The 50,260-nt window shown below is 72.3% G+C and carries 8 protein-coding genes and 2 pseudogenes; 6 read left to right on the plus strand and 4 right to left on the minus strand.

Annotation, left to right across the window (positions count from 1 at the left end; translation table 11 throughout):
- The 4 genes and pseudogenes from ACFVJX_RS29330 to ACFVJX_RS29345 form a co-directional block, all read left to right on the plus strand.
- Positions 1-16,233: type I polyketide synthase (locus tag ACFVJX_RS29330; RefSeq protein ID WP_385746150.1), on the plus strand; the 16,233-nt coding region annotated here is incomplete at its 5' end.
- A gap of 61 nt (positions 16,234-16,294) precedes the next feature.
- A complete protein-coding gene (locus ACFVJX_RS29335) occupies positions 16,295-32,494 on the plus strand; it encodes a type I polyketide synthase (protein ID WP_385746156.1) in 16,200 nt (5,399 codons plus the stop codon).
- 54 nt (positions 32,495-32,548) lie between these two features.
- Positions 32,549-38,719 (plus strand): annotated as a pseudogene (locus ACFVJX_RS29340) (type I polyketide synthase); the annotation flags it as partial.
- Between the two features lie 120 nt (positions 38,720-38,839).
- Positions 38,840-40,024, plus strand: a complete 1,185-nt coding sequence (locus ACFVJX_RS29345) for a cytochrome P450 (RefSeq protein ID WP_384135832.1) — start codon at positions 38,840-38,842, stop codon at positions 40,022-40,024.
- A gap of 74 nt (positions 40,025-40,098) precedes the next feature.
- Here ACFVJX_RS29345 and ACFVJX_RS29350 read toward each other — a convergent pair whose 3' ends face one another.
- Genes ACFVJX_RS29350 through ACFVJX_RS29365 form a run of 4 tightly spaced genes read right to left on the minus strand, consistent with a single transcriptional unit; the run spans position 40,099 to position 44,072 of the window.
- A complete protein-coding gene (locus ACFVJX_RS29350) occupies positions 40,099-40,293 on the minus strand; it encodes a ferredoxin (RefSeq protein WP_384135839.1) in 195 nt (64 codons plus the stop codon).
- 58 nt (positions 40,294-40,351) lie between these two features.
- Positions 40,352-41,527: a cytochrome P450 gene (locus tag ACFVJX_RS29355; protein WP_384135830.1), complete on the minus strand. Its 1,176-nt coding sequence runs from the start codon at positions 41,525-41,527 to the stop codon at positions 40,352-40,354.
- Positions 41,528-41,558: 31 nt separating this feature from the next.
- On the minus strand, positions 41,559-42,614 hold the full coding sequence (locus tag ACFVJX_RS29360; RefSeq protein ID WP_384135828.1) for a DegT/DnrJ/EryC1/StrS family aminotransferase: 1,056 nt from the start codon (positions 42,612-42,614) through the stop codon (positions 41,559-41,561).
- A 12-nt stretch (positions 42,615-42,626) separates the two neighbouring features.
- On the minus strand, positions 42,627-44,072 hold the full coding sequence (locus ACFVJX_RS29365; protein ID WP_384135826.1) for a glycosyltransferase: 1,446 nt from the start codon (positions 44,070-44,072) through the stop codon (positions 42,627-42,629).
- A gap of 251 nt (positions 44,073-44,323) precedes the next feature.
- Between ACFVJX_RS29365 and ACFVJX_RS29370 the strand changes: the two are divergent.
- A pseudogene (locus ACFVJX_RS29370) lies at positions 44,324-48,469 on the plus strand (type I polyketide synthase); the annotation flags it as partial.
- Positions 48,470-48,513: 44 nt separating this feature from the next.
- A partial coding sequence (locus ACFVJX_RS29375; RefSeq protein WP_384135824.1) for a type I polyketide synthase occupies positions 48,514-50,260 on the plus strand: 1,747 nt, incomplete at its 3' end.

A 50,260-nucleotide genomic window follows, 5' to 3' on the forward strand; every position in this document is an offset into this window, starting at 1 on the left:
TTCTTCTCGACGGTGACGGGTGACTGGTTGGATACCCGTGGGATGGATGCCGGTTACTGGTATCGGAGTCTTCGGCAGCGTGTGCGGTTCGCTGACGCGGTCGAGGAGTTGTTGCGTCAGGGGCATCGGGCGTTCATCGAGGTCAGCTCGCACCCGGTGCTGACCATGCCGGTCCAGGACATGATCGACCGGACCGCCGAACCGGGCGTCGCCACCGGCACGCTGCGCCGGGACCAGGGTGGCGTGGCGCGCTTCCTGCTCTCCGCCGCCGAGGCCTTCGTGCGCGGAGTCGACGTCGACTGGGCCGGTCACTTCGCGGGCACCGGTGCCCGGCAGGTGGATCTGCCGACGTACGCCTTCCAGCACGAGCAGCTGTGGGCCGTCCCGCCCGTCGCCGTCCCCACGGTCTCCACCGACCCTGCCGACACCGCGTTCTGGGCCGCCGTGGAGCAGGAGGACATCTCCGCGCTGACGTCCGCCCTGGGCACGGACGAGAGCACCGTGGCCGCCGTCCTGCCCGCCCTCTCCTCCTGGCGCAGGAGCCGCAAGGAGCGCTCCACCGTCGACTCCTGGCGCTACCGGGTGTCCTGGAACCCGCTCGGCACGATCCCGCAACACACCCTCACCGGGACCTGGTTGCTGATCTGCGCCGACAGCGACAGCCAGGACGGCCCCGGAACCGACGAAGTGGCCGGCGCACTGGGCGGACAGGGCGCTGAGGTCGTCCGGATCGTCCTGGACGCCTCCTGCACCGACCGCGCGGTCCTCGCCGGGCGACTGGCAGGCGTGGGCGAGGTCACCGGCATCGTCTCCGTACTCGCCGGGGCCGAGGAGCCCGACGAGCGCGCCCCCGTCATGCCCCTGGGCCTCGCACTCAGCGTGTCCCTGGTCCAGGCTCTCGGCGACGCCGGAATCGACGCCCCGCTGTGGTTCCTCACCCGGGGCGCGGTCTCCACCGGCCGCTCCGACGACGTCACGTCCCCCGCCCAGGCCCTGGTGACGGGCGTCGGCTGGACCACCGCGCTGGAACACCCGCAGCGCTGGGGCGGGGTCATCGACCTGCCGCAGACGCTCGACCAGCGGGCGGCGGGCAGGCTCGCCTCGGCCCTTTCGGGAGCCCTGGGCGACGAGGACCAGCTCGCCCTGCGCGCCTCCGGCGTCTTCACCCGTCGCATCGTGCGCGCCTCCGCCGACGAACAGCACCCGGCCCGCGACTGGACGCCACGCGGCACCACCCTCATCACCGGCGGCTCCGGAACGCTCGCCCCCCACCTGGCCCGCTGGCTGGCCGCTCAGGGCGCCGAGCACCTCGTGCTGCTGAGCCGTCGGGGCATGGACGCCCCCGGCGCCGCCGAACTCGTCGCCGAACTCACCGAGTCCGGCACCGAGGCCGCCGCCGTCGCCTGCGACGTCACCGACCGCGACGCCGTCGCCGCACTCCTGGCGGCGCTCAAGGAAGAAGGACGCACGGTACGCACCGTCGTCCACACCGCCGCGCTCATCGAGCTGTACCCGCTCGCCGAGACCACCATGGACGACTTCGCCCGCGTCCTGGACGCCAAGGTCACCGGCGCCCGGATCCTGGACGAACTCCTCGACGACGACGAGCTCGACGATCTGATCCTCTACTCGTCCACGGCCGGCATGTGGGGGAGTGGAGCACACGCCGCCTACGTGGCGGGCAACGCCTACCTCGCCGCACTCGCGGCCCACCGTCGCGCCCGCGGCCTCCGCGCCACGTCCCTCTCCTGGGGCATCTGGGCCGACGACATCAAGGCCGGACGCGTGGACCCGGGGATGATCCGCCGCAGCGGTCTGGAGTTCATGGAGCCGCAGCTCGCCCTGACGGGCCTGAAGCGGGCCCTGGACGACGACGAGACCGCCGTCGCGGTGGCCGACGTCGACTGGGAGACGTACCACCCCGTCTTCACGTCGAGCCGTCCCACGAACCTCTTCGCCGAGATCCCCGAGGTCCGCGCCCTCACCGAGGCCGCCGAACAGGCCGCGGGCACCGTGGTGGAGGGCGAGTTCACCGCACGGCTGCGCGCTCTGACCACCGCCGAGCAGGAACGCACGGTACTGGAGGTCGTCCGGACCGAGGCGATGGCCGTGCTCGGGCTGACGGATCCCGAGGCGCTGCCGGAGCAACGGGCCTTCCGCGACGTCGGCTTCGACTCGCTCACCGCCGTCGCCCTGCGCAACCGTCTCGCCTCGGTCACCGGACTGACGCTTCCCACGACGATGGTCTTCGACCACCCGAGCCCGGCAGCCCTCGCCACCTTCCTGCGCGCCGAGATCGCCGGGGCACAGAGCACCGGGGCACCCACCGTCGCCACCACGGCCGCCACCGGCGACGACCCGATCGTCATCGTCGGCATGGGCTGCCGCTACCCCGGCGGGGTCGCCTCGCCCGAGGAGCTGTGGAAGCTCGCCCTCGACGGCACCGACGCCGTCTCCCCCTTCCCCGCGGACCGGGGCTGGGACGCCGACGGGCTCTACGACGCCGATCCGGACCGGCCCGGCAAGACGTACTCGGTGCAGGGCGGATTCCTCCAGGACGTCGCCGACTTCGACCCGGGCTTCTTCGGGATCTCACCCCGTGAGGCGCTGTCCATGGACCCGCAGCAGCGACTGCTGCTGGAGACGGCCTGGGAAGCCTTCGAGCACGCCGGGATCGACATCGTCTCCCAGCGGTCCAGCCGTACCGGCACCTTCATCGGAGCCAGCTATCAGGACTACGCCTCCAGTGTCGTGGCCAACTCCTCCGAGGGCTCCGAGGGGCACATGATCACCGGCACGCTCTCCAGCGTGCTGTCCGGGCGGGTCAACTACCTCTTCGGTTTCGAGGGACCGGCCGTCACCCTCGACACCGCCTGCTCCTCGTCACTGGTCGCCCTGCACCTGGCCTGCCAGTCCCTGCGCGACGGCGAGAGCTCCCTCGCCCTCGCCGGCGGCGTCAGCATCATGTCCACCCCGAGCGCCTTCGTCGGATTCAGCCGGCAGCGCGCACTGGCCGCCGACGGCCGCTGCAAGGCCTACGCCGAAGGCGCCGACGGCATGACCCTCGCCGAGGGTGTCGGGCTCGTCCTGCTGGAACGGCTCTCCGACGCCCGCCGCAACGGTCACACCGTGCTCGCCGTCGTACGCGGCTCGGCCGTCAACCAGGACGGGGCGTCCAACGGACTGACCGCCCCCAACGGCCCCTCGCAGCAGCGCGTCATCCGCCAGGCACTGGCCAACGCCGGAGTCGAGGCACGCGAGGTCGACGTCATCGAGGGCCACGGCACCGGCACCGCGCTGGGCGACCCCATCGAGGCGCAGGCCCTGCTCACCACGTACGGACAGGACAGGGACACCGAACGCCCCCTGCTCCTGGGCTCGGTGAAGAGCAACATCGGCCACACCCAGATGGCATCCGGCGTCGCCAGCGTGATCAAGATGGTGCACGCACTCCGGGAAGGTGTGGTCCCGAAGACCCTCCACATCGACGCACCCTCCTCGCACGTGGACTGGTCATCCGGCGCCATCGACCTGCTGACCGAGCGGACCGACTGGCCCGACACCGGCAGGCCGCGCCGCGGTGCCATCTCCTCGTTCGGACTCAGCGGCACCAACGTGCACACCATCCTCGAAGAGGCTCCGGCCGAGGAGCCCGCCGCAACGGCGGTGCCCCGCGACGGCATCGTCCCCCTGGTGGTCTCCGGCCGGAGCGACTCCGCGCTGCGCGCCCAGGCCGGGCGACTGCTCGACCTCGTCGAGGAGCACCCGGACATCGCCCTCGCGAACCTCGCCTACTCACTGGCCACCTCCAGGGCCGGCCTCGAACACCGTGCCGCCGTGGCGGCGGGAGAGCGCGACGAACTGCTGCGCGGACTGCTGGCGCTGCGTGACGGACTTCCCGGTCCGGGCGTGGTCCAGGGCTCCACGGGCCGCGGCCGAACCGCGTTCCTGTTCACCGGACAGGGGAGCCAGCGACCGGGCACGGGTCGCGAACTGTACGAGCGGTTCCCGGTCTTCGCCGACGCGCTCGACGCCGTACTCGCCCGGATGGACGGAGAGCTTGACCGGCCGCTGCGCGAGATCCTCTTCGCGGCCGAGGGATCGCCTGAGGCGGACCTGCTCGACCGCACCGGCTACGCCCAGCCCGCCCTGTTCGCCGTCGAGGTGGCCCTGTTCCGGCTCCTCGCTTCCTGGGGCGTCACCCCCGACCACCTGGCAGGCCACTCCGTCGGAGAGCTCGCCGCCGCACACGTGGCGGGCGTCTTCTCCCTGGAGGACGCCTGTGCCCTGGTGGCGGCACGCGGCCGGCTGATGCAGGCGCTGCCCGAGGGCGGCGCGATGTTCTCCCTGGAGGCGGCCGAGGACGAGGTCCTGCCGCTCATCGAGGGACACGAGGACGCGGTGTCCATCGCCGCCGTCAACGGCCCCAGGTCGGTCGTCGTCGCGGGCGTCGAGGACACCGTCGTCGACATCGCCTCCGCGATCGCCGCCCTGGGCCGCAAGACCAAGCGGCTCAACGTGAGCCACGCCTTCCACTCACCGCTCATGGACGGCATGCTCGACGACTTCGCCCGCGTCGCGGGCAACGTCGACTACCACCCCCCGGTGATCCCGCTCGTCTCCTGCGTCACAGGTTCGCTCGCCACCGAGGACCTGGTGTGCACACCGGAGTACTGGGTCCAGCACGTACGCCGGGCCGTCCGCTTCGCCGACGGGATCAACTGGCTGTCGGCCCAGGCCGGAGTCCGCACGTTCATCGAGCTGGGTCCCGACGGCGTACTCAGCGGCATGGCCCGGGAGAGCCTGACCGACGAGCCCCGAACCGTCCTGCTCCCGCTGCTGCGCGCGGGACGCCCCGAGGAGCGCACGCTCACAACCGCCCTCGCCGGGGCGTACGCGCAGGGCGTGGACATCGACTGGAACGAGTACTTCGCGGGCTCCGGCGCCCGCCGGATCGCGCTGCCCACCTACGCCTTCCAGCGCGAGCGCTACTGGCCCGAGCCCGCCGCCGCCGCCGTCGCGGCCCCGAACGCGGCGGACTCCGAGTTCTGGTCGGCGGTGGAACGCGACGACGTCGGCGCGCTGACCGCGTCGCTGGGCCTCGACGACGCGACCGTCACCGCGATGGTGCCGGCCCTGTCCGCATGGCGCCGCCGCCGCGACGAGGAGTCCGCGGTGGACGCCTGGCGCTACCGGGTGACCTGGAAGCCGCAGGCCGGGTCCACCGCGCCCCGCACGGTCGGTGGCCGCTGGCTCGTACTCGCGCCGGCTCCCGGGGAGGACGCCCAGTGGTCCGCCGATGTGGTGGCCGCCCTCGCCACGCAGACCGTGACCTGCGAGGTGACCGGTCCTGACCGCACCGTCCTGGCCGAACGGCTCGCCGGACTCCGCGGTGAACACGGAGAGTTCGACGGCGTGCTGTCGCTGCTCGGCCTCGCCGACCACGAGAGCGCAACCCGCACCGGAGTGCCGGACTGCCTCCTCCTGACCACCGTCGCCGTACAGGCGCTCGGCGACGCCGGGATCGACGCACCGGTATGGGCCGTCACCCGCGGTGCGGTCTCGGTGGGCCGTTCCGAGCCCGTCGTCGGCCTCGACCAGGCCGCCGTATGGGGTCTCGGACGCGTCATCGCCCTCGAACAGCCCGGACGCTGGGGCGGCTGCGTCGACCTGCCGGACCAGCTCGACACGTATGCCGCGCGCAGGCTGCGCGGGGTGCTCACCGCGGCGTCGGGCGAGACGGAGGCCGCTGTGCGCGCCTCCGGCGTCTTCGTGCGCCGGCTCGCCCCCAGCCCCGCCGACCGGTCGACCGCCAGGCCGTTCGAGCCTTCCGGCACCACCCTGATCACCGGTGGCACCGGCGGCCTCGGCCGACACGTGGCCCGCGGCCTCGCCCGCGCCGGGGCGGAGCACCTGCTGCTCGTCAGCAGGCGTGGCGAGAACGCCCCCGGCGCCGACGAGCTGCGGAGCGAACTGACCGGGCTCGGCGCCCGCGTCTCCCTCGCTGCCTGCGACGTCGCCGACCGCGCCGCGCTCGCCGAGCTGCTCGACTCCGTCCCCGACGACGTCCCGCTCAACGCCGTCATCCACACGGCGGGGGTCGTCGACGACGGTGTGGTCGACACGCTGACCACCGACAGCCTCCGGTCCGTCTTCGACCCCAAGGTCGCCGCCGCGCGGCACCTGCACGAACTGACCGCCCATCTGCCGCTGTCCGCCTTCGTCCTCTTCTCGTCCACCGCAGGCGTCTTCGGCGCGGCGGGCCAGGGCAACTACGCGGCGGCCAACGCCTGGCTGGACGCCCTCGCCGAATACCGGCGGGCGAACGGCCGGACCGCGCTCTCCGTCGCCTGGGGCCCCTGGTCCGGTGCCGGCATGGTTGCCGACGCGGCCGAGATCGAGACCCGGGTACGACGCGGCGGCTTCGAGCCCCTCGCACCCGAGCCCGCCGTACGGGCCCTGCTGCGCGGGATCGAACAGGACGACACCGTCCTCGCGCTCGCCGACATCGACTGGGCCCGCTTCGTGCCCGCCTTCGCCACCGCTCGCCCGCTGCCGCTCATCGACGACCTGCCCGAGGTCCGGCAGCAGCGGTCCGCAGGCCCCGCCGCCGCTGCCGGCGGCGAGTCCGAGCTGCGGCAGCGGCTCGCGGCACTCCCCGACGCCGATCGCGGCGCCTACGTGCTCGACCTGCTGCGCACCCAGGTGGCAGCCGTGCTCGGACACAGCGACGCCGGTGCGATCGAGGAGGACCGGGCCTTCCGGGACCTGGGCTTCGACTCGCTGACCACGCTCGAACTGCGCAACGCGCTGGTCGCCGTCACCGGGCTCGGCCTCCCCGTGTCCCTCGTCTACGACCGGCCGACCCCGCGCGACATGGCGGACTTCCTGCTCGGCGAACTGCTCGGTTCGCTGCCCGAACCGGCCGCCGCCGCGCCGGCGGGCACCGGCCGCCTCCTCGACGACGACCCGATCGCCGTCGTCGGCATGAGCTGCCGCTTCCCCGGCGGGGTCTCCTCGCCCGAGGAGCTGTGGCAGCTGCTCGAAGAGGGCCGCGACGGCATCACCCGGTTCCCGGACGACCGCGGCTGGGACATCGAGGCGCTCGGCGCCGGTGCGTCGGACACCCTCGAAGGGGGATTCCTCACCGGAGTGGCCGACTTCGACGCCCGGTTCTTCGGCATCTCACCGCGCGAGGCACTGGCCATGGACCCGCAGCAGCGCCTGCTGCTGGAGGCCACCTGGGAGGCGCTGGAACGCGCCGGGATCGACCCCACTGCCCTGCGCGGCTCCACCACCGGCGTCTTCGTCGGCACCAACGGGCAGGACTACCCCACCCTGCTGCGCCGGTCCCTCTCCGACGTCCAGGGCTACGTGGCCACCGGCAACACGGCCAGCGTCATGTCCGGCCGGCTCTCCTACGCACTCGGGCTGGAGGGCCCGGCCGTCACCGTCGACACCGCCTGCTCCTCCTCGCTGGTCGCGATGGACTGGGCGGGCAAGGCCCTGAGCGCCGGTGAGTGCTCCCTGGTGATCGCCGGCGGCGTCTCCGTGATGTCGAGCCCCGACTCCTTCGTGGAGTTCTCCATCCAGGGCGGACTGGCCCCGGACGGCCGCTGCAAGCCGTTCTCCGACAGCGCGGACGGCACCGCCTGGTCCGAGGGCGTCGGCATCCTCGTACTCGAACGGCTCTCCGACGCCGTGCGCAACGGACACGAGGTCCGCGGCATCATCCGCTCGACCGCCGTCAACCAGGACGGCGCGTCCAACGGACTGACCGCCCCCAACGGCCCCTCGCAGCAACGGGTGATCCGGCAGGCACTCGCCGACGCCGGACTGACCACCGCCGACATCGACGCCGTCGAGGCCCACGGCACCGGCACCACCCTCGGCGACCCGATCGAGGCCACCGCTCTGCTCAGCACCTACGGGCAGGACCGCGAACGGCCGCTGCTGCTCGGCACGGTCAAGTCCAACATCGGTCACACCCAGGCCGCCGCGGGTGTCGCGGGCGTCATCAAGATGCTGATGGCGATGCGGCACGGCGTACTGCCCGAGTCCCTGCACATCGGCACCCCCTCGGCACACGTGGACTGGAGCGCGGGCGCGGTACAGCTGCTGACCGAGCCGACCGCGTGGCCCGAGACCGGCCGCCCGCGCCGCGCCGGAGTCTCGGCGTTCGGAGTGAGCGGCACCAACGCACACGTCATCGTCGAGCAGGCACCGGCCGTCGAGCAGGCGACGCAGGAGGAGACCACCGAGCGCCCCACACCCGCCCTCGTGCCGTGGACCGTCTCCGGCAGGAGCCGCCAGGCGCTCCAGGCACAGATCGACCGGCTCACCTCCTTCGCCGCACTGCGCACCGACCTGTCCCCGCTCGACATCGGCCGTTCGCTCGCCGGGGACCGCTCGCTCTTCCCGCACCGTGCGGTGCTGCTGGCCGGAGCGGACGGTGTACGGGAGAGCGCCCGCGGCACCGCGGGCCGCGCCCCCGGCAAGTCCGCGTTCCTCTTCTCCGGCCAGGGGAGCCAGCGCGGGGCCATGGGCCGCGAGCTGTACGACCGCTTCCCCGTGTTCGCCGAGGCGCTGGACGCCGTCCTCGCCCAACTGGACACGGAACTCGACTTCCCGCTCAAGGAAGTGCTCTTCGCCCTCCCCGGCACCTTCGAGTCCGAGCTGCTCGACGAGACCGGCTGGACCCAGCCCGCGCTCTTCGCGGTCGAGGTGGCGCTCTTCCGGCTCGCCGAATCGTGGGGCCTCACACCGGACTTCGTCGCCGGGCATTCCATCGGTGAGATCACCGCCGCCCATGTGGCCGGAGTGTTCTCCCTGGCGGACGCCTGCAGGCTGGTCGCGGCCCGCGCCACCCTGATGCAGGCGCTCCCGCAGGGCGGCGCGATGGTGGCGCTCCAGGCCACCGAGGACGAGGTGGCGCCGCTGCTGGACACCGAGGTGTCGATCGCCGCGGTCAACGGCCCCCGCTCGCTGCTCGTCGCGGGAGCCGAGGAGGCGGTGCTGGAGCTCGCCGAACTGTTCGCCTCCGACGGCCGCCGCACCGCGCGGCTGAGGGTCTCGCACGCCTTCCACTCGCCGCTGATGGACCCGATGCTCGCGGACTTCGCCCGCGTCGCCGAGGGCATCGCCTACGAGGAGCCCCGCATCCCGGTGGTCTCCAACCTCACCGGCCGCCTAGCCGAGGCCGCCGAACTGTGCTCCCCGGCCTACTGGGTGCGCCACGTACGCGAAGCCGTACGGTTCGCCGACGGGATACGCACCCTGCGGGACGCCGGAGTCGCGACCTTCGTCGAACTCGGCCCCGACGGGGTGCTGTCGGCCCTGGCGCAGCAGAGCCTGGAAGGTGCCGAGCCCGCACCCGCTGTCGTTCCGTTCCTGCGCAAGGACCAGGACGAGGAAGTGGCCGTCGTCACCGCGCTCGCCGCCCTGCACGTCCATGGCGCGGGACCGGACTGGTCCGCGTTCTTCGGGGGACTGGGCGCCAACCGCGTCGAACTGCCGACGTACGCCTTCCAGCGCGAGCGTTACTGGCCGGAGCCCGCTGCCCGCACCGCCACCACAACCCCCGACCCGGCGGACACCGCCTTCTGGTCCGCCGTCGAGCACGAGGACGTCGGGGCACTGGCCTCCTCGCTGGGCCTGGACGGTGACACCGTCACCGCGATGGTGCCTGCCCTGTCCGCCTGGCGCCGCCGCCGCGGGGAGCAGTCCGCGGGCGCTGCCTGGCGCTACCACGAGACCTGGAGTCCGCTGCCCGCGCCGGTTGCGCGGAACCAGGGCTCCTGGCTGGTACTCCTGCCGGCCGGCGACACACCCCCGTGGGCGACCGCCGCAGCCGAGGCGCTCGGTGACGACGTCGTACGCGTACCCGTGACCGCCGACCTGCTGGGCCCGCTGGGCACGGCGTGTGCGGACCGGGACGCGGCAGGATTCACCGGAGTCGTGTCGCTGCTGGCCACCACCGCGGACGCCACCGGCCTGCCGCCGGACCACGCCTGGCCCGAGGCGCTGCTCGCGGCGCTCGCCGATGCAGGCATCGACGCACCGCTGTGGTGCGCCACACGGGGAGCCGTCTCCACCGCCCCCGACGAACCGCTGCTGAGCGCCGGACAGGCAGCCGTCTGGGGACAGGGCCGGGTCATGGCACTGGAGCACCCCCGACGCTGGGGCGGGCTGATCGACCTCCCCGAGACGGTCGACGAACCCACGGGCACGGCCTTCGCCGCGGCTCTGGCCGGCGGCGGACGCCAGGACGGCGAGGACCAGATCGCGATCCGGGCCACCGGTTCCCTCGGCCGCAGGCTGGTCCGTACGACCGCCACCGCGGCCAACCCGGCCGGCGATGTCTGGCGGCCCACCGGCACGGTGCTCGTCACCGGTGGCACGGGCGCCATGGGCGGTCTGACCGCCCGTCGGCTGGCCCGTGAGGGCGCCCAGCACCTCGTACTGACGGCCCGGCACGCATCGGACCTCGACGGGGCCGCCGCGCTCGAAGCCGAACTGCGAGAGCTCGGTGCCCAGGTGACCCTGGCCGTGTGCGACGTGTCCGACCACACCGCGCTGACCGCGCTCCTGGCCGCCATCCCCGATGACGCGCCGCTGACCGCGGTGATCCACGCGCAGGACGAGGCCGACGGCATCGGCACCGGAAGCGCGGGCCTCACCGCCGCGCTCGCCGGAGCCGTCCAGCTCGACGCCGTACTGGCGGACCGGCCGCTCGACGCCTTCGTCCTGTGCGGCACGATCGCCGCCTCCTGGGGTGTCCGGGGCCAGCAGGTACCCGCCGCACTCGGCGCGTACCTCGACGCCCTGGCCCGGCAGCGCCGCGACCGGGGAGCCACCGCCCTCGCCGTCTCCTGGGGTGCCTGGGCCGACCTGGCCGACGACTCCACGGCCGCGCACCTGCGGATGAACGGCCTGCCCGTCCTGGACACCGACACGGCACTCGGCGCGCTCGGCAGGGCGGTCGCCGACGGCGAGGCCGCGGTCACCATCGCCGACGTGCGGTGGGAGACCTTCGCGCCCACCCTGGCCGAAGCCCGCCGCACCGCGCTCCTGGACGGTCTGCCGGAGGCCCGCAGGGCCCTCGACACCTCCGACCAGGACCGGGAGGACGAGCGGTCCGCGGCCGACGTCTACCGGCAGCGGCTGACCGCGCTGCCCGACGGTGAACGCGACGAGGCACTGCTCGCCCTGGTCACGGCAGAGGCCGCCGCGGTCCTGGGGCACACCGGCACCGACGTCGTCGAATCCGATCTGCCCTTCCGCGACCTCGGCTTCGACTCGCTGACCGCCGTCGACCTGCGTAACCAGCTGACCGCCGCCACCGGCGTCACCCTGCCGGCCACCCTGGTCTTCGACCACCCCACCCCGGCCGAACTCGCCCGCCACCTGCGGAATCTGCTGCTCGGCGAACTTCCCGACGCGACGGCCCCGCTCGTCGCCACCGCGTCGGCCGGTGACGACCCCGTCGTCATCGTCGGCATGGCGTGCCGCTACCCGGGCGGCGTCGGATCCCCCGAGGACCTCTGGCAGCTCGTCCTGGACGAGACCGACGCCGTGGGAGAGTTCCCCACCGACCGCGGCTGGGACCTCGACACCCTGCTCGGCGGGCCGCCGGAGGGCGGCCGCGGCCGCAGCACCACCGGGAACGGCGGATTCCTCTACGACGCCGCCGACTTCGACCCCGCCGTGTTCGGCATCTCGCCGCGCGAGGCCATCGTGATGGACCCGCAGCAGCGCATCGTGCTCGAAGCGGCGTGGGAGGCGCTGGAGCGGGCGGGCATCGACGCCGCGACCCTCAAGGGAAGCACCACCGGCGTCTACGTGGGCGGCGGCAGCGGTGACTACCGGCCACCGGCCGAGGCCGGCCAGTGGGAGACCGCCCAGTCGGCGAGTCTCCTCTCCGGCCGGATCGCCTACTCCTTCGGCCTGCAGGGACCCACCGTCTCCGTCGACACCGCGTGCTCCTCCTCCCTGGTCGCGCTGCACCTGGCGGCCCAGGCACTGCGCTCCGGCGAGTGCTCGATCGCGCTGGCGGGCGGTGTGACCGTCATGGCCACCCCGGCGGGCTTCGTCGAATTCAGTGCCCAGGGCGCACTCTCCACCGACGGCCGCTGCAAGGCGTTCTCGGAGGGCGCCGACGGCACCGGCTGGTCCGAGGGCGTGGGCATGCTCGTCGTCGAGCGCCTCTCCGACGCCCGGCGCAACGGCCACCACATCCTCGCGGTCCTGCGTGGTTCGGCCATCAACCAGGACGGTGCCTCCAACGGGCTGACGGCGCCCAGCGGGCCCGCGCAGCAGCGGGTGATCCGGCAGGCCCTCGCCAACTCCGGTCTGCGGACGACCGACGTGGACGCCATCGAGGCCCACGGCACGGGCACGAAGCTGGGCGACCCCATCGAGGCCCAGGCCCTGCTTGCCACCTACGGCCAGGACCGCGACCCCGAGCGCCCGGTGCTGCTCGGTTCGCTGAAGAGCAACATCGGGCACACCCAGGCCGCCTCCGGTGTCGCGGGTGTGATCAAGATGGTGATGGCCATGCGCCACGGCACCCTGCCGAGGTCGCTGTACGCCGAGACGCCTACCTCACAGGTCGACTGGACCGCCGGACACGTCCGGCTGCTCACCGAGCCCGTCGCCTGGCCCGCATCGGGCCGCGCGCGCCGCTCGGGCGTCTCCTCGTTCGGAGCCAGCGGTACGAACGCCCACGTCATCCTGGAGGAGGCACCGACCGCCGAGCCGGCGGCCGCCGCACCCGACGATCCGGCCCACCGGCCGTCCGCGCTGCCGGTCCTGCTGTCCGGCAAGTCCGCGAACGCGCTGCGCGAGCAGGCCCGCCGCCTGCTCACCCGGCTCACCGCGGGGACGGACACCTCCCTGACGGACCTGGCGTACTCGCTGGCCACGACCCGCACGGTCTTCGACCACCGGGCCGCTGTCACGGCCACCGACCACGGCGCACTGACCGACGCGCTCGCCGCCCTGGCCGCGGGCGGCACCGACGCCGCCCTGGCCGAACACCATGTGGAGCGCGCGGGCAAGCGGGCCTTCCTCTTCTCCGGCCAGGGCTCACAACGAGTGGGCATGGGTCGCGAACTGTACGGACGCTTCCCGGTGTTCGCCCGGACGCTGGACTCCGTGCTGGACCTGCTGGACGCGGAATCGGGTCGTTCGCTCCGTGAGGTGATGTGGGGCGACGACGCCGAGGCGCTGAACGAGACGGGGTTCACCCAGCCCGCCCTGTTCGCGGTCGAGGTGGCGCTGTTCCGGCTGGTCGAGTCGTGGGGCGTGAAGCCCGACTTCGTGGCCGGTCACTCGATCGGTGAGATCGCCGCCGCCCATGTGGCGGGCGTGTTCTCGCTGGAGGACGCCGCCCGGCTGGTGAGCGCACGCGCCTCGCTGATGCAGGACCTGCCGCCCGGCGGTGCGATGGCCGCCGTCCAGGCGACGGAGGACGAGGTGCTGCCGCTGCTGTCCGGCGAGGTGTCGGTCGCCGCGGTGAACGGGCCGTCCTCGGTGGTGATCTCCGGCGCTGAGCAGGCTGTGCTCGACGTCGCGGCCCGACTGGCGGAGCGAGGACGCAGGACGACGCGGCTCCGTGTCTCCCACGCCTTCCACTCGCCGCTCATGGAGCCGATGCTCGACGCGTTCCGCTCGGTCGCCGAAAGCCTCTCCTACAAGGCACCGCGCATCGCGGTCGTCTCCAACCTGACCGGCGCACCGGCCGCCGCCGAGGAACTGTGCACGCCCGACTACTGGGTGCGTCACGTCCGTGAGGCGGTCCGCTTCGCCGACGGTGTCCGGGCGCTCGCCGAGCGCGGGGTGACCACGTTCCTGGAGCTCGGCCCGGACGGCGTACTGTCCGCCATGGCCCAGGAGAGCGCGCGCGAGGGCGCCTTCACGGTCCCGGTCCTGCGCAAGGACCGCGGCGAGGAGACCACCCTCGTCTCCGCGCTCGGCCGGCTCCACGTCCACGGCGTGCGCGTGGACTGGCCGCAGTTCTTCGCGGGCACCGGAGCCCAGTGGCTCGATCTGCCCACGTACGCCTTCCAACGGGGACGGTTCTGGCCGGACGCCATGCCCGGCGTCACCCCGGCCGTCGTCCCCCAGGAGACGGCGACGAGTGACCGTGCCTTCTGGGACGCGGTGCAACAGGAGGACTTCGACTCACTGGAGTCCACTCTCGACGTCGAGTCGGACGCCTTGTCGAAGGTGCTGCCCGCCCTGATGGACTGGCGCAGGCAGCAGAACGACGAGTCGGTCATGGAGGACTGGCGCCACCGCGTCATCTGGAAGGCCCTGGCCGGCGGAGCCACCGCCAACCGGAAGGCCCTCACGGGCACCTGGCTGGCCGTGGTACCCGCCGAACAGGCCGAGGACCCCTGGGTGTCCGCCGTACTCGACGCCCTGGGCACCGACGTCGTACGCCTCGCCGTGGCAGGACCCGACCGGGCCGCATTCGCCACCGAACTGCGCACCCTGGCCGAGGACGGCCCCCGCCTCACCGGGGTCCTCTCACTCCTCGCGCTGAGGGAGACCGCCCTGGGCAGCGTGCCCGAGGGCATCGCCCTCACCGCGGTACTTCTCCAGGCACTCGGTGACGCGAAGATCGGCGCACCTCTGTGGTGCGTCACGCGGGAAGCCGTCTCGGTCAACCGGGCGGACACGGTCCACCACCCGCTGCAAGCCGGCGTGTGGGGGCTCGGCAGGGTCGCCGCGCTCGAGTACCCGGAGCGCTGGGGCGGTCTGATCGACCTGCCCGCAGCACTCGACGAGCGGACCGCCGCGGGTCTCGCCGGAGCACTGGCGGGTCTCGACGGGGAGGACCAGATCGCGGTACGCACCTCGGCGGTCCTCGCCAGGCGCCTCGTACGGGCACCGGGGAAGCGGCCCGCGCGCACCTGGGCCCCGGACGGCACCGTGCTGATCACCGGTGGCACCGGCGCCCTCGGCGGGCACGTCGCCCGGCGGCTCGCCAAGGACGGTGCCCAGCACCTGCTGCTGCTCAGCCGCAGCGGTCCCGACGCACCGGCGGCCGAACGCCTGCGGGAGGAACTGGACGGGCTCGGCACCTCGGTCACCATCGCCGCCTGCGATGTCGCGGACCGGGACCAGCTGTCCGCGGTACTCGCGGACATCCCGGCGGAGCACCCGCTCACCGGAGTGGTCCACGCGGCCGGGGCCCTGGACGACGGTGTCCTCGACCGGCTCACCCCTGAGCGGTTCGAAACCGTGTTCCGGTCGAAGGTCACCTCGGCCGTCCTGCTGGACGAGCTCACCCGTGGAGCGGACCTCACGGCGTTCGTGCTCTTTTCCTCCGCCTCGGCGGCCGTGGGCAACCTCGGCCAGGGCAACTACGCGGCGGCCAACTCGGTCCTGGACGCACTCGCCGAACAGCGCAGGGCACAGGACCTCCCGGCGACCGCGGTCGCCTGGGGAGCCTGGGGCGGTGGCGGAATGGCAGAGGGAACTGCGGCCGAGGAGGCCGCCGACCGCGCCGGGGTCGGGGCCATGGACCCCGAACTGGCCTGCGAGACCATGCTCCGGCTGGTCATGGAGCCCGAGCCGACCGCAGTGGTCGCGGAGGTCTCACTTGACCGCTTCGTCGCCGCTCTCGGCACGGCACGGCCGAGTCCGCTGCTGCGCGAACTCCCCGGATACGACCGCATGGTCGCCGCCACCGCGGCGCCCGCGGACACCGCGGCGGAAGGTGGCCTGCGGTACCGGCTCGCGGCGATGTCGGCGAACCGGCGGCTCGAATCCGTGGTGGACCTGGTCCGCACCCAGGCCGCGCAGGTCCTCAGCTACCCGGACACCGACGCGGTCGGCGCCGAACGGTCCTTCCGGGACCTCGGGGTCGACTCGCTGGGAGCCGTGGAACTGCGCAACCAGCTGAACAGCGCCACCGGCCTCAGCCTCTCCGCGACCCTCGTCTTCGACCACCCGACACCCACCTCCCTCGCCGAGCACGTACTCGGGCAGCTCATGCCCGAGGGCGAGACCGGGACCGACGGTGAAGAGGCGGAGATCCGGGCCCTGCTGGCCTCGGTGCCACTGGCGCAGCTGCGGGACATCGGAGTGCTGGAACCCCTGCTCCAGCTGGCGGGCCGGGGCGCGAACACCCCGGCGGAGAACGACACATCGGACGAGTCCATCGACTCGATGGCAGTGGCAGACCTGGTCCGGGCCGCGCTCAACGGCCAGTCCGACCTGTAGCGCGAGAGTGACGGAGCAGACGATGAACGCCTCTACCCAGAACGCACCCGCCGCCGGCGTCGTGGAAGCGCTCCGCGCCGCGATGAAGGAGTCGGAGCGGCTGCGGCGACAGAACAGGATGTTCGTCGCCGCGGCCCGGGAACCCATCGCCATCGTGGGAATGAGCTGCCGGTTCCCCGGCGACGTCAACTCCCCCGAGGCCCTCTGGGAACTCGTGGCCACCGGCACGGACGCCATCTCCGGATTCCCCACGGACCGTGGCTGGGACCTGGACGCGTTGCGCGACAGCACCACCGACGCACGTGACACCTCGGTCAGCCAGCAGGGCGGATTCCTCAACTGCGTCGCCGACTTCGACCCCGGCTTCTTCGGGATCTCACCCCGCGAGGCCGCCACCATGGACCCCCAGCAGCGTCTGTTGCTGGAGACCACGTGGGAGGCCATCGAACGCTCCGGAATCGACGCCACCCGACTGCGTGGCACGCGCACGGGTGCGTTCATCGGCACCAACGGCCAGGACTACGCCTACCTCCTGGTCAGGTCGCTCGACGACGCGACCGGCGACGTCGGCACCGGCATCGCCGCCAGTGCCGTGTCCGGCAGGCTCTCGTACGCCCTCGGGCTCGAAGGTCCGGCCGTCACCATCGACACCGCGTGCTCGTCGTCCCTCGTCGCGCTCCATCTGGCCGTGCAGTCCCTGCGCAACCAGGAATGCACCCTGGCGCTCGCCGGGGGTGTCAACGTGATGTCCACCCCCGGCTCGCTCATCGAGTTCAGCCGGCAGGGCGGGCTCGCCAGGGACGGCCGCTGCAAGGCGTTCTCCGAGAACGCCGACGGCACCGGCTGGTCCGAGGGCGCGGGCGTCCTGATGCTGGAGCGCCTCTCGGACGCCGAACGCAACGGACACCCCGTCCTCGCCGTGATCCGGGGCTCCGCGGTCAACCAGGACGGCGCGTCCAACGGCTTCACCGCCCCCAACGGACCCTCGCAGCAGCGGGTCATCCGGCAGGCACTCGCCAACGCCGGCCTCTCCCCGGCCGACGTCGACGCCGTGGAGGCGCACGGCACGGGCACCCCGCTCGGCGACCCGATCGAGGCGCAGAGCCTCCTGGCGGCCTATGGCCAGGACCGCGAGCACCCCCTGCTCCTCGGATCGGTCAAATCCAACATCGGGCACACCCAGGCCGCGTCCGGGGTCGCGGGCGTGATCAAGATGGTCATGGCCATGCGGCACGGCACGGTGCCCAAGACCCTCCACGCGGACGAACCGTCCTCGCACGTCGACTGGTCGGCGGGCAAGGTCGAACTGCTCACCGAGGCACGTGAGTGGCCCGACGCGGGCCGCCCCCGCCGTACCGGTGTCTCCTCGTTCGGAGTCAGCGGGACCAACGCGCATGTGATCGTCGAGCAGGCGCCGGCCGCCACCGGGGGGACGCCCGCCGACGGGACCGATGCGGTGCGCGGGGCGAGTGCCCTGCCCTGGGTGGTCTCGGGGCGGACCGCCGAGGCGCTGCGTGATCAGGCGACCGTGCTGCTGAGCAGGCTGGAGAGTGAACCGGCTCTGCGCGCGGTGGACTTGGCGCTGTCCCTGGCGACGTCCAGGGCGAGCATGGAACACCGCCTCGCCGTCCTCGCCGACGAGGACGGCGGCGACGGCCGTGCGGCGCTGGAGGCCTGGCTCAGGAACGGCGCGGCGCCCGGAGTGGTCGAGGGCAGCACCGCCGCGGGGCGGCCGAAGAGCGCGTTCCTCTTCTCGGGTCAGGGCAGCCAGCGCATCGGGATGGGCCGTGAACTCCACGGCCGTTTCCCGGTGTTCGCCGCCGCGTTTGACGCGGTGGTCGATGTGCTCGCTCCGTCGGTGCCTTCCTTGCGCGAGGTGGTGTGGGGTGAGGACGTGGAGCTGCTGAATGACACGGGTTTCACTCAGCCGGCGTTGTTCGCGGTTGAGGTGGCGTTGTTCCGGTTGGTGGAGTCGTGGGGTGTGGTTCCGGACTTTGTGGCGGGTCATTCGATCGGTGAGATCGCTGCTGCTCATGTGGCGGGTGTGTTCTCGTTGGAGGATGCCTGTGCCTTGGTGGTGGCGCGTGCGTCGCTGATGCGGGCGTTGCCTGTGGGCGGTGCGATGATCGCTGTGCAGGCCTCGGAGGACGAGGTCGTCCCGTTGCTGGCGGATGGTGTGTCGATCGCCGCGGTCAACGGTCCGGCGTCGGTGGTGGTGTCCGGTGAGGAGGCTGCGGCCCTGAGTGTGGCCGCGCAGTTGGCGGAGCTGGGTCGTAGGACGACGCGTCTTCGGGTGTCGCATGCGTTCCACTCGCCGCTGATGGACCCGATGCTGGATGAGTTCCGTGGTGTGGTGGAGGGGCTGTCGTTCGAGGCTCCGGGTATTCCTGTCGTCTCGAACCTGACGGGTCTGCTCGCCACCGCGGATGAGTTGTGCTCGCCGGAGTACTGGGTGCGGCATGTGCGTGAGGCCGTCCGGTTCGCCGACGGTGTGAGGACGTTGGCCGAGCAGGGGGTGACGACGTTCCTGGAGCTCGGACCCGACAGCGTCCTGTCGGCCATGGCCCAGGACTCCGTGCCGGACGGTGCGGTCACCGTGCCCGCGCTGCGCAAGGAGCGGCCCGAGGAGCGGACCCTGGTCACCGCACTCGCCCAACTCCACGTCCGGGGCGTACGGGTGGACTGGCCCGAGTTCTTCGCCGGAACCGGTGCCCGGCAGATCGACCTGCCGACGTATGCCTTCCAGCACGAGCGCTTCTGGCCGAAGACCACCTTCCGGCCGGCCGACGCCACGGGCCTCGGGCTGACATCGGCGGACCACCCGCTGCTCGGCGCCGCCATGTCGGTCGCGGGCTCCGACGAACTCCTGCTGACCGGAACACTGTCGCTGGCCACCCATCCGTGGCTCGCCGATCACGTCGTCAGCGGCATGGTCTTCTTCCCGGGCACCGGGTTCCTCGAACTGGGCATCAGGGCGGCCGACCAGGCCGGATGCGACCGCGTCGAGGAACTGATGCTGGCCGCGCCGCTCATCCTGCCCCGCACCGGCGCCGTCCAGGTGCAGATCTCCGTCGGTGGCGCGGACGAGGAGGGCCGGCGCGAGCTGCGCTTCTACTCCCGTCCCACGGACGCGCACGACGACGAGTGGACCCTGCACGCCTCCGGGCGGATCGGCAGCGGTGAGCGGGTCCTCGACTTCGACGCTGCCGTATGGCCGCCCAAGGGCGCCACCGTGGTGGACATCGACGGCCTGTACGACCGCTACGAGAGCAACGGGCTCGACTACGGACCGGTGTTCCGGGGCCTGCGCGCCGTCTGGCGACGGGGAGAAGAGATCTTCGCCGAGGTCGCACTCGACCGCGGTGTCGGTGACGCGAACGAGTTCGGGGTGCACCCGGCGCTGCTCGACTCCGTCCTGCACAGCACGGTGTTCGCCAGCGCGGACGGCGACGACCGCAGCCTGCTGCCCTTCGCGTGGAACGGGGTGTCCCTGCACGCCTCGGGCGCCTCCACCCTGCGCGTCCGGGTGACCAGCAACGGCAAGGACTCCGTGCAGCTGGCCGCCGTCGACGTCCAGGGCGAGCCGGTGATCTCGGTCGACTCGCTGATCCTGCGGGCAGCAGGACCGCAGGCGGCCGACAACGACCGCCGCGACGGGCTGAACTCCCTCTTCCGCGTCGACTGGGTACCGGGGACTCCGGAGAAGGTCTCCGCGGACACCACCTGGGTGGTACTGGGCACCGATGAACTGGGCCTGACCCAGGCCCTCGCGTCGACCGGCGCCGCCGCACTGGCGGCCCCGGCCGCCACCCTCACCGAACTGGCCGCCCGGGACGACGCGGAACTGCCCGGAATCGTCGTCGTCCCGCTGCGCGGTGACGCCGTGCGCGCGGCGGAGTCGGCCCATGAACTCGCCGACCGCACACTCGCGTTGATACAGGAGTGGCTGGCCGACGAGCGGTTCGCCGGCTCGCGGCTGGTGTTCGTCACCCGAGGGGCGGTCGAGGACGCCACTCAGGACGTGACCGATGTCGCCGCCGCCTCGGTCTGGGGCCTGGTGCGTTCGGCCCAGGCGGAGAACCCCGGGCGCTTCCTGCTGGTCGACACCGACGACTCCGCCGAGTCGGCCGCCGTACTGCCCGGACTGCCGGGACTGGTGGAAGCCGACGAACCGCAGGCGCTGGTCCGCGCGGGTGCGCTGCGCGTCGGCCGGCTCGCCCGGCTGGAGTCGGGCACGGGCCTGGTGCCGCCGGCCGAGGGGCCGTGGCGGCTCGGCAGCCGGGCCAAGGGCAGCCTGGACGGGCTGACCCTCGCTCCGTTCCCCGAGGTGCTCGAACCCCTGACGGGCCGCCAGGTCCGCATCGAGGTCCGGGCGGCCGGAGTCAACTTCCGCGACGTGCTCAACGCCCTCGGCATGTACCCGGGTGATGCCGGGCTGTTCGGCTCGGAAGCGGCCGGTGTCGTGGTGGATACCGGCCCCGACGTGAGCGAACTGCACGTGGGCGACCGGGTCATGGGCATGCTCTTCGGAGGCTTCGGCACCCATGTCGTGGGCGACGAACGCATGATGACCACCGTCCCGGATGACTGGAGCTGGGAGTCTGCTGCGTCGATGCCGCTGGTGTTCCTGACGGCGTATTACGCGTTGGTGGAGTTGGGTGGGTTGCGGCGTGGGGAGAAGGTTTTGATCCATGCCGGTGCGGGTGGTGTGGGGATGGCTGCTGTGCAGGTGGCGCGGTATGTGGGTGCGGAGGTGTTCGCGACGGCGAGTGAGTCGAAGTGGGGTGTGCTGCGGTCGTTGGGTGTGGCGGATGATCACATCGCGTCGTCGCGTTCGACGGATTTCGAGGCTGCGTTTGCGGGTGTTGCGGGTGGCGTCGATGTGGTGCTGAATTCGCTTTCGGGTGAGTTCGTGGATGCGTCTTTGCGGTTGTTGGTTGAGGGTGGTCGGTTCCTGGAGATGGGGAAGACCGATGTTCGTGAGGCGGGGGATCTGCCGGGGGGTGTGGAGTATCGGGCGTTTGATCTGGGGTGGGTGGAGCCCGAGGGTATTCAGCGGATGTTGGTTGAGGTGATGGAGTTGTTCGGGCGGGGGGTGTTGGTGCCGTTGCCTGTGCGGTCGTGGGATGTGCGGCGGGCGCGGGATGCGTTCCGGTTCATGAGTATGGCCAGGCATGTGGGCAAGATCGTGTTGACGATGCCGCGGGTGTGGAGTCCTGGGGGGACGGTTCTGATCACTGGTGGTACGGGTGGTCTGGGTGGTGTGTTGGCGCGTCATCTGGTGGTTGAGGGTGGGGTGCGTCATTTGTTGCTCACGAGTCGGCGTGGGCTTGGTGCGGATGGTGCTGCGGAGTTGGTGGATGAGCTGACGGAGTTGGGTGCGTCGGTGTCGGTTGAGGCGTGTGATGTTGCGGATCGTGCGGCGTTGGCGGGGTTGTTGGGTGGTGTGCCGGCTGATCGTCCGTTGACGGCGGTGATTCATACGGCGGGTGTGCTGGATGACGGGGTTGTTGGTTCGCTGAGTTCGGAGCGGCTGGCGGGGGTGTTGCGGCCGAAGGTCGACGCGGCGTGGAACCTGCACGAACTCACCCAGGACCTCGACCTGGCCGCCTTCGTCCTCTACTCCTCCACCGCCGGTGTCATGGGCAGCCCCGGCCAGGCCAACTACGCGGCGGGCAACACCTTCCTCGACGCACTCGCCGCACACCGGCGTTCACTGGGACTGCCGGGACTCTCCCTTGCCTGGGGAGCCTGGGAGCAGGGCGTCGGCATGACCGGCACACTGGAGGACCAGGACGTGCGCCGGGTCAGCAGCGGCTCCGGCATGCCGCTCCTCTCCGTGGAGCGTGGCCTCGCCCTGTTCGACACGGCACTCGCGAGCGATTCGGCACTGATCGTGCCGCTCGCCATCTCGGGCGGCGCCATCCCCGCCTCGGCCGGAGTCCCCGCCCTCCTGCGCGGACTCGTGAAGAGCGGACGCCGCGCCGCCAAGAGCGGAGCCGCCGGAGCGTCCCGCGCGGGACTCGTCGAGAAGCTGGCCGCACTGCACGAGGACGAGCGGCCCCGGCTGCTCACCGAACTCGTCCGCGCCGAGGCAGCGGTGGTGCTGGCACACTCCTCGCCCGAGGCCATCGCCGTGGAACGCGAGTTCCGCCAGCTCGGGTTCGACTCACTGACCGCTGTCGAACTGCGCAACCGGCTGGCGACCGCCACCGGACTCACGCTGCCGGCCACCCTGATCTTCGACTACCCCACACCGGCCCGGCTCGCGGACTTCCTGCTCGACGAACTGGTGGGCGACGACACCATCGCGACGGCGGCCGTGCGCGAATCGCACGACGACTCCGGTACCACCGACGACCCGGTCGCGATCGTCGGCATGAGCTGCCGTTTCCCCGGGGGAGTGGAGTCACCGGAGGGGCTCTGGGACCTCGTGCTGTCCGGCGGCGACGCCATCTCGGGCTTTCCCGACGACCGGGGCTGGCAGGCCGACTCCGCCATCGGCGCGCTGGAGGGCCAGGGCGGATTCCTCCGCGACGTCGCCGACTTCGACGCCGGCTTCTTCGGCATCTCGCCGCGTGAGGCCATCGCGATGGACCCGCAGCAGCGCGTTCTCCTCGAAGTCTCCTGGGAGGCGGCCGAGCGGGCGGGTATCGACCCGGCCACCCTGCGGGGCAGCCGCACCGGCGTGTTCATGGGCGTCAGCGGCCAGGACTACGCCGGCCTGGTGATGCGGGCGAAGGACGACGTGGCGGGCCACGCCACCACAGGTCTCGCGGTCAGCGTCGTCTCCGGCCGGCTCGCCTACGCGCTCGGCCTGGAAGGCCCGGCGATGTCGGTGGACACCGCCTGCTCGTCCTCACTCGTCTCGCTGCACCTCGCGGCTCAGGCCCTGCGCAGCGGCGAGTGCACACTCGCCCTCGCCGGCGGAGTGACGGTGATGACCACCTCCGCCAACTTCGCCGGCTTCTCCCGGATGGGAGGGCTCGCGGGCGACGGACGCTGCAAGGCCTTCTCCGACTCCGCGGACGGAACCGGCTGGTCCGAGGGCGCGGCCGTGCTGGTCGTGGAACGGCTGTCGGACGCACGGCGCAACGGCCACACGGTCCTGGCCGTGGTCCGGGGCTCCGCGGTCAACCAGGACGGCGCGTCCAACGGCCTGACGGCCCCGAACGGGCCCGCGCAGCAGCGGGTGATCCGGCAGGCACTCGCCAACGCCGGGCTCTCCCCGGCCGACGTCGACGCGGTGGAGGCCCACGGCACCGGCACCCCGCTCGGTGACCCGATCGAGGCCCAGGCCCTGCTCGCCACCTACGGCCAGGACCGGGACCAGGAACTTCCCCTGCTGCTCGGCTCGGTGAAGTCCAACATCGGCCACACCCAGGCCGCCGCGGGTGCGGCGGGTCTGGTCAAGATGGTGATGGCGCTGCGGCACGGGACCCTCCCGAGGACGCTGCACCTCACCGAGCCCTCGAGCCACGTCGACTGGTCGGCGGGTGCTGTGCGGCTGCTGGACGACAACACGGTGTGGCCGGAGACGGGGCGCGCCCGCCGGGCGGGCGTGTCGTCCTTCGGGATCAGCGGGACGAACGCGCACGTGGTCCTGGAGCAGGCGGGACCGACGCCCGACGCCGCCGAGGACGTACCCGGGATCGTTCCCGGCATCGTGCCGTGGCTCGTGGCGGCCAAGAGCGAAGCCGCACTGGCGGGGCAGATCCAGCGCATCCGCGCCTTCGCGCGGGCGCACCAAGGGTCCTCGGCGGCGGACATCGGTCACTCGCTCACCACCGGCCGGTCGCTCTTCGAGCACCGCGCGGTGCTCCTGGCGACCAGCGAGGGCATCGAGGACGCGGCCGTGGGAGCGGCGTCCGAGCAGTCGACGGCGTTCCTGTTCTCGGGCCAGGGCAGCCAGCGCATCGGGATGGGCCGTGAACTCCACGGCCGCTTCCCGGCGTTCGCCGAGGCTTTCGACGCGGCGCTCGATGCGCTGTCGGTGCCGTCCCTGCGTGAGGTGATGTGGGGCGACGACGCGGAGCTGCTGAACGACACCGGTTTCACTCAGCCGGCCCTGTTCGCGGTCGAGGTGGCGCTGTTCCGGCTGGTGGAGTCGTGGGGTGTGAAGCCCGACTTCGTGGCCGGTCATTCGATCGGCGAGATCGCCGCAGCCCATGTGGCCGGGGTGTTCTCGCTGGAGAACGCTGCCCGCCTGGTGGTGGCGCGTGCCTCCCTGATGCGGGCGTTGCCGGTGGGTGGTGCGATGGTCGCGTTGCAGGCGACGGAGGAGGAGGTCCTTCCGCTGCTCTCCGACGGCGTGTCGATCGCCGCGGTCAACGGGCCGGCCTCGGTGGTCGTGTCGGGTGACGAGGACGCCGTCCTGAAGGTTGCCGCGCGACTGGCGGATTCGGGGCGCAGGACGACCCGGTTGAGGGTGTCGCACGCGTTCCACTCCCCGCTGATGGACCCGATGCTGGACGAGTTCCGCGGTGTGGTGGAGGGACTGTCGTTCGAGGCCCCGCGCATTCCTGTCGTCTCGAACCTGACGGGTCTGCTCGCCACCGCGGACGAGCTGTGCTCGCCGGACTACTGGGTGCGGCACGTCCGCGAGACCGTCCGCTTCGCCGACGGCGTACGTGCACTCACCGATCACGGCGCGACCGCCTTCCTGGAGCTCGGTCCCGACGGAGTGCTCTGTGCGATGGCCCGCGATTCGGTGCCCGCCTCCACCGTGGTGGTCCCCGTGCTGCGCAAGGGGCGGGACGAGGAGGCGGCGCTGCTCACCGCCCTCGCCCGGCTGCACGTGGCGGGGGCCGATGTCGACTGGACGCCGGCCTTCGCCGGTACGGGCGCCCAGCAGGTCGATCTGCCGACGTACGCCTTCCAGCGGGAGAGGTTCTGGCCCGAGGTGGTCGCGGCCGCACCCGCCGACGGCGGCGATCCGGTCGACGCGGAGTTCTGGGCCGCCGTCGAACGTGAGGACCTGGAATCGCTCGCGTCGGGCCTGGACGTGGACGGAGCCTCGCTCGGAGCCGTGCTGCCCGCACTCTCCTCGTGGCGCACCCGGCACAAGGCCCGTACGGCCATGGACGCGTGGCGCTACCGGCAGACCTGGAAGCCACTGACCGTCAGCGGCGCCGCGGGCTCCCTCACCGGCACCTGGCTCGTGCTGGCGCCCCCGGCGGGCACGGCCGAGACCTGGGTGGCCTCACTCATCAGCGCGCTCGGCCCGGCCGCCGTGCGCGTGGACGCCGACCCGGACACCCTCGTCGACCGCCTCACCGAGGCGGCCCCCGCCGACCTCACGGGCGTGCTGTCGCTCCTGGCACTCGACGACTCGGCCGGCCCCGCGGGGGTCCCGGCAGGTCTCACCGCCACCGTCGGCCTCCTCCGCGCCCTCGGCGACGCCGGCATCACGGCGCCGCTGTGGACCATCACCCGCGGCGCGGTCTCCACCGGCCGCTCCGAGCCGCCCGCCGCCCCCGCACAGGCCGCCGTATGGGGGCTCGGCAGGGTAGCGGCGCTCGAACACCCCCGGCAGTGGGGCGGGCTGGCCGACCTGCCCGAAGAGCTGGACGAGCGGTCCGTACGGCGCCTCGTGGCCGTACTGGCCGGTCGGGCCGGTGACGGCGAGGACCAGACAGCGGTCCGCGCCTCGGGCGTCTTCGGCCGCAGGATGGTGGCCGCACCCGCCGCCGAGAGCACGGCCGCCGCCGAGGACAGGTGGCGGCCCACCGGCACGGTGCTCATCACCGGCGGGACGGGCGCACTCGGCGCCCATGTCGCCCGCCGGCTGGCGAGCGAGGGAGCGGAACACCTCGTACTCCTCAGCCGTCGTGGCCCCGAGGCCCCCGGCGCCGAGGAACTGCGGAGCGAACTCACCGACCTGGGTACCCAGGTCACACTCACCGCTTGCGACGCGGCCGACCGGGACCAGCTGGCGCGGGTGCTCGCCGCCGTCCCCGAGGACGCCCCGCTGACGGGTGTGGTGCACGCGGCCGGCGTACTCGACGACGGGGTGCTGGCCGGGCTGACGGCCGACCGGTTCGAGGCGGTCTTCCGCTCGAAGGTCGCCTCCGCCCTGCTCCTCGACGAACTGACCCGGGACCTCGGCCTCTCCGTCTTCGCCCTGTTCTCCTCCGTCGCCGGCGCCGTCGGCAACCCGGGGCAGGCCAACTACGCGGCAGCCAACGCTCTCCTCGACGCGATCGCCGAGCAGCGCCGGTCGCTGGGCCTGCCGGCGACCTCGATCGCCTGGGGCGCCTGGGGCGGCAGCGGCATGGCGGACAGCCCGGCACGGGGCGGGCACCACGCCCGGACCCTGGACCCCGAGCAGGCCGTCACCGCTCTCCTGCGCGTCGTCGTGGAGCCGGAGCCGACCGTCGTCCTCGCCGACCTCCAACAGCCGGACCTGCTCCACGCTCTGCTCTCCCTGCGCCCGAGCCCCCTGCTGTCCGGGCTGCCCGAGGCCCGCAAGGCCCTGGCCGCCGTACACGAGACGCGCAACGCGAGCTCAACGGCCGCCGCGGGGCTCCGGGAGCGCCTCCGCGGAACCACCGAGGCCGAACAGACCGCCGTGCTGCTGGGCCTCGTCCGGACCGGGGCGGCAGCCGTACTCGGACACGCCGAAGCAGACACGATCAAGGCCGACAAGGCCTTCCGTGACCTCGGATTCGACTCACTGACCGCGGTCGAGCTCAGCAACCGGCTCACGGAACTGACCGGCCTGGAGCTCCCGGCGAGCCTGGTGTTCGACTACCCGAACCCGCAGGCGCTCGCCCGTCACCTCCTCGCGGAGATCGTCGCGGAACTCTCCGGGGCGGGCGTCGAGCACAGCGGCCCGGCCGCCGCCGTCCCCGCGGCCACCGCGCTCACCGACGACCCGGTCGTCATCGTCGGCATGGCCTGCCGCTTCCCCGGCGGGGTGCGCTCGCCCGAGGACCTGTGGCAGCTGCTCGCCGAAGACCGCGACGGCATCGCGGAGTTCCCCACGGACCGTGGCTGGGACCTCGACGTCCTCGCGGGTGCCGGCCAGGGCCGCAGCGCGACGCACGAGGGCGGATTCCTCTACGAGGCCGCCGACTTCGACCCGGGATTCTTCGACATCTCGCCTCGTGAGGCGCTGGCCATGGATCCCCAGCAGCGGCTGCTGCTGGAGACCTCGTGGGAGGCGTTCGAGCGCACCGGGACCGACCCGGCCGCGCTGCGCGGCAGCCGGACCGGAGTGTTCGTCGGCACCAACGGGCAGGACTACGCCGGACTGATCCTCGGCGCCGACGAGGACGTCGAGGGCCACGCCGGCACGGGTCTCGCCGCCAGCGTCATCTCCGGCCGGATCTCCTACGCCTTCGGGTTCGAGGGCCCTGCCGTCACCGTCGACACCGCCTGCTCCTCCTCCCTGGTGGCCCTGCACTGGGCAGCCCAGGCGCTCCGCGCGGACGAGTGCTCCCTGGCGCTGGTCGGCGGAGTCACCGTGATGTCCACGGCCACGAGCTTCGCCGGATTCACCCGCCAGGGCGGGCTCGCCGCCGACGGGCGCTGCAAGGCGTTCTCCGACTCGGCCGACGGCACCGGCTGGTCCGAGGGCGTCGGCGTGATCGTCGTCGAGCGGCTCTCCGACGCCCGGCGCAACGGCCACGAGGTCCTCGCGGTCCTGCGTGGTTCCGCCATCAACCAGGACGGTGCGTCGAACGGGCTCACCGCGCCCAACGGCCCCTCCCAGCAGCGGGTGATCCGCCAGGCGCTGGCCAGCGGTGGTCTCACGCCGGCCGACGTGGACGCGGTCGAGGCCCACGGCACCGGAACCACGCTGGGCGACCCCATCGAAGCCGGAGCCCTCCTCGCCGCCTACGGCCGGGACCGGGACCCGGAGCTGCCCCTGCTGCTCGGTTCGGTGAAGTCCAACCTCGGCCACACCCAGGCCGCCGCCGGTGTGGCGGGGGTCCTCAAGACGGTCCTCGCGCTCCGGCACGGCAGCCTGCCCCGGACCCTGCACGTCAGCGAGCCCTCCACCCGGATCAACTGGGGTTCCGGAGCGGTGGAGTTGCTGACGGAGCCGCGCGCCTGGCCGGAGACCGGCCGCGCCCGCAGGGCGGGTGTCTCGTCCTTCGGTATCAGCGGTACCAACGCGCACGTGATCCTTGAGCAGGCGCCGGTGGAGACCGGCCCCCTCGCCGAGGAAGCTCCGCAGGCCGTACCCGCCGTCGTGCCCTGGCCGGTATCGGCCAGGACGGAAGCCGCGCTCGACGCACAGCTGGACCGGCTGCGGTCCTTCGTCGCCGAGCGCCCCGGGCTCTCCCCGGCCGACATCGGTCTCTCGCTGGCCGAGAGCCGGTCCCACTTCGAGCACCGGGCGGTGCTGCTCGCGCCGGCCGACCGCGCCGGGGCGCCCGCGCGGCTTGTCGCCAGGGCAGTCGCGGCGGAGGGCGCGACGGCCGTGCTCTTCCCCGGCCAGGGCTCCCAACGGCTCGGAGCCGGCCGGGAGCTGTACTCCCGCTTCCCGGTCTTCGCCGATGCCCTCGACTCCGTACTGTCCCATCTGGACGACGGCTCGGACCGCCCACTGCGTGACGTGATCTGGGGCGAGGACGCCGAGGCGCTCAACCGCACGGCCTTCACCCAGCCCGCTCTCTTCGCGCTCGAGGTGGCCCTGTTCCGGCTGGTGGAGTCGTGGGGGATCACCCCGGACTTCGTCGGCGGCCACTCGATCGGTGAGATCGCGGCGGCGCACGTGGCGGGGGTGTTCTCCCTGGAGGACGCGGCCCGGCTGGTCCTCGCGCGGGCCCGGCTGATGGAGGCGCTGCCCGAGGGCGGTGCCATGGCCGCCGTGGAGGCCGCGGAGAGCGAGGTGCGCCCGCTGCTCTGCGACCGTCTGGCGATCGCCGCGGTCAACGGGCCCACCTCGCTGGTGATCTCCGGCGACGAGGACCGGGTGGCGAAGGCCGTCGAGCACCTGGCGGCCGGTGGACACCGGACGAGCCGGCTGCCGGTGAGCCACGCGTTCCACTCGCCGCTGATGGACCCGATGCTGGAAGGGTTCCGCCGGGTCGCAGAGAAGATCACCTACCACGCGCCGCGCATACCGGTCGTCTCGAACGTGACGGGCGCGACGGCCGAGAACGGGGAGATGGGCTCCGCCGACTACTGGGTGCGGCACGTCCGCGACGCGGTCCGCTTCGCCGACGGCGTACGCAGCCTGGCGGCCCGGGGCGTGGGCCGCTTCCTGGAACTGGGTCCGGCCGCGGTGCTGTCCGCCATGGTCCGCACGTCCGTCGCGGACGACGCCCTGGTGGTGCCGTTCCTGCGCAAGGACAGGCCCGAGGAACAGACGGCCCTCTCCGCGCTGGCCCAGCTGCACGCGCACGGTGTCGCGGCCGACTGGACCGCGGTCCTGGCGGGCACCGGCGCACGGCGCGTCGAGCTGCCGACGTACGCCTTCCAGCGTGAGCGCTACTGGCCCCGGGCGACGGCGGGCAGGACGGCGGATGCCTCCGGCCTCGGCCTGGTGGCGGCGGGACACCCGCTGCTGAGCGCGGCCACGACGATGGCGGGATCCGGCGATGTGGTCCTGACGGGCCGGCTGTCGCTTCAGTCGACGCCCTGGCTGGCCGCCCACCGGTCACCGGACGGGACCGTGACGCTGCCCGCCTCGGCGCTGGCCGAGCTTGCGGTACGTGCCGGGGACGAGGCCGGCTGCGCCCTGGTCGAGGAACTCGTCCTGGACGAGCCGGTGTTCGTGCCCGACCAGGGCGCGGTCCGGATCCAGGTACAGGTCGGCGCCGCGGACGAGGAGGGCCGCCGGCCCCTGGACGTGTACGCCCGCCCCGAGGGGGCGGCGGACCTGATCTGGACCCGGCACGCCACCGGGACCCTGCTCCCGGGTGCGACGACGCCCCCGCCGGGGGCGGAGTTCGACACCTCCCTCTGGCCCCCCGCGGGCGCCGTACCCGTCCCGTTCGAGCGGGACACCGCGCACGGCCGGGGCGGCACACAGGCCGCCTGGCGCCTGGACGGAGCGGTGTTCGCGGAGATCGCCCTCCCCGAGGAAGCGGACCGGGACGGGGCGTTCACACTGCACCCCGGCCTCCTGGACGCGGCTGTCCGGGCGGCGGGACTGCTCGACAGCGACACGAGCGGTACGGGTGACGTGGCCGACTGGCACGGTCTGAACCTGCACGCGGCGGCCGCCACCGCCCTGCGGGTGCGCCTGACAACCGTCGGACAGGGCACCGTGTCACTGGAAGCCGTGGACGTGGCAGGCGAACCGGTGCTCACGGTCACCTCCCTGACACCCCGTCAGGGTGCGTCCGGGTCGGCGGACAGGGCCGCGGGGCCCGCCACCCCGCTGCTCGGAGTCGCCTGGGAGGCCGTGCCCGCTCCGACGGAGTCCGCTTCGCCCGCCGGGCTGCGGTGGGCGGTCCTGGGCACGGACACGGACGGCACGGCCGACGGGCTGAAGGACGCATCAGTCGCACACTGCGGATCCCTGACCGACCTCTTCGACGCCGACGGCCCCTTCCCGGACGTCGTCCTGGCCCCGCTCACGGGCGACGGCGACCTCCCGGAGGCGCTGCGCACCACGACCACCGCCGCGCTCGATCTGCTCCGCACCTGGTCCACCGACCCCCGGACCCACGACGCGACCCTGGTGTTCGTGACCCACGGCGCGGTCGCCGTGGACAGCGAGGGCGTGACCGACCTCGGGGCCGCCCCCGTCTGGGGGCTGGTCCGCTCCGCCCAGCTGGAGGAGCCCGGAAGCTTCTTCCTGCTCGACCTCGGCGATTCGGGGCCCGGCGCGGCCGGTGCGGCGTTCGCCGCCCTCCCCGGACTTCTGGACGCCGGGGAATCCCAGGCGGCACTGCGTGCGGGCACCGTGCGCGTGGCACGGCTGGCGAAGCTGCCAGATAGCGCCGCCGAGCCGCCCGTGGACCGGGCCTGGGACCGGGACGGCACGGTGCTCATCACCGGCGGCACCGGCGGCCTCGGCAGCGCCCTCGCCAGGCACCTGGTGACCGCCCACGGCATGAAACACCTGCTGCTCGTCGGCCGGCGCGGCCCCGGCGCCCCCGGCGCCCAGGAGCTGCGGACCGAACTGTCCGCGCTCGGCGCCGAGGTGACCGTCACCGCCTGCGACGTGTCCGACCGGGCGGCGCTCGACGCGCTGCTGGCCGCGGTACCCGCGGAACACCCGCTGACCGCGGTGGTCCACACGGCGGGCGTGCTCGCCGATGCCACGATCGGTACCCTGACCCCCGCTCTCCTGGACCGGGCACTGCGCCCCAAGGCGGACGCGGCCTGGTGGCTGCACGAAGCGGTCCGGGACGCCGGCCACGAACCGGCGGCGTTCGTCCTGTACTCCTCGGTCGCCGGGGTGACCGGGGGGCCGGGCCAGGGCAACTACGCGGCCGCCAACACGTTCCTGGACGCGCTGGCCGCCCATCGCACCGCTCTGGGCCTGCCCGCCGTGTCCCTGGCCTGGGGACCCTGGGACCAGTCCAGCGGACTGACCAGCACACTGAGCGGCACCGACCAGCGACGCATGCTCCGCTCCGGCCACGCCACGCTCTCGGCCGAACAGGGCCTGGCCCTGTTCGACGCCGCGACGGCCCGGCACGACGCACTCGTCGTGGCCACGCGGCCCGGAACCGGAACGGGTCCGGCCACCGGCGCCCCCGCCATCCTGCGCGGACCGGCATCGACCGGACGCCGCACCGCCGCAGCCCGGAGCCGCGCGGACGGCCTGACGGAGCGCCTGGAGAGGCTGGACGCCACCGAGCGGGAGACAGCTCTGGTGGAGCTGGTACGCGCCGACACCGCCACCGTCCTCGGACACAGCGGCCCGGACGCGGTCGAGGGCGACCGGGACTTCAGCCGGCTCGGCTTCGACTCGCTCATGGCCGTGGAACTGCGCACCAGGCTCGCCGCTTCCACGGGCGTACGCCTGGCCGCGACCCTGGTGTTCGACCACCCCACACCGGTCGCCGTCGCCCGCCATCTGGCATCGGCCCTCTTCGACACGGAAGCCCCCGCAACACAGGCCTCACCGCTGTCCGCGCTCGACCGGCTGGAGGCCGCGCTCAGCGAGGGCGACATCGACGAGGTCACCAGGACCGGAGTCGCAGGCCGGCTCCGCCAGCTGCTCGTCAGGTGGGAAGGCCCCGCCCCGCTGACCGGCACACCGGTCGTCACCGAACGGATCGAGGCGGCGAGTGCCGAGGAGATCCTCGCATTCATCGACAACGAGCTCGGCCGGTCGACGGATTCCTGACAGGGGCCCGTTCCCCTCGCACGCGATACATCTGAGGAAGGTTCACGGACGATGCCGGACCAAGAGAAACTCGTCGAATACCTGAAGTGGGTCACCACCGACCTGCACCAGACCCGCAAGCGGCTCGAAGAGGCCGAATCGGGTCGCCACGAACCCGTGGCGATCGTCGGTATGGGATGCCGCCTCCCCGGCGGGGTCCGCTCCCCGGAGGACTTCTGGGAGCTGCTCTCATCGGGCCGGAGCGCGATCTCCGGATTCCCCGAGGACCGTAGCTGGGACCTGGAGACCCTTGCCGGTGACGGGGCGGGACGCAGCGCCACCCAGCAGGGCGGTTTCGTCCACGAGGCACCGGACTTCGATCCCGCCTTCTTCGACATCTCGCCTCGTGAGGCCCTTGCCATGGATCCCCAGCAGCGGCTGCTGCTGGAGGTGTCCTGGGAGGCCGTCGAACGTTCCGGCATCGACCCCGGGACACTGCGGGGCAGCAGGACCGGCGTCTTCGTCGGGACCAACTCCCAGGACTACGCCCACCTGGTGCTCGCCTCGGGCGACGACATGGGCGGCTACGCGGGCAACGGACTCGCGGCGAGCGTCCTGTCGGGCCGGCTGTCCTTCGTACTGGGGCTGGAGGGGCCGGCGGTCACCCTCGACACCGCGTGCTCGTCGTCGCTGGTGACCCTCCACCTCGCCGCGCAGGCCGTCCGCAACGGCGAATGCTCGCTGGCTCTGGCCGGTGGTGTGACCGTGATGGCGACCTCCTCCAGCTTCGCCGGATTCAGCGTCCAGGGCGGGCTCGCCGCCGACGGGCGCTGCAAGGCGTTCTCCGACTCGGCCGACGGCACCGCCTGGTCCGAGGGCGTCGGCATGATCGTCGTGGAACGGCTGTCCGACGCCCGGCGCAACGGACACCCCGTCCTCGCCGTGCTGCGCGGCAGCGCCGTCAACCAGGACGGTGCCTCCAACGGCCTGAGCGCACCCAACGGCCCCTCCCAGCAGCGGGTGATCCGCCAGGCCCTGGCAGGGGCCGGCCTCTCCCCGGCCGATGTGGACGCCGTCGAGGCGCACGGCACCGGCACCACCCTGGGCGACCCCATCGAGGCGGGTGCCCTGCTGGCCTCCTACGGGCAGGACCGCGCACCGGACCGACCGCTGTGGCTCGGCGCCGTCAAGTCCAACATCGGGCACACCCAGGCGGCGGCGGGAGTCGCGGGCGTCATGAAGATGGTCCTCGCGCTCGGCGCGGGGGTGCTGCCCAGGACACTGAACGTGGATGTGCCGTCCTCACACGTGGACTGGTCGGCCGGTGACGTACGGCTGCTGACCGAGGAGGTGGCGTGGCCGGCCGGGGACCGGGTGCGGCGAGCGGGCGTCTCCTCGTTCGGTATCAGCGGGACCAACGCGCACGTGATCATCGAGCAGGCGCCACCCGTCGACGAGGCAGCGGAGGCCGACGAGGCCGCCCCGGCTCCGGCGGTCACACCGGCGGCCGTGCCCCGGTCCGTCCCCTGGCCCGTGTCGGGCCGTAGCGAGGCCGCCCTCGACGCACAACTGGACGCCGTACGCGCCCTGGCGGCCGAGCCGGACCGCCGCCCGCTGGACGTGGGCCTCTCGCTCGCCACGACGCGCTCCGCCTTCGAGCACCGCGCGGTGCTCCTGGTGGGAGAGGACGGCCGGCTCGTCGAGGCCGCACGCGGAAAGTCCGCCAGGGGCGGACTCGCTGTGCTGTTCTCGGGCCAGGGCTCCCAACGCCTCGGCGCGGGCCGGGAGCTGTACGCGCGCTTCCCGGTTTTCGCCGATGCCCTCGACTCCGTACTGACCCTGCTCGACGCCGAGTTGGAGCGTCCACTGCGCGAGGTCATGTGGGGGGAGGACCCCGACGCACTCAACGACACGGGCTTCACCCAGCCCGCCCTGTTCGCCGTGGAGACGGCGCTGTACCGGCTGATCCGCTCCTGGGGTGTCAAACCGGACTTCCTCGCCGGTCACTCGGTCGGCGAGATCACCGCCGCCCACGCGGCGGGAGTGCTCTCGCTGGAGGACGCCTGCCGGCTGGTCGCCGCGCGGGCCCGGCTGATGAGGGACCTCCCGGCCGGCGGCGCGATGGCCGCCGTCAGGGCCACCGAGGACGAGGTCGCACCGCTGCTCACCGACGGTGTGTCGATCGCCGCGGTCAACGGGCCCGACGCTCTCGTCGTCTCCGGCGCCGAGAGCGCGGTACTCGCCCTGGCGGACCGGCTCGCCGCCGAGGGCCGCAAGACCACCCGGCTGCCGGTCAGCCACGCGTTCCACTCGCCGCTGATGGAACCCATGCTCGACGCCTTCCGGGAGGTGGCCGCATCGCTGACGTTCGGTGAGGCCTCGGTGCCCGTGGTCTCCAACCTCACCGGAGAGGTGGCCGCTCCCGGGGAGCTCGCCGACCCGGACTACTGGGTTCGCCACGTCCGCCGGTCCGTGCGCTTCGGTGACGGAGTGCGGGCACTTGCCGAACGCGGTGTACGCACCTTCCTGGAGCTCGGCCCGGACGCGGTGCTCTCCGCCCTCGTACCGGAGTCGGTGCAGGACCCGGCGGTCGCCGCGCTCCCTCTGCTGAGGAGCAAGCACCCGGAGGAGGCCTCCGCCGCCACCGCACTCGCCGGGCTGTACACGCGCGGGATCGCGGTCGACTGGGCGGAACTGTTCGCCGGCACCGGTGCACGCCGGGTGGACCTGCCCACCTACCCCTTCCAGCGCCGCCGCTACTGGCCCACCGTCCGGGCGGCCGTCCCCGCCGACGCCTCCGGTCTCGGCCTGACCGCTGCCGGACATCCACTGCTCGGTGCCGCGGTCACCGTCGCGGAGTCCGACGAGACGGTCCTGACCGGAAGGCTGTCCGCACAGTCGCACCCGTGGCTCGCCGACCACCGGGCCGACGGCCGCATCGTGGTGCCCGGCACCGCCCTGGTGGAGCTGGCCGTCCTGGCCGGCGACCGGACGGGAGCGGACCGGGTGGAGGAACTCACCCTGCTCGCGCCGCTCGTGCTCGCCGAACGCGACGGGCTCGTACTCCAGGTCCGGGTCGGGGCCACCGACGAGGTGGGCCGTCGGGCGCTGACCGTCCACTCCCGCCCCGCCGACAGCGATACCGGGCCTTGGACGGCGCACGCCCGCGGCACCCTGGCTCCGGGCGACCCCGCCCGCGACGCCGCCGGTTTCGACACCTCGGTCTGGCCCCCGAGGGCCGCCGGGCCCATCGGCCTGGACGCGCTGTACGAGCGGCTCGAAGCCGCCGGAGTGTCCTACGGGCCCGCGTTCCGGGGACTCACCGCCGCCTGGAGCTGCGAAGGCGAGATCTACGCGGACGTGGAGCTGCCCGCCGGGGCCGAGGACGCCGACGCCTACGGGATCCACCCCGCGCTGCTGGACGCCGCGGCCCGTGTGGCGGGCGCCCTGGACGCCGAAAGCGCTGTCCTCACCCCGGTGGCCTGGAACGGGCTGACCCTCCACGCCGGCGAGTCCCGCGCCCTGCGCGTCCGGATCACCGTCACGGGCGCCCGCGAGGTGGCGCTGTGCGCCGTCGACACGACGGGCGCCCCGGTACTCACCGTCGACTCACTGGTCCTGGGCCCGCACACCGGCCGGCAGGCCCCGGCCGCGACCACGACGGGCGCCGCCGGGAGCGGCTCCTTCCTCGCGCTCGACTGGGTGCCCGTCGCCGCCGCGACAGCGCCCACCGGCACCCGCTGGGCGGTCGTCGGCGCCGACGAACTCGACCTCGGCTACGCGATGCACCGTGCCGACGAGACCGTCAGCGCCTATGCCGAGTCGCTGGCCGGTGCGGTCGGTGACAGCGGTGTCGCGCCCGACGTCTTCCTCGTACCGGTGGTGGGCGACCCCGCGCTGCCCGGCCCGGAGTCCGTGCGCGCCCTCACCACCCAGGTACTGGGCCTCCTCCAGGAGTGGCTGAACGAGCCCGCACTCGCCGGTTCACGTCTGGTCTTCGTCACCCGGGGCGCGGTGGCCGCCGCCGGCGAGGAGATACGCGACCCGGCGGCCGCCGCCGTGTGGGGTCTCGTACGCTCGGCGCAGACGGAGAACCCCGGCAGCTTCCTGCTCGTCGACATGGACGACACGTTCCTCTCCGCCGGCGTGCTGCCGGGTCTGCTCTCCCTCGACGAACAGCAACTGGTCGTCCGGGCGCACACCGTCAGGGCGGGCCGGCTCATCCGGCTTCCCGACACCGGAGAGGCCTCGCCTGCCGGGGCGCGCGCCTGGGACCCGGAAGGCACCGTGCTGATCACCGGTGGAACCGGCGGACTCGGCAGTCGGCTCGCCCGCCACCTCGTCGTCGGACACGGCGTGCGACACCTCCTGCTGGCCAGCCGCAGCGGCCCCGGAGCACCCGGAGCCGACGAACTGATCGCCTCCCTCTCCGACCTGGGCGCGGAGGCCACCGTCGTCTCCTGCGATCTGGCCGACCGGGACGCGGTGGCCGGTCTGCTGGCCGGCGTGCCCGAAGCGCACCCGCTGACCGCGGTCGTCCACACCGCGGGTGTGCTCGGCGACGCGATGACCGGCTCGCTGACGCCGGAACTGCTGGAGCGCGTCCTGCGGCCGAAGGTGGACGCCGCCTGGAACCTGCACGAGGCGACCGAGGGCCTCGATCTGGCCGCGTTCGTGCTGTACTCCTCGATCTCCGGAGTGCTCGGCAGCCCCGGACAGGGCAACTACGCCGCTGCCAACGCCTATCTGGACGCGCTCGCCCGGTTCCGGCGGGACCAGGGCCGGCCCGCGGTCTCCCTGGCCTGGGGCCCGTGGGGCCGGGGCAGCGGCATGACCAGCCATGTGAGCGCCGCCGACCTGGAGCGGATGGCGCGGGGCGGTCTTCCCTCCCTCGCCCTGGACGAGGGCCACGCGCTCTTCGACGCCGCGCTGGTGCGCAACCCGGCCACCGTGGTCCCGGCCCGCGTCAACGTCGCCGGGCTCAGGGAACAGCAGGCACTGCCGGCGCTCTGGCGGGAACTCGTGCCGCGTGCCCGCAGGTCCGCCGCCGCCGCGGAGCGTTCCCCCGTCACGCTGCGGGAACGGCTGCGCCACCTCGGCGCGGCCGAGCAGGAGAGCCTGCTCACCGAGCTGGTGGTGGGCTACTCCGCAGCGCTCCTGGGCCACCCCGACCCCAGCGCCGTCGATCCGGAGCGAGGCTTCCTGGAGCTCGGGTTCGACTCGCTGGTCTCCGTAGGACTGCGCAACCAACTGGGCGAAGCCCTAGGGCTTCGGCTGCCCAGCTCCGTCGTCTTCGACCACGCGACGCCCGTGAAGCTCGCCCGCATGCTCCACGGCGAACTGGCCGGGCAGCTCGCCGCCGGTCCCGTCGGCGCCGTCTCCTCCGCCGAGGCGCACACGAGCCGCACCGGGCACGCCCAGGAGACGCTGGAAGGGCTGTTCTACGCGGCGGTCCAGGCCGGGAAGATGGTCGAGGGCATGCGCATGCTGAAGGCGGTCGCCAACACCCGGCCGACCTTCGAGACCCCCGCCGACCTGGAGGAGCTTTCGCAGCCCGTCGTCCTCGCGGACGGCCCGGCCGACCCCCGGCTGATCTTCGTCAGCGCTCCGGGGGCCACCGGCGGCGTCCACCAGTACGCGCGAATCGCGGCCCACTTCCGCGGCCGACGCCAGGTCTCCGCTCTCCCGCTCATGGGCTTCGCCCCCGGCGAACTGCTGCCCGCCACCAGCGAGGCGGCGGCCCGGATCGTGGCCGAGAGCGCCCTGCACGCCAGCGACGGCGAACCCTTCGTCCTGGTGGGTCACTCCACCGGCGGCTCGCTGGCCTACCTCGCCGCAGGCGTGCTGGAGGAGACCTGGGGCATCAAGCCCGAGGCGGTGATCCTCCTGGACACCGCGTCCATCCGCTACCAGCCGGGCGAGGGCAAGGACCTGGACCGGACCACCCGGTACTACCTGGCCGACATCGACTCGCCGTCGGTCACGCTGAACAGCGCCCGGCTCTCCGCGATGGCCCACTGGTTCATGGCCATGACCGACATCGAGACGGTGCCCACCACCGCGCCGACGATGCTCGTCCGGTGCATGGAGTCACTGGACGGTTTCCTGTTCGACACGGCGGGGGTCCCCGCCGACGACATCCGGGAGATCGAGGCCAACCACCTCTCGCTCGCCAAGGAGCACTCCGCACTGACCGCGCGGACGATCGAGGAGTGGCTCGCCGGCCTCCCCGCCGCCGAGGCGTGAGCGCCGCACCACCCATGCCGGGGCGGTCAGGCAGCCGCCCCGCCCCGGCAGCCGCATCCCCCGCAGGCCCGCGGGGCAACGACAGCAGGCACGCACCACCGTCCAGAGGAGAACCACGCCATGACCACGTCCCAAGAGCTGCCGTCGCTCAAGGGGGTGCCGCCGACCGTGCTGCGGCTGAGCCCGCTGCTGCGCGAACTCCAGACCCGCAGCCCCGTCTGCAAGGTCCGCACCCCCGCCGGTGACGAGGGGTGGCTGGTGACCCGGCACGCCGAGCTGAAGGAGCTGCTCCGCGACGACCGGCTGGCCCGCGCACACCCCGACCCGGCCAACGCGCCGCGCTACGTCCAGAACCCCTTCCTGGACATGCTGGTCAGCGACGACGCCGACCTGGCACGGAAACTGCACACCGAGACCCGGGCCATGCTCACCCCGAACTTCTCGGCCCGGCGCGTCCTCAACATGATGCCGAAGGTGGAGGCGCTCGCCGAGGCGGTGCTGGAGGGCTTCGTCGCCCAGGGGGCGCCCGGGGATCTGCACGGCGGGTTCTCCCTGCCGTTCTCGCTGGCCGTGCTCGGCGAACTCATCGGCGTTCCGCCCGAGGACCGCGGCCTGCTCGTCACCCTGTTGTCCCGGATGGGTGGTCTGGACGACCCGGACACCGTCCAGGACGGACAACAGGACCTCTTCGGCTATCTCGTGGAGCTGGCCGGCCGCAAGCGCGCCGAGCCCGGCGACGACGTCATCTCACGGCTCGCCGCGAAGGAGCCGTCGGACGCGCGTATCGGACCCATCGCGGCGGGCGTGCTGTTCGCCGGACTCGAAGCGGTGGCCAGCCATATCGACCTCGGTGTGATCCTCTTCGGCCTCTACCCGGAGCAGCGCGCGGCAGCACTCGGGGACCGCAAACTGATGGCCGGCGCCGTGGAGGAGATCCTGCGGTCCGCGAAGGCAGGCGGGTCCGTCCTGCCGCGCTACGCCACCGAGGACGTGGAGATCGGCGGTGTCACCATCCGCTTCGGGGATCTGGTGCTGCTCGACTTCACCCTCTCCAACTTCGACACCCAGGTCTTCGACGACCCCGAGGTCTTCGACATCACCCGCTCGCCGAACACCCATCTGACGTTCGGGCACGGCATGTGGCACTGCATCGGGGCCCCGCTCGCCCGTATGCAGCTTCAGACGGCCTACACGCTGCTCTTCACCCGGCTTCCCGCGCTGCGCCTCGCCACCCCGATCGAGGAACTGCAGGTGCTGGGCGGTCAGTTGTCGGCCGGACTCACCGAAGTGCCCGTCACCTGGTAGAAGGCACAAGCAGAGAGGGCTCTGCCCCCCGACCGATCCGGTGGGGGGCAGAGCCCTTCTTCGTATGGTGCCGTTCAGCTGTCGCTGACCGTGATCGCCTGGGACGGGCAGACGAGCCCCGCCTGACGTGCTTCGTCCAGGGCCGTCTCGTCCCCGGTCTCCTTCAGCACCTGGACGATGCCGAGATCGTCCTGGTCGAAGACCTCGGGAGCCGACAGCACGCACTGTCCGGCCCCCACACAGCGGTCGGTGTCCACGCTGATGCGCAGCATCATTCCTCCGTCGATTCGCCCGCGGCGGTGCCCCGCCCGGGCCGTGGGGTGTCCGCTACCAGCGGACGGGCAGGGCGTGCAGTCCGTACAGCACGCCGTCGTACTTGAGTGGCAGTTCCTCGACCGGTACCGCCAGTTCCAGCGTCGGTATCCGCTCGAACAGCGTCCGGTAGGCGATGTCCATCTCGACCCTGACCAGGTTCTGGCCGAGGCACTGATGCACTCCGTAGCCGAACGCCACGTGCGACCGGGCCGACCTGCCGGGGTCGAACTCGTCGGGGCGCTCGAAGACCGTCCCGTCGTGGTTCGCGGCGGCGACCAGCGGAATGATGCCCTCGCCCGCCTTGATCAGCTGACCGCCGATCTCCACGTCCTCGACGGCCACCCGGAACGCCACCAGGTCGGCGACCGAGTAGTAGCGCAGCAGTTCCTCGACCGCCCGCTCGTCGCCGATCCACTGCGGATGGGACAGCAGGGTGACCACCCCGAGCCCGATGTTGTTCGCCGTCGTCTCGTGCCCGGCGATCAGCAGCAGCATCGACACACCGGACAGTTCCTGCTTGCTGAGCGTCCCCTCGGCCAGAAGCTGGCTGATCAGGTCATCGCCCGGCCGCTTCTGTTTGATGGTGATCAGCCGGTTGAGATAGCGCAGCAGTGCCTTCGACGCGGCCTGCCGCTGCTCGTCCGTGGACGTGAGGGTCACCAGCACCCGGGTCTTCGTCTCGAAGAAGTCCCGGTCCGCGTTGGGCACCCCCAGCAGACTGGAGATCACCAGGGACGGCACGGAGAGTGCGAAGTCCGCGATCAGGTCGGCGGTGTTGCCCGCAGCGAGCATCGCGTCGATACGTTCGTCCACGATGGACTGGACGGCCGGCCGCATGTCCCGGACCTTGCGGACGGTGAACTCGGGAATCAGCGTCTTCCGGAACCGCCCGTGCTCCGGCGGGTCCAGGGCCACGAACCAGCCGGGCACCTCGTCCTGGGACGGCACACCGCCCGTCTTCGCGGCCCTGGGGAAACCGGGGTGCGAGGGGTTGGAGCTGATCCGCGGGTCGGTGAGCACCTTGCGCACGTCCTCGTGCCGTGTCACCAGCCATACGGGCACTCCGGAGGGCAGCGTGGTGCTCACCAGGCCGTCGCTCCGGCGGAAGTCCTGGTATTCCGGAGGCGGAAAGGACTGGCCGGGCCGCCTCAACGGGAAGGCGACCGGGCACCTGTCGACAGTTGTCATCTTCTCAGTTCCCCTGGGGATAGGACTCGGCTCAGGCGCCGTAGAACTTGCGGATCTTGCCGGTCACGATCTCCTGGTCCTCCTCGGTGAGTCCGGTATGGGTCGGGAGGTAGAGACCGTCCTCGCTGAACCGGCTGGCGTTCAGCTCGGGCCACCGGGGGTCGAGGTAGCCGGGCTGCCGGCTCATGGGCTTGAAGAAGAGCCGCGTCTCGATGCCCTCGTCGGCGAGGAACTCCATCAGCTCGGTGCGGCGTTCGGCCCGCAGGTCGTACATCCACAGCACGTCCCGCGGCGGCATCAGCGTGATGCCGTCGATGCCGCTCAGCCCCTCGTCGTAACGACGCTCGATGTCCCGGCGCTTCTCCAGGATGGCGTCGAGCTGCTCGGTCTGCCCCAGCGCGACGGCCGCCTGCATGCTGGTCATGCGGAAGTTGTAGGCGAGCTTCTTGTGCAGGAAGCTGTGGTCCTTGGTGAAGGCCATGGCCCGGAGGTGAGCCATCTGATCCGCCAGGTACGGGTCGTCCGTCAGACAGATGCCCCCCTCACCAGCAGTGATGATCTTGTTGGCGAAGAGCGAGAAGCAGGCGATGTCGGCCACCGGACGCACCCCGTGCGCCTCGGCGGAGTCCTCCACGACGCGCAGGTTGTACTCGCGGGCCAGATCCATGATCGGGTCCATGTCGCAGCGGCGCCCGTAGATGTGCACCGGCATGATCACCTTGGTGCGCGAGGTGATCTTCTCCTCGATCAGTGAGACGTCGATGTTGAGATCGTCCCCGCAGTCCACGAAGACGGGGGTGGCGCCCGTGTAGGTGACCGCCCACGCCGAGGCGATCATCGTGAACTCGGGAACGATCACCTCGTCCCCGGGGCCGACACCGAGCGCCCGCAGCGCCAGGGTGAGCGCCGTCGTGCCGGACGAACACGCGACTCCGTGCGCCGACTTGTTGTAGTTGGCGAACTCCTCCTCGAACTTGCGGACGTACGGTCCCTGGGAGGAGATCCAGCCGCCGCTGACGGCGTCCGTCACGTATTCGAGCTCACGCCCGCCGAGCCAGGGCTTGGACACAGGCTGTGTGAATGACATGCGATGCCTCGATCAGTCGTTGGCGGAAGCGGGGGCGGACGAAGGCGTGGAAGCGGGGGAGGGGGCCGGCTCCCCCTCGGTGAGGGCCGGCAGGCCGAGGAGCAGATCCGCTGCCGTGTCCCGGCCGCCCGCGATCCGGAGCAGCGACGAGAAGTACTCCGCGCGCTTGCGGAACGCGCTGTTGCCCAGCACCCGGGTCAGCTTGTCGAAGACGTCGTCGGGGTCGACGGTCTCCGGACGGTCGAGCGTCAGACTGACGCCGAAGTCCTGACCGCGGACGGCCTGGTCGTCGCAGTCGACCCAGAGCGGGCGCACCACCAGCGGCTTCCCGAAGTAGAGACCCTCGTGGTAGCCGTTGCCGCCCGCGTGGGTGAAGAACACGTCGACCTTGGAATGCGCCAGCACGTCGAGCTGGGAGGGGACCCACGCCTCGATCCGCAGGTTGTCCGGCAACTCCTCCGGCGGGGGCAGCAGTTCCTGCTGCTCCACCGGGAGCTTCCACAGGACCGAGTGCTTCCCCTCCAGCCGACGGGTGACCTCCACCAGTGCGCCGACCTGCTCGCGGGTCAGCCGGGTGATCGTGCCGAACCCCATGTAGACCACGGACTTCTGGGCATCGAGCCACCCGGACAGCCCGCCGTCGTCCGGAGCCTGCGGAAGGGGCGGCACCATGGCACCGACCAGTCGCATCTTCTCCGGTACCGGGAACGGGTAGTCCAGCTCGGGCACCGAGTAGCAGAGCACCATCTCGGCGTGGTCGATCCTGGCCATCATCTGACGCGCCTCGGGCGCGATCCCGAGCTCCGCGCGGATCCGGTTGTCCTTCTCGACGACCTTGCGCATCGAGGAGCTCATGAACATGCCCAGCGTACGCAGCCGGAACAGCTGGTTCTCCGCCCGCTGTGCGTACGTCATGTCCAGCGGCAGCCCGGAGTGCGGCACCGGGAAGCTGCTGGGGGTGTACGACTTGGCGAACGGCACGTGCGAGGTGAGTACGTTGCTCGGGACGAACGGCACACCGAGAACGAACGGAATACCCTTCGTGATCGCCAGCTCGTACCCGAACTGGCACATGGACTCGATGACCATCAGAGCCGGCTGTACCTCTTCGACGACGGCTTCGAGACGCCGGTACTTCTCGACCCGGGATTCCGGTGCGAAGGAGTGCTTGATGACCGCGCGGTGCGCTTTGAAACGCGAGCGCTGGGTCACCTCGCGATAGGTCTCGTCGTCCCAGGTGACGGCCGACATCTGCGGCACCACGTCACCCAGCGAAGCGAACTCGACCGGTGTCTTCACCGAGGCCGCACCGATTTCGAAACGGGCCTTTTCGTCGGTCGCGAACCATAGGTCCTCCACGCCGCGACGGGACAATTCCTCGGCGAGTACCAGCAGTGGGTTGAGAAGACCGCTTTCGGCATAGCTGACGAACAGGACAGGCCGCCGAATCGAGCCCATGGACAACACCCTCCGGAAGTGGCGGCCCCAACGGCCCGCGTCACAGGTACCCACACGGCGGGTCGCCGGGTGGCCGCGCCGCATGTGTCGAAGCGCGGCAGTTACTTGGTCTCACACCACGTCCCGGGGAATCCCTAGTCTTCTGCCGGAGACTCCTGAATTCCTTAGGGAAATGTACAGCGCCCGCCGCCATACGATCCGGCACGGAGAGCTGTCCGTAGCCCGACTTTCCCCAGGGAGCGTGCGACATCATGACGATCGGAGCCCACGAGGACCCGGTAGTGGTCGTCGGGATGGCATGCCGTTTCCCGGGCGGTGTGCGTTCCCCCGAGGAGCTGTGGGACCTGGTACTGGCCGGCCGCGACGCGATCTCCGGCTTCCCCGCCGACCGCGGCTGGGACCTGGAGGCCCTGGCCGGCGACGGGCCGGGGCGCAGCCTGCCCCACGAGGGCGGATTCCTGTACGAGGCGGCCCACTTCGACGCCGGGTTCTTCGGAATGTCGCCCCGCGAGGCGGTGTCCACGGACCCCCAGCAGCGGCTGGTCCTCGAAACCGCCTGGGAGGCGTTGGAACGGGCGGGCATCGACCCGCACAGCCTGAAGGGCAGCAGTACCGGCGTGTTCGTCGGCACCAACGGACAGGACTACGCGGTCGTCGCCGACCGGTCCCCGCAGGACATGGCGGGCCACGCCGTGACCGGCCTCTCGCCGGCTGTCGCCTCCGGACGGCTCGCCTACACCCTCGGCCTCGAAGGCCCGGCGGTCACGGTCGACACCGCCTCGTCCTCCTCACTGGTCGCACTGCACTGGGCGGCCCGCTCGCTGCGTACGCAGGAGTGCTCGACGGCAGTCGTCGGCGGGGTCACGGTCATGTCCACCCCCGCGGGGCTGGTCGGCTACTCCCGGCAGGGCGGTCTGGCTCCCGACGGGCGCTGCAAGGCGTTCTCCGACACGGCGGACGGCACCTCCTGGGCCGAGGGCGTCGGCATCGTCGTACTGGAACGCCTCTCCGACGCCCGCGCCCGAGGACACGCCGTGCTCGCGGTCATCAGGGGAAGCGCCACCAACCAGGACGGCGCGTCCAACGGCCTGACCTCCCCGAGCGGCCCGGCACAGGAGCGGGTGATCCAGCAGGCGCTGGCCGACGCGGGACTCACCGGGACCGACATCGACATGGTCGAGGCGCACGGCACGGGCACCAGGCTCGGCGACCCGATCGAGGCGCAGGCGCTGCAGGCCGTGTACGGGCAGGGCCGCGCCCCCGGGCGCCCCCTGCGGCTGGGCTCCCTCAAGTCCAACATCGGGCACACCCAGGCGGCAGCGGGGATAGCGGGCCTCATCAAGACGGTCATGGCCATGCGGCACGGGCTGATGCCCCGAACCCTGCACGTGGACGAGCCGACCAGTCAGGTGGACTGGCACGAAGGCGCCGTCGAGCTGTTGACCGAGCAGGTGCCGTGGCACTCCGAGGGGCGGCCGAGGCGTGCTGGTGTGTCGTCCTTCGGCGTCAGCGGAACGAACGCCCACGTCATCGTTGAGCAGGCGGACGAGCGGGGTCCGACCGTACCCGAGGCCTCCATCGTGCCCGTTGTGGTGCCGTGGCCGGTTTCGGCCGGCACCGAGGAAGCGCTGACGGAGCAGCTGGAGCGGCTCACCGACTTCGTGGAGCGCACCCCCGCGGCCGATGCACTCGACGTCGGCTACTCCCTGGCGACGGGCCGGGCCGCACTCCGGCACCGGGCGGTCCTGCTCGCGGACAAGCAGCGGGTGACCCGGGCCGCCCGTACGGAGGCCGGCGGCGGAAACCTGGCGGTCCTCTTTCCGGGGCAGGGCAGCCAGCGCCTGGGGATGGGCCGTGAACTGTGCGGGCGTTACCCCGTCTTCGCCCGTGCCCTGGATGCCGTGCTGGCCGAACTGGACAGCCATCTCGAAAGCCCGCTGCGTGCCGTCATGTGGGGCAAGGACCCCGACCGGCTGAACAGTACTGGCTGGACGCAGCCCGCCCTGTTCGCCATGGAGACGGCCCTGTACCGGCTGGTGGAGTCGTTCGGACTCCGCCCCGCCGTGGTGGGCGGCCACTCGATCGGTGAGATCACGGCGGCTCATGTCGCGGGAGTTCTCACACTGCCCGACGCCTGTCGTCTCGTCGCCGCACGCGCCGGGCTCATGCAGGCCCTGCCGGCCGGCGGCGCGATGGTCGCGGTGGAGGCATCCGAGGCCGAGGTGACCCCCCTGCTCGCCGGCCGCGCGGACGAGGTGTCCGTCGCCGCGGTCAACGGGCCGCGGTCCGTCGTGGTCGCGGGCGAGGAGAGCGCCGCTCTGGAGATCGCCACCCACTTCGCAGGCCTGGGCCGCCGCACCAGTCGGCTGCCGGTCTCGCACGCCTTCCACTCACCGCTCATGGAGCCGATGCTCGCGGACTTCCGACGCGTCGTGGAGACCCTCACCTTCCGCGAGCCGGAACTGACCGTCCTGTCGAACCTCACGGGGCGTGCCGCCGGCGCCGAACTGCGCACCCCCGACTACTGGGTGCGACACGTGCGCCAGAGCGTGCGGTTCGCCGACGGCATCGGGGCGCTGCGGGACGAGAACGTGGACGTGCTGCTGGAGCTGGGCCCCGGGAGCGTGCTGTCAGCGATGGCAAGGGAGAGCCTGGCCGACACCGACACCGACACCGACACCGACATGGGCACAGGTGCAGGCACCGGCACGGCCGCCCGGCCTCTGGCCGTCGTCCCCGCCCTGCGCAAGGACCGACCGGAGGAGTCCGCGTTCCTTGCCGCACTCGGTCTGCTGTACACCGAAGGCGTCCCGGTCGACTGGCGTGTCTTCTTCGAGGACACGGGAGCCCGGCGGGTCGATCTGCCCACCTACGCCTTCCAGCACCAACGCCACTGGCCGGCCCCGCCTTCCGCCGTCGCGGGCGGCGGCACCGTCGCGACCGGGCACCCCATGGTCGGCACCACCCTCGAACTCGCCGACGGTGACGGCCTGGTGTGCACCGGGACGCTCTCGGTCCGCACCCAGCCGTGGCTGTCCCACCACACCGTCGCCGGCCGGACCACGCTGGCGGGCTCGGCCCTGCTGGAGGCAGTGATCCGGGCCGGTGACGAGGTGGGCTGCGGCAGGGTCGAGGAGCTGGCACTCACCCGGCCGCTGGTTCTTCCCGGGCACGGCGCGGTGCGACTGCAGATACGCCTCAGTGCGGGGGACGGTATCGGCCGACGTTTCGTCACCGTGCACTCCAGGGCGGAGGGCGCGGCCGGCGCGCCCTGGACCGAGCACGCGACGGGCTACCTCACCCCCGGCGGCACACAGCCTGAGACCTGCGCCGACCTGGGTTCCGGTTCGGGCACCTGGCCGCCGCGGGGTGCCGAGCCGGTCGACCTGGAGGACCACTACGAGCGGCTGGCCGACCGGGGCTTCGACTACGGCCCGGTCTTCCAGGGGCTGCGGGCGCTGTGGAAGCGGGGCGACGAGACCTTCGCCGAGGTCGCGCTGCCCGCGGAGGTGACCGACGCGCAGGCGTACGGACTCCACCCGGCTCTGCTGGACGCCGCGCGGCATTCCGTCATGACGGACCGCACCGGCATTCCGGACCTCTGGCGGGGCGTGTCCCTGCACGCGCAGGGTGCCACCGCTCTGCGCCTGCGCATCACCGCCCGCGAGGACGCCGGCGGCACCGCACTGCGGCTGACGGCAGCCGACTTCACCGGCGCCCCGGTACTCACCGCCGACATGTTGCGCGTCCGCCCGCTGACCGCCGGGGAACTGCGGCCCGCTCCGGCGGAGACCCCGGGCGAGGTGCGCACGGAGCCCGCGGAACTCCGCACCGTCAGGCCACCGGCTGCCGCACAGGGGGTCGCCGCCGCCGGCGCCGCCACCCTGCGGGGACAGCTCGCCGAGATGCCCGCGGCGAAGCGGGACCGTCATCTCCTGGACCTCGTACGCTCCGAGGCAGCCGAGGTGCTCGGCCACCGCAACCCGGACGCCGTCGGGGCCCACCACGCCTTCAAGGAGATGGGCCTCGACTCACTGGCGGGCGTCGAGCTCCGCGACCGGCTCATCGTCGTCACCGGACGGCCGCTGCCCAGCACGCTCGTCTTCAACTACCCGACGCCCGCCCTGATCGCAGGGCACCTCGCGACGGTGCTCAGCGCACCGGACACGCCCGCGTCGAGCTCCGCCGACGACGAACTCGCCCGGTTCGAGGCCGTCGTCCACACGGTGCCGCCGGATGGTTTCGAACGTCAGGCGATCGCCGACCGCCTGGAGAAACTCATCTCGGCCCTTCGCCAGTCCTCGCCCTCCGCAGCCGGCGGGTCCGGCGAGGACATCGAGACGGTGTCGGTCGACAGACTGCTCGACATCATTGATGAAGAGTTCGAAACCACATAAAGACTCGCTGCTTTCGTTCGCGACCCGATGATGAGGACGGACCGGTGCCAGAAGACCAGCAGGACAAAGTAGTCGACTACTTGAGGCGAGTTACCTCCGATCTCCGGCGCGCGCGCCAGCGAATCGGGGAGCTGGAACTCAAGGAGAACGAGCCGATCGCCATTGTCGGAATGAGCTGCCGGCTGCCCGGTGGAGTGCGCTCTCCGGAGGCTCTCTGGGAACTCGTCGAATCCGGCGGGGACGCCATATCCGGATTCCCCGCGGACCGCGGATGGGACGTGGAGCGGCTCACCGGCACGGGTGAGGGGAACAGCGCCACACACGAAGGCGGATTCCTCTACGAGGCACCCGAATTCGATGCCGGATTCTTCGGGATATCCCCGCGCGAAGCCATCGCCATGGACCCCCAGCAGCGACTCCTGCTCGAAGTGACCTGGGAGGCGCTGGAGCGGTCCGGCATACCTCCCACGGCGCTGCGCGGCAGCAACGCAGGCGTCTTCGTGGGCGCCTACCACTGGGGCGCGCCCTCGGCAGCCGCCGGTACGGAACTCCAGGGTCACGCGCTGACCGGCACCGCCGCCAGTGTGCTGTCGGGACGCCTCGCCTACACGCTCGGCCTCGAGGGCCCGGCGATCACCGTCGACACCGCCTGCTCCTCCTCGCTGGTGGCACTGCACGTCGCGGCCCAGTCGCTGCGCAGCGGCGAGTCCTCGCTCGCGGTCATCGGCGGGGTCACGGTCCTCAGCGAGCCCTCGGTCTTCGTCGAGTTCAGCAAGCAGGGCGGCCTGGCTCCCGACGGGCGCTGCAAGGCATTCTCCGAGGACGCGGACGGCACCGGCTGGGGCGAAGGCGTAGGCGTACTGGTCGCGGAGCGTCTCTCGGACGCCACCCGTAACGGTCACCGGGTGCTGGCCGTGGTGCGTGGGTCGGCGATCAACCAGGACGGTGCGTCCAACGGTCTGACCGCGCCCAACGGTCCCTCGCAGGAGCGTGTGGTGCGTCAGGCTCTCGCCAACGCCGGGCTGTCGGGCGGTGACGTGGACGCGGTGGAGGCGCACGGTACGGGCACGCGGCTGGGTGATCCGATCGAGGCGCAGGCCCTGCTGGCCACCTACGGTCAGGGCCGTGAGGAGGGACGTCCGCTGTGGCTGGGCTCCCTCAAGTCGAACATCGGGCACACCCAGGCCGCCGCCGGCGTCGCGGGCGTCATCAAGATGGTCATGGCACTGCGCAACGGCGTGCTGCCCCGGACACTCCATTCCGAGAAGCCGTCCTCGCATGTCGACTGGGACTCCGGCGCCGTACGCCTGCTCACCGAATCCGTCGACTGGCCCGAGACGGGACGGCCGCGCAGGTGCGCGGTGTCCTCCTTCGGAATCAGTGGCACCAACGCGCACGCCCTGCTGGAACAGGCACCCGAGCCCACAGAGGCCCCGGACCCCGCACCGGCCGCCCACACCGGGACCACCGTCCCCTGGGTCTTCTCCGGCCGGGGCGAGGCCGCCGTGCGCGACGGCGCGAGGGCACTCGTCGAGCTGCTGGAGACCGAACCCGGCACCCGCCCGGCGGATGTGGGCCATTCCCTGATCGCCTCGCGCTCGCTCTTCGAGCACCGGGCGGTCGTGATCGGCACCGAGCGTGAGCAACTGCTCGCCGGAACAGCCGCGTTGGGTGCCGGTGAGCCCGGGACGGACCTGGCCCGTGGTGTGGCTGATGTGGATGGGCGGACGGTGTTCGTCTTTCCTGGTCAGGGTTCGCAGTGGGTGGGTATGGGTGCGCGGTTGTTGGATG

The organism is Streptomyces sp. NPDC127177 (assembly GCF_042672475.1).
Lineage (GTDB): Bacteria > Actinomycetota > Actinomycetes > Streptomycetales > Streptomycetaceae > Streptomyces.

Excerpts from the sequence above, each read along its gene's own strand:
- ACFVJX_RS29345 (WP_384135832.1), top strand. The coding sequence starts at position 38,840 with ATGACCACGTCCCAAGAGCTGCCGTCGCTCAAGGGGGTGCCGCCGACC.
- ACFVJX_RS29355 (WP_384135830.1), bottom strand. The coding sequence starts at position 41,527 with ATGACAACTGTCGACAGGTGCCCGGTCGCCTTCCCGTTGAGGCGGCCC.
- ACFVJX_RS29360 (WP_384135828.1), bottom strand. The coding sequence starts at position 42,614 with ATGTCATTCACACAGCCTGTGTCCAAGCCCTGGCTCGGCGGGCGTGAG.
- ACFVJX_RS29365 (WP_384135826.1), bottom strand. The coding sequence starts at position 44,072 with ATGGGCTCGATTCGGCGGCCTGTCCTGTTCGTCAGCTATGCCGAAAGC.